Consider the following 42,794-nt stretch of genomic DNA (forward strand, 5'->3'; position numbering starts at 1 on the left):
AGGGGGAATTGTTGCAGCTTCGTTCCGGTGAACTCGTAGAAGCGTTCCCACTCCTGCGACTTGAATCCCTCATTGACGCCCTGGCTGCCCTTGTCGTGGCTCACCTGCTTCAACCAGAAGCAAGCAGCCGAGGAATTCAGCACCCCCAACAACTCCAGATGCCGTTCCTCACTCGCCCCCTCCGGCAACTTGATCACCGGCGCGGAACGGTTGAACACCTTCCCACCCCGGTCCAGCACAAAGTGGTTGTGCGTGGCCACGAAGGCGAAGGCAATCAAGGCCGATGCTCGTGTCCGTTCCCACGAGAGCATGATGTGCTCGTGCCAGGCCATGCCCCGCTGTTCCCGCGTCTTCCCGAATGTGAGGCCAGCCCGCAGCGTGGAACGGTAGGGCCAGAACAGTTCCGTTTCTTGGAGGCTCGCGTCGGGCCTCTCGTCATGGTAGGGCCACAGGACGGCAGCCTCCGTATCGACGACCCAATCGCGAAGTACGTCACCTGTGACCAAGGTCCGCGTCTCAACCGAGCGCTGCCGCCACAAGGTGGGCACCCGGTCGGCTCCGAAGACATCGTCCTCACCGAGGATGTCGTGAAAGCCAGTTGACTGAATGACGTCCTTCAGGGATTGCCGCTGACCGCCGTCCAATGCGGCCATGACGCTTCCGGCACCACCCCCCGTAAGCGACCAGGGGAAGGCAGCAAACCGCTCGCGGCTTGCATCCTCGACGCTCACCCAATCCGACTCACTCCCCGGCCTCCGCACCTGCTCAGTGATCGCCGTCCACACGAGCCCCTTCGCCGCGTCCTCGGGCTGGTTCGGCTCACCACGGACGCCCAGCACGGCGCGAATCGTGTCGGCCTGCCGTGCCTTGTGGTTCCGCCCGGCGAGGATCACCGTCGGCGTGCCGTGCCCGGGGATGTATGCACCGGACGTATCGATCACGTGGGTGAGGGTGACACCTGGGAAGTCCCTCTTGCGTCCCGACTTCGGGTCCCTGTAGAGCCGCCCTCCGTGGAAGTAGGCCTCGATGAGGACCTTGCCGAACTCCCGCTTCATGAAGGAATTGGAGGTGATCTGCCCGGTGAAGCCACCGTCCTGCCGGTCGCCGTCCGCGCGGACCGCCAGCTCGAAGATGCGCTGCGCGAAGGGCACGGACAGCGCGTACTTGCCCGAGCAGGTGAAGTACGCGCTGCGGTAGTTCTGACTCTCCTGGCTGTCCTTCACCGTGATGTACGGCGGATTCCCCACCACCACGTGATACGACCCCCGCCCGAGCAGGTCCACCTCCTTCGCGAACCCCTCGACATCCTCCGTCCGGTAATAGAACGGCTCGTTCTCCGCGAACAGCGTGTCCAGTGCCTCCGTCACCGTTTCCGCGCCCCGCCCGTGCAGCAGGGAGTCGGCGACGGCGACCCGGATCGGCAGGTCCGGCGCCGCGGCCAGGTCCCGCACACCGCACGCCTTCAGTGCCGCGACCAGCAGCCGGAACCGCGCGATGGCCACGGCGAACGGGTTCTTGTCGGCGCCGTGGACGGACTCCAGCGCCCGCCGGACCAGTACCCACTGCTCGGTGCCGGGCTCGGCCTCGCGCCACTTGGCGAGCAGCCGCTCGAAGAGGCCCAGCAGGAAGTGCCCGGAGCCGCACGCGGGGTCGATGCAGCGCAGCCCCCGGACGACCTCCTCGCCGCCGGGCCCGTCGGTCCACACCTCGCCCCGCCAGTTCACCGGCCGGTGCTTCCACACGGGCGTGAGGCCGAACTCCTCCACCGCCGGCTCCAGCGTCAGGTCGAGGATGAACTCCTCCACGAACTCCGGCGTCTGGAGCAGGGCGTACGTCTTGCGGGCGTGCTCGGAGAGGTCCTGGTAGAGGTCGCCGAGGAAACGGGTGTTCAGTTCGGGGTCGGTGAAGTCGTGGACGATCTCACCGTCGGCGCCCCGCGCCCGCCAGAACGCCAGCAGCGCGGACGCGGCCTCGTAGGAGGGCGTCACCTCGTACAGGGGGTTGTGCGCGCGGTCGAAGAGGCCCGCCGCCGTGGGGTGCGCCGCGGCGAGCGCGTCGAAGGCGTCGAGGAGCCAGTCGCGGTCGTTCTTCTCGGGGTGGGCGCGGAAGTACGCGTCGTGCCGGTCCTGCGCTTCGGCCAGGCGCTCGCCCGGACCGGACAGCCAAGCGTCGGGAATCAGCCCGTTGTCCTCGCTGAACCGGACGAACACACACGCCAGCACCCACGCGGCGGCGATCTGTACGACCCGCTCGTCCCGCCAGGTCTCGTACATCGCCGCCGTACGCTCCGCGGCGACCGCCTTGTCGTACTCGGCACGCAGTGACGTACGGAACTCCGGCTCGCTCTCGGTCCGCTCCCGCAGGTCGTCCTCCAGCAGGCGGACCTGCCGTTGGAGATCCTTCAGCAACCGCGCGCGATCCAGCGAGGCCCCCGCCCCCTGCGCACCCTCAGCCGTCACCGTCACAGCCGCACCTCTCCTCCTGCTCGCGGGCCCCCGCGAACCCCGCGGATGCACCGATTCCCCAGCGAACCCCCCAAGGTTCGCCACCCCATCCTGCCAGCCCCGCCGCACCGCCCACGCCCCGATGGCTGCCCACTGCACCGGCCACCCCGTCCGGAGAGCATCCGTACTGGTCAGGCCGCCCCCTCCGGCCCAGGAAGCCGCCTGGGCGGGGCCTAGAAGCCCCGCTCGTGCTCCCGCACGTAGGTGAACCCGCGGGGCAGCTCGTGCGGCCCGGCCAGACCGGCCCGCTGATGATCCTCTCGATACGCGGCACGCGCCTCCGCGCTGGCCTCCTTGCCGAGGTGGCCGATCCGCATCAGATGCCCGGCGACCCGGTGCGCGGCCACGCCGTACGCCACCTCTGGCTCCGCATGCCGCAGATCCTCGCGGTTCGCCTCCCGGAGGACCGGCGTGTAGCACAGCAACCGAACCGGCCTCTCCCCGCTCCGCGCCGGGTAGCGCAGCATCCCGGCGCGGTTCACGCTGCCCTCCTCCCAGGTGAGCAGGCCGCGCGAGAGGAGACGGTCGATCGCCCCGTTGATCTTCTTCCGCGGCGGTCGTTCCGCCTCCGCCCGCTCCACCGTGTTCCGGACGAGCGCCTGCCGAGGCAGCAGCGCCCGGCCCTTCTCGTCCAGGTAGCCGAGTTCCCGCAATGTGATCAGCACGAGTTCCTCGACCCGGTCCACTCGGGCGTCGAACGCGGCCAGTTCACGCGTCATGATCCTGGGGTCGTGGACGTAGCGGACCAGCGTGCCGCCGAAGACGACGGGAGCGTCCAGCGGCGTGAACGCCAGCCGCAGCTGCCTCCAGGTGTCCCAGCGCACCGACACCCGCGTTCCGGGCAGGACGAACGGCTGCCATCGGAGCCCGGTCAGCAGCGGCTCGGCGCCGCCGGTGTCGAGCTTGATGCCCTTCTGCCGGTCCAGCTCCCTGATGCGGCGGCGCCCGCGCAGGAAGGTCAGATCGAGCGGTTCATGTGGGGCGGCCCGGTCGGCCATCTCGGACGGCACGGGGCACGTGCCGTGCAGGAGGTGCTCGGCACGGACGTAGAACTTCCACTCGACCGTGAGGCCGGTGTTGACCACGGAGAAGGGCAGCCCGCTGTCGAGTTCCTCGACGACGACCTGGGTGATTTCCTCCTCCTGGGGAGCAGACGGTTGAACATCCTGCCGTGACTGCCGCTCCTCCTGCGGGGCGGACGCCTCCAGCCGCCCATAGCAGCCATTGCACAGCAGACGCTTGTCGTGCAGGGCGACCAGACGCGCCTTCTTGGCCTGTGCACACCGCGAGCAGGTGAAGGTCGTGACTGTCTCCAGCCGGACGAGCTGAGTGCCGCCGCGGGGCGGGTAGGTCTTCGTGACCTTCACGCCGAGAACACGCTCACCGACGTTCATGACAGCAGATCCCCCCCTGGATTCCTGCCCTGCGAAGGAAAGGATCAGCGTAAACGCGGGCGACTCAGATCTGCAGATGGTCGGGCACGATTCCCTGCACCAGCCGCCACTTCGCTCGGCGGCGACCTACCGGTGCTCCCGGTCAAGACCAACTCGCCGGCCGACTTACTGCAGTTCGGGTGGGGTGGGGGAGATGGCGAAGCTCGGCCTCAAAGGGTCCGCCGACCGTGGGGCAGTGGTCACTGGTGACACCCCTCTTGCCGGCCGGCTCGTTGCTGTCGCTGGCTCATCAGCCTGTGCGGATCATCCGTCTTCCCGTCGGCGATGTCCCCTATGGGCTACCGATCTGCCTTGACCAGGAACGAAATTCCCGCCATGAGGGCCCAGGTGGCATGATCGACCGGGCGAACTAAGGAGGACTGCAGCCCGCCTCTGATAGAGCGGAATGCCGACGAGTTCCAGCGCCCTCGGAATACCTTGCCCAGCTCAAGGCGGAGAGCGAGTTCGCCGACGTGCCGGCCGAGGAGATGACACCCGCCCAGTACCAAGAACTCGCCGCGCGCTACAACGGCGGTCCCTACTGGCGGACAGACGATGCCCAGGCATACGGGCGCGGCTTCATGAACAACCTGAACGACGCAAGGAACGCACTCCGGTGATGTCCAACCCTCCGTCCGTGGACAACGACACAGGCTGCCTGCGTGCGGTCCTCGCAGTCCCGATCCTGCTGCTGACGCTTATCGCTGCCCTTTTCTGTTGGGCAGCGCTGACCATCCGTCCGTCCGGCCCCTGGGACGACGAGGCCTACGCCGCAATCATCTTGTCCTGCGTGGTCACCATCGGTGCTACTGCTGCCGTGACGGCACTTTGGCTCATACCGTCGGTCCGTCGGATCATTCCGTGGTGGTGCATCAGCCCATCACTCCTGCTGGGCATCGTCGCGGGTGTGCAGTGGATGAACCAGAGTTAGGGGACAGCACAGCGGCGAGCTTCCCAGCGCCGGTCGGGCCAGGGGCTGTCCCTGTAAGAGATCCGGCGAGCCCAGTCGGGCGGTCAGGAAGGTGAGCCGGCCGTGCGCAGGCTCTTCACGAACAGTCTGTCCAGCACCTCCCACTCCGTCGACCGGTCCACCACCTCGACGGTGCGGCTGTCCAGCGACGGGGAGGCCAGCGGATCCTCGACCGGCAGCAGCAGCCACAGGCCGTGCGGAGTGTCGGCCGGCCGTCGGGCCGACTGCTGCAGCGCCGCCAGCAGCTCCCGGCCACCCGCCTCCCAGTACCGGGCGACCAGCCCGGCCTCGTGGGCCAGCACCACGGCCCGCGGGCCCGAGCGCTCCGCGAGATCCAGCACTCGCTCGCGCACCCGCTCTGCCGCCAGACGGGTATAGGAGGCGAGCGCCGCACCCAGCGTGCCGGTGGCCGTGTATTTGGCGTCAGCCCTGAGCAGGGCCTCCCAGCGCACCGACTGCTCCTCGGCCAGCTCCTTCAGCGCGTCCAGGAGCAGCCCGTTCAGCGACACCGGCGTGACCTCGTACTCCTCGGCCAGCGCCGCGGCGACGCCCGGCAGCTCCGCACCCTTCAGCGTCAGCGCCAGGAAACCGCCCCGGCGGCGGGCCTCGTTCAGACGGGCCGCCAGCACCACCCGCGGGTCCCGGCCCTCGGCGATGCTGCCCTGCGCGGCGGCGTAGAGGGAGCTGGTGCTGGTGAGAACCGACGAGGACACCGCCGGCCGGCTGCCTGCGCCCTCCCGCTGCTGCGGCACGAACCGGCGCCGGTCCGGGTCGTAGACCAGAGGGAACCCCGCCTCGGTCAAGGCCTCGCCCAGCTCGACGTACGTCGTCTCCTCCAGCCCGCTCAGCCCCGGGAAACGGGCACGGACCCGGGACAGCAGGTCACCGGTGGTGATACCGGTCTCGGGCCGGACCCCGGCAGGCGCCTGGGAAATGCGCAGGGCGCGTGCCAGCGTGAGGGTGAGCGGGAACAGCTCCAGACGCGGAGAGACGGCAACACCGCCCGCCATCGACGCGGCCAGCTCCACCAGCCGCGTGTCGGCGAGCGGGGGCATGCCCTCGGGCGGGGACACGGCGCGCAGCTCCCTCAGCACCGTGGCGCGGCCCGGCAGAGGGTCCCGCCCCGCGAGGTCGGCCGCTCGCTCACCGAGCGCGGCGGCGTAATCGGCGAGTTCCGCGGGGGTCGGATCGTCGGAGCCCGGCTGGTCCTCCAGCGCGATCACCACACGGCCGGCCCGCCGTTGCACGGCCAGTCGGGCGGGACCTTCCCCCTCCGCTTCGGTCTGCTCCTTGTCGTCGCGCCGGCGGATCTCCGTCTCGACCGCGGCCCGCACGACTGCCAGGGCCCTGGCCTGGGCCTCCGCCGGATCGCCGGAGCCCGCACCGTGCCGGGCCCGCAGCTCCGAAGCCAGTTCCTCGGCCGTCGACACGCGGTCCCGGTCTGCCAGGACCGCCACCAGTTCATCGCGAACCCGCCGCAGCCAGGGCAGGGCCGCCCACTGCTCGACCGCAACCTGCAGGTTCTGGGACACCGTGGGCTGGCTGATCCCCAGCGACTCCGCTATCGCACTCTGCGCCGGCCACGGCTCGAGCGCTTCCCCCGCCTCCAGCACCCCGGGGAGCTGCAACGTCGCCCGGATCACATCCGGGCGGGGCCGCGTACGGCGCTTGCCCTCCGGCGGGGTCAGGCGGGCGGCCAGTGTGTCGACCGACTCCAGCACCTCCTCCGGAGCGTCGGGCGCGAGGGAGAGCGGCTTCTTCGCGGCGGGGCGTCGGCGCAGGGCCTGGGTCCACTGCCGGTGCCGCCGGTTCAGTTCCTTGCGGATGGCGTTGCCCGCGCCCCTCGCCCGCGCGATGTGGTGCGGCGGGATGGCGAGCAACTGCTCCACCGTGTGCGCCTTCATGCTCTCGGCGACCGAGACAGCCCGGGGTGACAGCCCCGCCGCGGCGAGCGGAGTGTCCAGGGTGGCGGCTTCGGCGGCCTGCTCGCGTGCATCCTCCAGATCTTCGGCGCTGATGCCCACGGTCGCCGGAGTAGTGGCGGGCCGAGCCGCGTCCGCCGCGCGGAACACCTCCCGCCACGCCTCCTGCAACTGCCGCAGGCTGTCGTACCGCTGTTCGACGTCACGGTGCAGCGCCCGCTCGAAGAACTTCCGCAGTCCTTCACTGAGGGCAGGAGGGAACAGCTCGGCAGAGACACGCAGAGCGGCCTCGGGGACCATGCGCGGATCACCCTGGCCGTCGCCCCACACCGGCCTCTCGCCCGAAGCCATCTCATGGAGCGTGACGGCCGCGGCATACCACTCGGCGTGGTCGTCGTAGCGCGAGCGGCCGGCACCGCCCAGGAACGGGTCGAGATAGCCGCGGGTGCCCGCATGCAGATCCTGGTCCGGCGCGTCAGCGAGCGAGAAGTCGAACAGCATCAACTGCCAGGAACCGTCGCTGCGCTTGAACAGGCCGAGATTGTCGGGCTTGATGTCCCGGTGCCGGACCCCGCGGGCTGCCAGTGCGTCGAGCGCGTCGAACAGGTCGTTGCCGAACCGCTCCAGCTGGTCGTACCCCAGCGGTCCCTGGTCGCGGAGCCGCGAGCCCAGGCTCACCGGCTCGCGGTCGTCCGGCCCCCGGTACCCCCCCGCGTACTCCAGCTCCAGGAGCATATGTCCGGCCAGCTCACGCGGCTCGGCAAGCAGCTTCACGATGCGCCCGCCGCCCACCTCTTTGAGGGCCTTGGCCTCAGCCAGAAGCCGGGCGTCCTTCCCCTGGTCGAGGGAGACCTTGAAGACCCGCACGCTGTCCTCGCCGGCGCCGGCGTCCTCGCGCCGGACCAGCAGCGCGCGTGCCGTCGCGCCGGTGCCGAGTACGCGGACCACCGTCCAGGTGTCGTCCAGGGCCTGGCCCGGCTGGACCGTGAGCGGATCTGCGACCGTGCCGCCGGTCACTTGAGGAGCAGCAGCGTCGGCTTCCGCGGCAGCCAGCAAGTCCAGGAACTCGTCGACGGAAGCGATGCGGTCCTGCACATCCGCGGCGGTGGACCGGAAGACAAGGGTGTCCAGGGCGGCCGAGACGGAGTCGGAGACGGCATAGGGGTGCAGGCCCTTGTCGCTCTGCAGCCGCTCCAGCAGCGCACTGCGGCGGTCCGCGGGCGGCCGACCGGTCAGGAGGAGGTAGGTGAGGGCACCGAGGCCGAAGACGTCGAGGTCGACGGGATCGGCGAACTCCTGGTCCGTCTCCGGTGCGAGATACACCTGTGCCGTGTCGGCGATGAGGCCGCCGTCCAGCGGTGTGTCGCCGAGCGAGCGGTGCAGGGTCGTCTCGAAATCCCGGGCCGCCGTCTGCCAGTCGGCGATCCGCAGAACGGGTTCGCGACCGTCCTCACGCGCCGAGACGTAGACCGAGCGGGCCGAGAGCGCGCGGTGGTACAGAGACCGGTGATGGGCGTAGCGCACCGCCTCGGCGAGCTGCCGGACCAGATCCAGACGCAGCCCCGGCGAGAGGTGACCGCCGTAGGCGTCCAGGTAGGCGTCGAGCCGCAGATCCGACTCCCGGTGCCGGAACAGGATCGCCGGACCGCCCTGGTGCTCCCGGATCTGCACCGCCTGGACGATGCCGCGGTGATTGATCCCCTGCAGGACCTGGTACTCGCGGCGCGCCGCCCGTTCCACCTTCGCCCGCTGCTCGGCCGAGGCCGCCGTACCGGCCAGGTATATACGGACACGACCGCTCTCCTGAACGAGCCCGTCGTCCCGGACCGCCAGTCGGTCCTCCCACCCGGGCCCCGCGTCGAGCGCGCGGGGGGAGAGCTTCCAGTCGTCGCCGAAGCGCAGGTGAGCCGTGGAGTGACTGATGCCGATGCGCTGCATCAGCTGTTCCAGCCGCTGGCTGATCACCGGCGTGACCCGCCAGCTCTCGCGCTCCGGCGGACGGCCCAGCAGATCGTCCCAAATCCTGGGCAGGCCGCTGGCACCGTCGTTGCGGCCGTAGACGGAAGTGACCTGGAACTCGTCCAGCTCACTCACCAGGCCGGGAGCGTGAAGAAAGACGGCCGGTTTGATGAACGGCACCTGCCGCGGGTCCATGCCCAGCGTCCTCGCCGCGCGCTCCAACCGCTCCTTCAGCTCCTTGGCTTTCAGATCGGTCAAGTACAGAGGATTGCGGATCGTACGTACCCGGTCACCGTGGAACTGCCAGGTGTCGCCGTGGTTCACGACCCGACCCGGGTGACCCTTCAGCTCCAGCAGGTAGAGACCGCCGGGCACGGCGATCAACACGTCGCACTCGTTGATCCGGCCGGAAGCAGCGGTGAACTGGAACGTCGCCCAGGCCCGGAAGGGCTCCGTCCTGGGCATCAGGGCCCGAAGGTGGTCGAGCCCTTCCTGCTCCCATACAAACCCGGATCGCCGCGGCTGAAACCAGCGCTCTCGTGGGGCGGGGGCTTTCGGCTTGGGAGCAGCGGGCACCGAACACCTCCGGACGGCTCTGATCAATGCAGAGCGGAAATCCTAGTCGGAACCTCTGACAGCCGGTCCGTGTCGGCAGATACCGGCGAAAGGCCCCGCCGGCCCGGGCCAGGGCCGTCGGAACCTCCCCTTCGCGGGCGGGTTCAGTCGCCGAGTACCCCCAGCTGTTCCATCAGGCCGGCACGGTCGTAGCTCCACCAGGCCTCGCAGATACGGCCGTCGCGGAACCGCTGCCAGGTCATGCCCTCCATCGTCACGTCCTGCCCGGTCGCCGGGACGCCCAGGAACTCGCCCTTGTGCGTGCCCCGGCACGTCCACCGTGTGCACACCCGGTCGCCCTGCGCGATCTGGTCGTCGACGGTAAAGCGGACGTCGAACGCCGCCCGCCACTGCTCATAGTTCTCACGCATCGCGTCCGCGCCCTGCAGCGGCTGCCCGTTCGCCGGGTCGTGGTCGACGTAGTCGTCGGTGATCTGCTCGGTGAGGGCGTCCGTGTCCGCCGACCCCAGCGCGGCGTGGGGCGCCCGGCCACCCCTTCTACTGCGGGCCGTACTTCCGGCCCGTCCGGGACGTGAGCGTGCCCAGCATGCCCCGCGGCACCAGCTTCGCCGCGCCCATCAGTGTCTTGTAGCGCGGGTCCGGGATGGACAGGGTCTTGCCGCGGGCCAGGTCGGCCAGGGCCGTCATGGCGACCTTGTCCGCGTCCAGCCACATCCACTTCGGGATGTTGTCCGTGCCCATCCCGGCCCGGTCGTGGAACTCGGTGCGCACGAAGCCGGGGCACAGCGCCATCAGCCGTACACCGCTGTTCGCCAGGTCCTTCGCCGCCCCCTGCGTGAACTGCACGACCCACGCCTTGGACGCCCCGTAGGTCCCGCGGGGCACGAACGCCGCGACCGAGGCCACGTTCACCACACCGCCCCGGCCCCGCTCCCGCATGGTCTCCGCCGCCGCGGACGTCAGCCGCAGCACCGCCTCGCAGTGCACCTTGAGCATCCGCAGCTCGTCGGTCATGGGCACGTCCAGGTAGCGCCCCTTGTTGCCGAAGCCCGCGTTGTTGATCAGCAGGTCGACGGGGTTCTTGCGGTCACGGAGCCGTTCGGCCACCGCCTCGATACCGGCGTCCTCCGCGAGGTCGGCGGTGAGCACCTCCGCCTCGATGCCGTGCCGGTCGTGCAGCTCGGTCGCCTGCTCCCGCAGCCGGCCCGTGTCGCGGGCCACCAGCACCAGGTCATGTCCGTCCGCCGCCAGCCGCCGCGCGAACGCGGCACCGATACCCGATGTCGATCCCGTAATCAGAGCCGTTGTCATGGCCCAAGGGTAGTGAGCCGGAGCGGAGCGGTCCGCTCACACCGCTGCCGGTGCCGGGGGTGTGCGGGAGCCCGGCCGGTTCATCCCGCTTCGTGCCCGTGCGCCTGTCCCGCCGGCGCCGGCTCCTTGTCATGGTCCCCATGGGCCGGGTGGGTGCTGTGGCTCTGGTGGCCTCCGTGGCTCCCGTGATCGTCTTGGTTCGCGTGGCTGCTGTGACTTCCGGGACTGCCGGGGTCGCCGTGTCCCCCATGACCCTCATGGCCCGGCGGCGGGCCTCCGGCCGGCCGGCCCTTCTCGACCACCACGAACTGGCCCATCATCCCTTCGTCCTCGTGGTACAGCAGATGGCAGTGGTACATGTACGGGACGTCCGGATCGGCCGGCCCCGTGAAACGCAGCGCCAGCTTCATCGTGACGCCGTGCGGCACGAACACCGTGTCCTTGCGGCCGCGCAGCTCCGGCGGCGGCGTCTTGCCGTTCACCTCCATCACGCGGAACTGCACGTCGTGCACATGGAAGTTGTGGGGCATGCCGTTGGTGTTGCGTATCGTCCAGACCTCCGTCGTGCCGCGGGTGACGGTCTCGTCGATGCGCCCCATGTCCATCGCCCGGCCGTTGATCCCGGACCGCTTGAGGTCGAAGTGCCGTGCCTCGACGGCCTGTTCACCGTCGGGCAGTTCGGGGGCGGAGACCAAGGTGCCGGGAAGCTCCGGGGATGGGCGCAGCCGCTCGGCCGCGCGCAGCTCCAGGACGTCGAAGGTGTCGTCACCGCCGTTGAAGCGGCGCTGCCATTCGTCCCCGTAGTTGCGCTGCGGGAAGCTGCGCAGCATCACCCGCTCACCGGGCTTCATCCGTACGACGATCTCGGCGCGTTCACCCGGCGACAGCTGTATGCGGTTCATGCGCGCGGGTCGCTGCAGCAGACCGCCGTCCGTGCCGATCAGCGCGAAGTCGCGGCTGTCGGCGAAGCCGAAGGCGTAGGTGCGGGCGGTGGACGCGTTGAGCAGCCGCAGCCGTATCAGCTCGTCCTGGACCTTCCGGTACGGGCGCAGGGTGCCGTTGACCATGGTCCGGTCGCCGAGGAAGCCGACGTTCTGCATCAGGCCCCGGTCCCCGGCCAGCCGGGATCCGTCGAAGCGGACGTCCTGCACGACGACCGGCAGATCGTCCACACCGTAGCGCTTCGGCAGCGGCAGCCGCCCGGAGGCGTCGTCGTCCAGGAGGAACAGGCCCGCCAGACCGCGTCGTACGTGGTCCTCGGTACGGCCGTGCGGATGCGGGTGGTACCAGAGCGTCGCCGCCGGCTGGTCGACCGTCCAGTGCGGGGTCCAGGTGGCTCCGGGGGCGACCATCTGGTGCGGGCCGCCGTCCATGCGTGCCGGCAGATGCATGCCGTGCCAGTGCACGGTGGACGGCTCGTCGAGGGTGTTGCTGACCCGCACCCGGACCTTCTCGCCGCGCTTGGCCCGCAGCGTGGGGCCGAGGTAGGAGCCGTTGAAGCCCCAGGTCGGTGTCCTCACCCCGTCCCGGAACTCCGTCTCGCCGGCCTGCATCCGCAGATCGAAGACGCGGGTGCCGTCCTTCTCCACGGTCGGCTCGGCCAGCGGCGGTATCGCCAGCGCGTTGTCGAACGGCGCCTTGCCCACCGTGCTCACCTTGGCGTCGGTCCACAGCCAGTACAGCAGCGCGCCGATGGCCATGGCGGCCACGGTCACCAGCGCGACCAGCAGGAGGACAAGACGCTTCCAGCGGAAGGGGCGAGAGGCGGCAGCGGGCGGGTTTCCCCAGGCCGGCACGGCGTCGTGGGACATACGGCGAGTCATGCTTCGAGCGTCGTGGATCATGACCCGCCGGACATCGGGGAACGTCCCCGATCAGCCCCTGAACCGGCCCGGGTGGGGAGCCGGGGTTTCCCCCTAGGAGCCCTCCGGGGCCTCCGAGTTGGCGGTACCCCGTTCAACTCACGCTGCGTATCGGCCCGCCCCGCGTCAGGCGACGAACGTCTGGATGCCGAGGGTGGTGATCAGCGCCAGGCGCTCTGCGTCCTCGGTGCCGGGTTCCGCCGTGTAGACCATGATGTGCAGGTCGCTGCCCTCCAGCGTGAGGATGTCGCAGTCGAGCGTGACCGCACCCGCCCGCGGGTGGTCGATCGCGCCTGCGTGGCGTCAACTGGCCGCCGAGACACCGTAGTTCTCCGTCCACTGCCGTGCCTCCGCCAGCGCCTCCGGATGCAGGGCCTCGCCCGCCGCGAGCAGGCGCGGCAGCAGCGTCCGCTCCGTCGTCACCGCCCGGAACTGCAGCGCGACCGTCACATCGTGATCGGGCCGGTACACGATCCGCACCGGGTCGCCCGCCCGTATCTCACCGGGCCGGATCACCCGCAGATACGCGCCCGGCGCACCCCGCCGGGTGAAGCGCTTCACCCAGCCCTGCTCGCCCATGTGGCCCTGGAAGGTGCGGCAGGGGATACGGCCGCTGGTGACCTCCAGCACGACCTCCTCGCCGATGCCCCAGCGCTCACCGATCAGGGCGCCGGAGACGTCGATCCCCTCGGTGGTGAGGTTCTCGCCGAACGCGCCGTTCGCCAGCGGGCGGCCCAGCTCCCGCTCCCATGCGTCGAGGTCCTCGCGGGCCACGGCATAGACGGCCTGGTCGTCGCCGCCGTGGTACCGCGTCTCGCACACCGCGTCCCCGGCCAGACCGCTGCCGCCGACTCCCTTCGGCCCCGGCGCCGCCACCCGCACCGGCCCGTCCACCGGCCGCTTGTCGATGCCGGTCAGCCCCTCCGGCTGGTCGGTGTACGGCACGGCCTTCGGGCGCCCGAGATTCACAGACAGAAGCTTCATGGCCCGCACGGTAGGCCTCACGATGCCAAAGCGTCGACGCATTATTCGGCGCCGTATGAAAGGAGCGCTTATCCTTCAGGGTGTGATCGAAGCCCGTCATCTCCGTGTGCTGCGCGCCGTGGCCGCCACCGGTTCGTTCTCCGCCGCGGCCCGTGAGCTGGGCTGCACCCAGCCCGCCGTCAGCCAGCAGATGAAGGCGCTCGAGGCGTCCGTCGGCACCCCGCTGCTCGTCCGCACCGGCCGCGAGATGCGGCTGACCCAGGCCGGTGAGGCACTGGTCCGGCACGCCGCGGGCATCCTCGCCGGGCTCACCGCCGCCGAGGAGGAGGTGGCGGCCATCGCCGGGCTCCGGGCGGGCCGGGTCCGGCTGGTCTCCTTCCCCAGCGGCAGCTCCAGGCTCGTACCGACGGCGCTCGCCGCACTGCGCGACGCGCATCCCGGCACGCGGGTCTCCCTGGAGGAGGCCGAACCGCCGCGTTCCGTGGAGATGCTGCGTGAGGGCGACTGCGACGTGGCGCTCGCCTTCCGCTACGAGGGGTCGGCGGGGGCGGAGGAGTGGGACGACCTCGTGGTGCGCCCGCTGCTCACCGACCGGCTCGTCGGCCTGCTGCCGGAACGGCACCGGCTGGCGCGGGCGGCGTCCCTCGCCATAGGGGAGCTCGCCGAGGAGCCGTGGATCGCGGGCTGCCCGCGCTGCCGGGGGCAGCTGGTCGAGGTGTGCGAGGCGGCCGGCTTCACACCGCGCATCGACTTCGCGACCGACGACTATCCGGCGGTCGCCGGGCTGGTCGGCGCCGGCCTCGGTGTCGCCGTACTGCCGCAGCTCGCGGTGGAGTCGGTACGGCCCAGAGGTGTCCGCACGGTCTCCCTGGAGCCGGCCGTGCGGCGGGAGATCGTCGCGCTGACCCTCCCGGACCTCGCCCAGGTGCCGGCGGTCAAGGCCACGCTGGATCAGCTGGCTCGGGCGGCCGCCCGGTAGGCCCCGGTAGTCCGGCGCCGCCGGGCAGCCCCGGGTGGTTCGGCGGGGCCCGGTAGCCCTGGGTGGTTCGGCGGGGCCCGGTAGCCCTGGGTGGTTCGGCGGGGCCCGGTAGCCCCGGGTGGTTCGGCGGGGCCCGTTCCGGCGGCCGTGTCGTGGAGTGCGGCGGCCCGACCGGCGCACGGTCATCCGTCGGCCACGGTCACGGTCACCGTCATGGGTCGGCTCGCCGTGGCAGATCGGCTCGCAGGGCGCTGCGCCTGGTGGTCACCTCCACCGAAAAAACAAGAACACGTGTGGCGTGCCCGAGCTGCAGAAACGTTCCTTCAGGATTTCGAGGCGGCGTGCCCGCCGGCAGTCGACGCCGAGGCCGACACCAGCCGGTTCCGCGCCCGGCCCATCAACTCTTCGCGCTCGTCCTCGGTCAGGCCGCCCCAGACGCCGTACGGTTCGCGCACCGCCAGCGCGTGTGCGGCGCACTCGGCGCGCACCGGGCACCTCATGCAGACCTCTTTGGCCGAGTTCTCACGAGCGCTGCGTGCCGCACCCCGTTCGCCCTCCGGGTGGAAGAAGAGCGAGCTGTCCACCCCGCGGCACGCAGCCAGGAGCTGCCAGTCCCACAGGTCCGCGTTCGGTCCGGGAAGGCGGGAGAAATCTGCCATTGCGTGACCCCTTGTAGCCGTTCTGGGCGGATCCGGTGTCCACGACCGTACAACTACGATCCAAGGAGATGAAAATATGACTCATTGCGAATCTAGCTCCAGACACCTGCAAACGGGAAGAAAAGGGTCTGAATGGGGCATGGGTTGTGATGAAAGCTTGAGGGTCTCCCGCGCGTATCTCCATCGTGTCCGCCCCCTCACGTAGAGTGTCGAAGATGGCAGACGGCCCCGTAACCCTTTCGAGTGACCGTCGTTGAGAGTGCGAGGCGGTTGAAAGAACAAGCGCTCGGGCGGGCGTCCGAGACGGTCGACCGCACAGGTGACGATTTCGTACCAGCCTGGAGGCTCAAGGTGACGCGCATCAGCTGCGGAGGGCGGCCATGACTTCCGTCCTCGTCTGCGACGACTCCCCGCTTGCCCGAGAGGCGCTCCGCCGCGCGGTCGCGACCGTGCCCGGCGTCGAGCGCGTGACGACGGCGGCCAACGGCGAGGAAGTCCTCCGCCGCTGGGGCGCCGACCGCTCGGACCTGATTCTGATGGACGTACGCATGCCCGGCCTGGGCGGCGTCGAGACCGTCCGGCGACTGCTGTCCGCCGACCCCGGCGCGCGCATCATCATGCTCACCGTCGCCGAGGATCTCGACGGTGTCGCTCTCGCCGTGGCCGCCGGTGCCCGTGGCTATCTGCACAAGGACGCCTCCCGCGCCGAGCTGCGGGCCACGGTCACGCAGGCCCTCGCCGACCCGACCTGGCGGCTCGCCCCGCGCCGGCTGCGCTCCGCCGAGATGGGCGCCGCGCCGACGCTCACCGCGCGCGAGATCCAGGTCCTCGAGGGGATGAGTCACGGCCGCTCCAACGCGGAGATCGGCCGCGAGCTGTTCCTCTCCGAGGACACGGTCAAGACGCACGCCCGGCGGCTGTTCAAGAAGCTGGGCGCGTCCGACCGGGCGCACGCCGTGGCGCTCGGATTCCGGTGGGGCCTGGTGCGCTAGGACCTGTCCTCCGGATCGGACCGGCTGCGGCGCGGCCCGTGGAGCGGCTGCGAAAGAGACGGCTCCTGGCGAGCGGGGGCATGTGGATGCCCCCGCCCGGGTTCTTCGCATGCGTGGTGCCGGGGGCGGCCGCCGGTGCGGACGGGTGCGGTCGCCCTCTCCCGTGGGTCGTGCGGCTGCGGGCCGGGCGCGGGTTATACGTGCCGTACACGAGGTATGTGCCGTACGCGGGTCTCTATGTGCCGTACGCGGGTCTCGTCCCGTACGGGGCTTGCGCGCCGCGCAATTCGTACTCGCGGCGCGCACCGCTCACGTCGGGCCCGCCGCACGCGCCGTGCGGATCGTCCCGGCTGTCCGAGCCGAACCCGCTGTCCACGTTGCGTGAGACGTCGGACTCGTACGCGCCGTGCGACTCGTACGCATCGTGCACCTCGTGCGCGGCTCGCGAACGGCGGCGGCGCTCCCACCCCCGAAGGGCACCCGGTGGGGCACCCGGAAGGGCGCACGGGGCGCCGGCGCGGACCCGCTGCAGCGCCCCCAGGCCCCGGCCGATCCGGACGACAGGTCCCCAGGCGGACCGTTCACACCGTGCTGAAGGCGCCGCACATCGCGCCCACCAGGGCATCGGCGGCGATCGCCGGATGCCCGCTGCTCGTTTCGCCGCGGATGACGCATCCTTGAGGTGTGGAGTTCCTCGGGGACGAGTCGGACGAGCGGAAGGGGAGGGCGCAGGGGATGAGTTCCGGCGCACCTGCTCATAACGCTTCGGTGCACAACGAGGGACGTGGTGTCACGGACTCTGAGTCCGCAAGGCACCATGGACCGATGCGCGAGGACGAGGCGGGCACTGCCCAGGGGGCGATCGGTGCACTCGTCCATCGCGCCGTCGAGGGCGATGAGCAGGCCACGCACGATCTGCTCGCCCACGTTCACCCGCTTGCCCTGCGCTACTGCCGCACCCGGCTGTCCCGGCTGCCCGGGGACGCCCGTCACTTCGTCGAGGACCTCGCCCAGGAAGTCTGTGTCGCGGTGCTGCTCGCGCTGCCCCGCTACCGGGACACCGGGCGCCCCTTCGAGGCGTTCGTCTTCGCCATCGCCGCCCACAAGGTCGCCGACCTGCAGCGCGCCGCGATGCGCCACCCCGGCTCCACCGCCGTGCCCTCGGACGAGATGCCCGAACGTCCCGACGACTCCCTGGGCCCGGAGGAGCGCGCGCTGCTCAGCAGCGACGCCGAGTGGGCCAAGAAACTCCTCGCCAACCTGCCCGAGAACCAGCGCGAGCTGCTGCTGCTGCGCATCGCGGTCGGCCTCACGGCGGAGGAGACTGGACAGATGTTGGGAATGTCACCCGGCGCGGTCCGGGTGGCGCAGCACAGGGCGCTGAGCCGGCTGCGCGCGCTGGCGGAGCAGTAATCACCGCCGCTGGGCCACGGCTTGGCGAGTGAACCGGCGGGCGGGCGTTTCCGTAACGGTTCCCGTAGGAACGTACGAAGGCCGGAGCCGTGCGAAACCGTGGAATGAGACACCTCCGCTTCCCGTTAGCATGGACATCCGCACCGATCAAGGCCATTTGGGGAAGGTGTCATGACTGCCAACGTCGACGGCGTGCCCGAAAAGTTCGCGACTCTCGGGCTGACCTACGACGACGTGCTGCTGCTGCCGGGCGCATCCGAGGTGCTCCCCAACGCGGTCGACACCTCGTCCCGAATCTCCCGCAATGTCCGGGTCAACATCCCGCTTCTGTCCGCCGCCATGGACAAGGTCACCGAGGCGCGTATGGCGATCGCGATGGCCCGTCTGGGCGGCGTCGGCGTACTGCACCGCAATCTGTCCATCGAGGACCAGGTCAACCAGGTCGACCTGGTGAAGCGGTCCGAGTCCGGCATGGTCACCGACCCCATCACGGTGCACCCCGAGGCCACGCTCGCCGAGGCCGACGCGCTGTGCGCCAAGTTCCGCATCAGCGGTGTCCCGGTCACCGACCCGGCGGGCAAGCTGCTGGGCATCGTGACCAACCGCGACATGGCCTTCGAGACCGACCGCAGCCGCCAGGTGCGCGAGGTAATGACCCCGATGCCGCTGGTCACCGGCAAGGTCGGCATCTCCGGTGTGGACGCCATGGAGCTGCTGCGCCGCCACAAGATCGAGAAGCTTCCGCTCGTCGACGACGAGGGCATCCTCAAGGGCCTGATCACGGTCAAGGACTTCGTCAAGGCGGAGAAGTACCCGAACGCCGCCAAGGACGCCGAGGGCCGGCTGCTCGTCGGCGCCGCCGTGGGCGCCAGCCCCGAGGCGCTGGAGCGCGCCCAGGCGCTCACCGAGGCCGGTGTGGACTTCCTGGTGGTCGACACCTCCCACGGCCACAACAGCAACGCGCTCAGCTGGATGTCGAAGATCAAGTCGGCCGTGGCGGTCGATGTGATCGGCGGCAACGTCGCCACCCGGGAGGGCGCGCAGGCGCTGATCGACGCCGGTGTCGACGGCATCAAGGTGGGCGTGGGCCCCGGCTCCATCTGCACCACGCGTGTGGTGGCCGGCATCGGCGTCCCGCAGGTCACCGCGATCTACGAGGCCTCCCTCGCCGCCGGCCCGGCGGGCATCCCGCTGATCGGCGACGGCGGTCTGCAGTACTCCGGCGACATCGGCAAGGCGCTCGCCGCCGGCGCCGACACGGTGATGCTGGGCAGCCTGCTCGCGGGCTGCGAGGAGTCCCCCGGCGAGCTGCTGTTCATCAACGGCAAGCAGTACAAGTCGTACCGCGGCATGGGCTCGCTCGGCGCCATGCAGTCGCGCGGCCAGGGCAAGTCGTACTCCAAGGACCGCTACTTCCAGGCGGAGGTCTCCTCCGACGACAAGCTGGTGCCCGAGGGCGTCGAGGGCCAGGTGCCCTACCGCGGCCCGCTGGCCAATGTGCTGCACCAGCTGGTCGGCGGTCTCCGCCAGACCATGGGCTACGTGGGCGCCGCCACCATCGGCGAGATGCAGACCAAGGGCCGCTTCGTCCGGATCACCTCGGCGGGGCTCAAGGAGAGCCACCCGCACGACATCCAGATGACGGTCGAGGCGCCGAACTACAGCAGCAACTGAGCCCCGCCCGCGCGGCCGGCCGTGCGGCCGCCGTACGCGGGTGAGGTGCGGCTGGGAGAAGTCGTGCGGCGCCGGACGGCGAGATGCCGTGAGGCGCCGGTCGGCGACATCGTGAAGCGCGGTCCGGCCAGGCCGTGCGGCGCGGAGCAGGGGCGGGCCCCCGGGAGCACCGGGGCCGCCCCTGTCGCATGCGTCGGCGATACTGGAAGACGCTGCAACGCATCAGGGAAAGGCCACAGACGTGACTGAGATCGAGATCGGGCGCGGCAAGCGCGGCCGCAGGGCGTACGCCTTCGACGACATCGCCGTCGTCCCCAGCCGCCGTACGCGGGACCCGAAGGAGGTCTCGATCGCCTGGCAGATCGACGCCTACCGCTTCGAGCTGCCCTTCCTGGCCGCCCCCATGGACTCCGTGGTCTCGCCGGACACGGCCATCCGCATCGGCGAGCTCGGCGGCCTCGGCGTGCTGAACCTCGAGGGCCTGTGGACCCGCTACGAGGACCCGCAGCCGCTGCTCGACGAGATCGCCGAGCTGCCGGCCGACTCCGCCACCCGCCGCCTCCAGGAGATCTACGCCGCGCCGATCAAGGAGGAGCTGATCGGGCAGCGCATCAAGGAGGTGCGCGACTCGGGTGTGGTCACCGCCGCCGCGCTCTCCCCGCAGCGCACCGCCCAGTTCTCCAAGGCCGTCGTGGACGCGGGCGTGGACATCTTTGTCATCCGCGGCACCACGGTCTCCGCGGAGCACGTCTCCGGCTCGCACGAGCCGCTGAACCTGAAGCAGTTCATCTACGAGCTCGACGTGCCGGTGATCGTCGGCGGCTGCGCCACCTACACGGCGGCCCTGCACCTGATGCGCACCGGTGCCGCCGGTGTCCTGGTCGGCTTCGGCGGCGGTGCCGCGCACACCACGCGCAATGTGCTGGGCATCCAGGTCCCGATGGCCACCGCGGTCGCCGATGTGGCCGCGGCCCGGCGCGACTACATGGACGAGTCCGGCGGCCGCTATGTGCATGTGATCGCGGACGGCGGTGTCGGCTGGTCCGGCGACCTGCCCAAGGCGATCGCCTGCGGCGCCGACGCGGTGATGATGGGCTCCCCGCTCGCCCGCGCGACCGACTCTCCGGGCAGGGGCCACCACTGGGGCATGGAGGCGGTGAACGAGGAGCTGCCGCGCGGCAAGAAGGTCGACCTCGGCACGGTCGGCACGCTGCAGGAGATCCTCACCGGCCCGTCCCACACCCCCGACGGCTCCATGAACCTCTTCGGCGCCCTGCGCCGCGCCATGGCCACCACCGGCTACAGCGAGCTGAAGGAGTTCCAGCGCGTCGAGGTCACCGTCGCCGACTCCCAGCACCGGCGCTGACCGGCGGGCACACGCAAGCCTCCGAGGGCCGGTCACCCGAGTGGGTGACCGGCCCTCTGTCTGTCTCGGCTGCGGTTGTCGGGGGCGCCAGTAGCACCAGGGGAGCGCGGTTGTCTTCGGGACGGATTCGCGCTGGTCCGCCTGCGTGAAGCGGCTGACGTGGGCAGCGGCGCCCAGGCTCGTCTGGGAGCCCCCTTCCAAGGACCAGGTCCGGCCCCGTCCCCTCGGGGCCCGGCCCCGATTCCGACGGACCGTCCACCGGGCTACTGGGCGGTGACGTGGAAGGGGGCTCCCATGGGACGCCACCGCAAGCCCACTCGCTGGGATCGGACCCGTCTTCGGATGGTGAAGTACCGGAGGAGGTTGATCTTGCGGATCTTCGGATGGTGAGCGGCCGCCCCCACGACAGCCAGGGGCGGACACTCCGTGCACCATCGGGAGCCTGCCGCAGCCAGCCCCTGCGTGGGCTCCACCCACGCCTACGGTACCCATGCGCCGTCCCGCACACCACAAACCGCAGTCGCACGGCCCTGCCCCGCGCCCCGCGCTCACAACCGATGCGCCGCCCCCGTGGGTGTGGCCCCCCGTGTGTCGAGCAGGAGCTGGGCCTTCACGGACAGGCCCTGGAGGTCGTAGGTGCGGTGCTGCTGGAGGAGGATGGTGAGGTCGGCGTCGGCGGCGGCCTCGTAGAGGGAGTCGGCGCGGGGGAGGGGGCGGTCAAGGACGTTCCAGGACGGGACGTGCGGGTCGTGGTAGCTGACCGAGGCGCCGAGGTCCATCAGGCGGATCGCGATCTCCCGCGCGGGTGTGCCCTGCTGGTCGGCGAGGTCGGGCTTGTAGGTGACGCCGAGGAGCAGGACGCGTGCGCCGCGCGCGGACTTGCCGTGCTCGTTGAGCAGCGCGGCGGCCCGCTGCACGACGTAGCGCGGCATGCGGCTGTTGACCTCCTGGGCCAGCTCCGCCATCCGCAGGGGGCGGCCGGCGTGCGCGGTGAGGTCCTGGGGAACCGCGTGGCCGCCGACGCCGGGGCCGGGGCGGAACGCCTGGAACCCGAACGGCTTGGTCTCCGCGCAGCGGATGACGTCCCACAGGTCGACGCCCAGCTCATGGCAGAGCACGGCCATCTCGTTGACCAGCGCGATGTTGACGTGCCGGAAGTTCGTCTCCAGGACCTGCACCGTCTCCGCCTCCCGCAGTCCGCGCGCCCGGACCACCTTGTCGGTGATCCGCCCGTAGAAGGCCGCTGCGGACTCGGTGCAGGCGGAGGTGAGCCCGCCGATGACCTTCGGCGTGTTGGCGGGCGTGACGTCGCGGTTGCCGGGGTCGAGGCGGTGGGGGGAGTAGGCGAGGTGGAAGTCGCGCCCCGCGCGCAGCCCGGACTCCGACTCGAGCAGCTCCCGCAGGAAGCCCTCGGTGGTGCCGGGCGGCACGGGGGACTCCAGGATCACGGTGGTGTGCGGGCGCAGCCGCGCGGCGAGGGTGCGGGCGGCGGTCTCCACCTGGCTCAGGTCGAGCGCGCCGTCCGCGCCGCGCGGGGCCGGCGCGCAGATGACCGCGGTGCGCACCCGGCCCAGCTCCGCCGGGGCGGCGGTGACGCGGAATCCCTGCGCGAGCATCCGGCGCACCTCGGCCGGGCTGAGGGAGCCCGCCTCGGGGCCGGTCCGGTAACCGACGGTCGGAATCCCGGCGGCGACGGCGGCCTGGGCCAGGGGCAGGCCGTACGGGCCGAGTCCGATGACGGCGAGATCTGCGGGCATGGCGTGGGCCGTCCTTCCCAGTAGCCGAAGTGGGACAGGTGCGCAAGCCGTGTGGACAGAACGAGCGAGCGCAATGTCAGACTAGGAGTAAATATGACCGATTTGCGGGATTGGTCGGCCGAAATTCGGTGAGTCGTCCCGAGTGGTTGTCCACAGGCTGGGGGCCCCTGGTGGCTGAAGTCGGGCAAGCCGGTCACAATTTGGGCATGAGACAGGGGGACCGGGCTTCGCCCGACGGGTGCGGCCGACGCGACCGATGAGCGGGAGGCAGCGGTGAGGACAGCGATACTGGGGCCGGCGCAGCGCGCCGAGTCACTGGCATCCATGGCCGAGCGCGAGCTGGACGTGCTGGTGGTGGGCGGCGGTGTGGTCGGCGCGGGCACCGCGCTGGACGCCGTGACGCGCGGCCTGTCCACGGGACTGGTCGAGGCGCGTGACTGGGCGTCAGGCACCTCCAGCCGGTCCAGCAAGCTGATCCACGGCGGCCTGCGCTATCTGGAGATGCTCGACTTCGGGCTGGTGCGGGAGGCGCTGAAGGAGCGCGGCCTGCTGCTGGAGCGGCTCGCGCCGCACCTGGTCAAGCCGGTGCCCTTCCTCTACCCGCTCCGGCACAAGGGCTGGGAGCGGCTCTACGCCGGATCGGGCGTCGCCCTCTACGACGTGATGTCCATGGCCCGCGGACACGGCCGGGGACTGCCCCTGCACCGGCACCTCAGCCGCCGTCACGCCCTCAGAGTGGCGCCCTGCCTGAAGAAGGACGCGCTGGTCGGCGCCCTGCAGTACTACGACGCCCAGATGGACGACGCCCGCTATGTGGCGACCCTGGTGCGCACCGCCGCCGCCTACGGTGCCAAGGTCGCCAACCGGGCCCGCGTCACCGGCTTCCTGCGCGAGGGCGAGCGGGTCGTCGGCGCCCGGGTGCAGGACGTGGAGGGCGGCGGCGAGTACGAGGTCCGCGCCAAGCAGATCGTCAACGCCACCGGCGTGTGGACCGACGACACCCAGGCGATGGTCGGCGAGCGCGGCCAGTTCCACGTCCGGGCCTCCAAGGGCATCCACCTCGTCGTCCCCAAGGACCGCATCCACTCCAGGACCGGGCTCATCCTGCGCACCGAGAAGTCCGTGCTGTTCGTCATCCCCTGGGACCGGCACTGGATCATCGGGACCACCGACACCGACTGGGACCTCGACAAGGCCCACCCGGCCGCCTCCAGCGCCGACATCGACTATCTCCTCGAACACGTCAACTCGGTGCTCGCCGTGCCGCTCACCAGGGACGACGTCGAGGGCGTGTACGCCGGTCTGCGGCCACTGCTGGCCGGCGAGTCCGACGCCACCAGCAAGCTGTCGCGCGAGCACAGCGTGGCCCACCCGGTGCCCGGTCTGGTCGTGGTCGCCGGCGGCAAGTACACGACCTACCGCGTGATGGCCAAGGACGCGGTGGACGCCGCCGTGCACGGCCTGGACATGCGCGTCGCCGACTGTGTCACCGAGGACACCCCGCTGCTCGGCGCCGAGGGATACCGGGCGCTGTGGAACGCACGGGCCCGCATCGCCGCCCGCACCGGACTGCACACGGTGCGCGTGGAGCACCTGCTCAACCGCTACGGCTCACTCACCGAGGAGATCCTGGACCTCATCGCCTCGGACCACTCCCTGGGCGAGCCCCTGCAGTCGGCCGACGACTATCTGCGCGCCGAGATCACCTACGCCGCCTCCCACGAGGGAGCACGGCACCTGGACGACGTGCTGACCCGGCGCACCCGCATCTCCATCGAGACGTTCGACCGGGGCACCCGCTGCGCCCGGGAGGCCGCCGAGCTGATGGCACCGGTGCTGGGCTGGGACAAGGACCGGATCGAGCGCGAGGTGCAGCACTACGAGAAGCGGGTGGAGGCGGAGCGCGAGTCGCAGCGCCAGCCGGACGACCTGACGGCGGACGCGGCACGGCTGGGGGCGCCGGACATCGTGCCGCTGTGACGGTTCCGTGGTGGTGCCGGGCGGCGGTGCCGGGCGGTTGTTCTCGTCGGCCGGCGGAGCCGCCCCTCCACGTTCACTCGAACGAGTGTCGCGAACCGGGACCTTCGTTCGGAACCCGCTCGTTCTACGGGGTGCGAGGGCAGAACTCGGCCGCGAGCACCGCGGGTTCGAGGCCGGGATCGTCCATCGTGTCCGTGTTCAGCCGGAAGGTGAGGACCCGCCGGCCGTCCGCGGTGGCTGCGGTGCGCACGTAGCTGCCCAGGATGCGTCCGTTGTGTCCCCACACGGTCGTGCCGCACGGAAGTTTCTCGGGATACAGGCCCAGGCCGTACGAGCCGCGTGCGGCACGGGTGTCGAGCATCTCACGCAGCATCCGCGGGGAGAGCAGCTCACCGCCCAGCAGCGCCCCGTAGAAGCGGTTCAGGTCGGCGAGTGTGGTCACCAGCTCGCCCGCCGCGCCGGCCACCCGCGGGTCGAGCTCGGTGACGTCGGCTCCGCCGGAGCTGTAGGCGCGGCCGTGCGGTGAGGGAAGGGAGCTTTCGGAGCCGGGGAAGGAGGTGCCCGTCAGACCCAGCGGAGCGAGGATGCGCCGCTCGGCCTCGGCGGCGTAGGAACGGCCGGTGACCCGTTCTATGACCAGGCCGAGCAGGACGTAGTTGGTGTTCGAGTAGGAGAAGCGGCCCTTGGCGGCCGGAGGGTGGGTGAGAGCGATGCGCAGAGCCTGAAGGGGCGTCACGGGGACCGTGCCCCGGGTCTGGACGGTGAAGTCGTACAGGCCGCTGGTGTGCGCGAGCAGGGAACGCAGGGTCAGCGCGCGGCCGTCGTTCCCGGCTCCCCGCACCAGCCCCGGCAGATGCTCCTCCACGGTGTCCGACAGCGACAGACGGCCTTCCTCGGCCAGTTGCAGCACCACCGTCGCGATGAACGTCTTGGTGATGCTGCCCGCGCGGAAGTGGTCGGTGCGCGTGATGCCCTGGCCGGCCTGGGCGTAGCGCGAGCCGTCCTCCGTCTGGGCGAGCAGGGCCGCTCCCGGCGCACCGCCCCGTGCGACCGGCTGCGGGACCAGCTCGTCCGCGGGCGAGACGGAGGGGGCCGAGGAGGCCCCCGGGGCGAGGGCGAGCAGGGCCAGGGACACAGGAACGGCCAGTAGTGTCCGCAGCGGCTGCATCCCGGTCCCTCCGTCGTCGGGGGCCCCATCATGCAGGGTGGCGGAACGCCTTGCTCACCCGGGTCACCGGGGCGGGCGGACCGGGACGGCGCGTGGGGCACCCTGAGCGCCGGCCGCTTGTCGCGTGAGAGACAATGAAGGCTCTGTCAGGGCGGGTTGCATGAGGGGACGCATGTCGGAGGCGGAGCGGGCGGGAACATCCCGTACGGACGAGAGCGCACGTCTCCTCGCCGGGCGGTACCGGCTGGGAGAAGTGCTCGGCCGCGGCGGCATGGGGACGGTGTGGCGGGCCGAGGACGAGACCCTGGGGCGGACGGTCGCCGTCAAGGAGCTCCGGTTCCCGTCCAACATCGACGAGGACGAGAAACGGCGGCTGATCACGCGAACGCTGCGTGAGGCCAAGGCGATCGCGCGGATCCGCAACAACAGCGCGGTGACCGTCTTCGACGTGGTCCAGGAGGACGACCGGCCCTGGATCGTGATGGAGCTGGTCGAGGGCAAGTCGCTCGCCGAGGTCATCCGGGAGGACGGCCTGCTCGAGCCCAGACGGGCGGCGGAGGTCGGGCTCGCCGTGCTCGACGTGCTGCGGTCCGCGCACCGGCAGGGCATCCTGCACCGCGACGTGAAGCCGTCGAACGTGCTCATCGCCGACGACGGCCGGGTCGTGCTCACCGACTTCGGCATCGCCCAGGTCGAGGGCGACCCGTCCATCACCTCGACCGGCATGCTGGTCGGCGCGCCCTCCTACATCTCCCCGGAGCGCGCCCGCGGCCACAAGCCGGGCCCGGCGGCCGACCTGTGGTCGCTCGGCGGACTGCTCTACGCGGCGGTGGAGGGAGTCCCGCCCTACGACAAGGGCTCCGCGATCGCCACGCTCACGGCGGTGATGACCGAGCCGCTCGAGGAGCCGAAGAACGCGGGACCGCTCAGGGACGTCATCCACGGGCTGCTCACCAAGGACCCGGAGAAGCGGCTCGACGACGCCGGGGCGCGGGCCATGCTGAACGCGGTCATCCACACGCCCGAGAAGGAGGAGGCCGAGCCCGCGGACGCCACCAAGGTGGTGCCGCTGCCGGAGCAGCCCGGTGAGCGGGCGGCGCGGCCCGGCGGCAAGCGGGGCGAGGAGGCCGGGGAGCGGCTGCGGGGCGCGTTGCGCTCCGTGCGCAAGGCGGCCGCCGTGGCCACGGGTGCCGCCGTCGGCGCCAAGTCGGCGGGTGCTGCTGGGGCTTCCGGCACGGACGGCTCCGCCGCGGCCGCCGACTCGGCAAAGGCGGGCACGGGGAGCGGGGCGCCCTCGGCGGGCACCGCGTCCACCGGCACGGGCGCGGCCGGGGCGGCCGGCAAGGACTCCGGCACGAGTGGCGGCTCCGGGGCCGGGACGGCGGACGAGCCGTCGGCGGCGCAGCCCGCGGCCAAGGGCGCGAGTTCGGGCTGGCCGACGATGACCCCGCCGGACCTCCCGGCCCGTCCCGCGCCCCGGGCGTCGATCACCGATGTGGTGCCGCGGCAGACGTTGGTCGCCATCGCCGTGATCGTGCTGCTGGCCGTGATCGGAGTGGTGATCGGCATCGCTCTCGCCGACGGTGATGAGGACGACGGCAAGGCCGCCGGGAAGGGTGCCGCGGCGACCGCGGACGCGTCGGCCGGCCCCCGGACCAAGGGCGACGACAAGGACGGCACCGGTACCGACGGCTCCGCGACCGAGCCGGCCGGGACGGGTGCGCCCGCGGGCGGTGGCGCCGGTGACGGAGCGTCGGACGGCTCCTCGGACGGTTCGTCGGACGGCTCCTCGGACGACGAGGGCGATGACGACACCTCGGCGGAGGAGACGTACAAGGGCGACCAGGGCTACTCGATCGGGCTGCCCGAGGGGTGGAAGTACCAGTCGACCGGGGCGGCGGGGGATCGCTTCACCGGCCCCGACGGGCAGAAGCTGCTGATCGCCTGGACGTCCACGCCGAAGTCCGACCCGGTGGCGGACTGGCGGAACCAGGAACGCTTCATGGTGCGGTCGCAGTACAAGAAGATCCGCATAGAGAAGGTGGGCTACCGCGGCTGGAACGCCGCCGACTGGGAGTTCACGTATGTGGAGAACGGGACGAAGTGGCGGACCATCGACCGGGGCTTCGTGGTCAACGACCGGCAGGGGTACGCCCTGATGTACACGGCGAAGGCCAAGACGTGGGGTGAGGAGGAGCGCAGGGAGACCTGGCGGACCCTGACGCGCTCCTTCGAGCCCAAGTCCTGAGCCCCTCCGGGGCATGGGCGCACCCCCGTTTGGAAAGTGAGATGTGGCATCCCCTCTTTGCGGGTTGCCTCGGGCACGTATCGTGAGTGCTTGCGGACCGTACGCAGCCGGAACGGGTCGCGAGGCGAACGGATTTGACCGACCGCACTGCCGGGGGAGGCAACGTGGACGACTATGCGGGACGGGTTCTCGCCGACCGCTACCGCCTGCCGCTGCCGCCGTCCGACGAGTACGAACTCACCGAGACCCGCGCCTTCGACACCTACAGCGGGCAGGAAGTCCTGGTCAGGCAGGTGCCGTTGCCGGAGGTCGTCGAGGCCGAGGTGCTCGACGCCGAGGGGCTGCCGGAGGGCTTCACCGCACGGGACGGCGGCGCGCGGCGCGACCCGGGCCGCCCGCCCGCCCGGTCGAGCACCCGCCGGCCCACGGACCCGGTCGTGCGGCGGGCCGTGGAGGCCGCGCAGGCGGCGGCCGCCATCCCGGACCATCCCCGGCTCGACCAGGTCTTCGACGTCTTCGCCGAGGGCGGCTCGCTGTGGGTGGTCAGTGAGCTGGTGGCCGCGCGCCCGCTGGCCGCACTGCTCGCCGAGAAGCCGCTGACGCCGTACCGGGCGGCGGAGGTCGCCTCCGACGTGCTGATGGCACTGCGGGCGCTGCACGCGCACGGCTGGGTGCACCGCAACATCACCGCGCGCACGGTGCTGGTCTGCGACGACGGCCGGGTGATGCTCACCGGTCTCGCGGTCGGCGCGGCCGAGGAGGCGCTGTGCGGCTACGACCCGGTGCCGCCGCCCCCGGGCTCCGAGGGATCGCACGGCTCCGAAGGGCCGCAGGGCTCCGGAGTCCGGGCTTCCGCCCCGGATACGCCCCCCGGAGCGCCGGGCGCGCAACGCAACGGAGCCTGGCCGCCCGGATCCTCCGGCGGACCGTCCGGAACCGCCGCACCGGCTCCCCGGAGCGACCCCGAGGCCCTGCGCCGGGCCGCCATCGAGGCGCGGGCCGGGCACCTGCGCGCGAGCGGGGACGGCACATCAGGCGGCGGCGTTCCCGCCGTGACGGCTCCCCGGGCGCTCGGCAGCGCCGGGGACATCAGGGCGGCCCGGGCCGGGGCGATCGCCGCGTACCGGGCGGGGGCGCGCGCCGCCGCCCGGGTGCAGGAGGCACAGCAGAGCGGCCGGGCCTCCACCGCCCTGCCGGGTGCCCGCACGGCGCCGGAGGGCGGCCGGACCGCGTCGCCCGGCCAACTCCCCGCGGCCCCCGGCAGCACCGGGCCCCACACCAACGGGTCCACCCAGTCCCCGTACTCCACGCAGGTGCCGTATCCCGCGGGCCCGGGACAGCAGGGGAGCGGCCCCGGCGCTCCCGGCGTGTCCGGCGTTACGGGCGGCGGCAGCGGAGCGGGCCCGGCGTCCACGGGCACCCAGCCGCCGGGCCAGATCGCCGACCCCTACGGCGTGGCCGGCGCCGGCCGGCCCGGCGCCGCATCCCGCACCGGCACGGGCATCGGCAGCACCGCGCCCGCGCTCGGCGCCGGCGCTCAGGCACGCACCGCGCTTCCGTCCGCCGGTTCCGACGAGGCCGCCCCGGCTCCTGGTGCCGACCGCAGCCCCGCCCCGCTGGCGCCCGCGCGCTGGGACGAGCTGGCGGCGCAGAACCCGGTACCGCGCGGGCCCACCAGCGCGTTGGCCGCCGAGCGGGCGCGGCAGGCACGGATGGCCGTCGTCGGCCCGGTGACCGAGCGGTGGGCGCCGGAGCAGGCCGGGCCGGTGCACGAGAACTGGCAGCTGGCCCCGCCGATCGGCCCCGCCACCGACCTGTGGGCGCTCGGTGCGCTGCTGTTCCGGGCCGTGCAGGGACACGCCCCGTACCCGGAGGAGTCCACGGCCGAGCTGGTGCAGATGGTGTGCGCCGAGCCGCCCGCCTTCGCCGAGGAGTGCGGGCCGCTCCGGCCGATCGTGGAGTCGCTGCTGCGGCAGGACCCCACCGAGCGGCCGGACGTCGAGGAACTGCGTGGCTGGCTGCGTTCGCTGGTGCGCTCGGCGCCCGAGCCGGATGCCGGGCTGAATGTGATCACCGCGCCGCCCCTGGAGACCAGCCGGCTGCCGGTGGTGCGCCGCCGGGGCGAGCTGGTGCGCAAGCGGCGGGCCGGGCTCCCCGCCCACCACGGCCGGCACAAGCGGGCCAAGCAGCGCACCCGTTCCCCGCACCGGCTCGGCCGTACCCTGCTCCTGCTGGTGCTGCTCCTGCTGGCCGGTGCCGTCGCCTACGCCACGCTGTTCATGCCGAAGGCGGGCGAGGACACCTCGGGCGCCCAGCCCGCCGGAGGAGTCAGCCAGGCGCCGCCGTCGCGGGCGGCGGGAGGCGCGCCCGGCAGCGATGACGAGGCCGGGCGGAAGCAGGAGACGCCGAAGAGCCGTACCGCGAGCAGCCCGGAGGAGTCGGCCGGCTCCACCGAGACCCAGACCACCGTCCCCGAGGTCGCCGAGGGCTTCACGCTGCGCAAGGACCCCGAGGGGTTCCAGATCGCCGTTGCCGAGAAGTGGCAGCGCACCGGGAAGAACGGCAGCGGCCAGATCGTCTACTCCCGCGGCGACTTCGAGCTGATCGTGGTGCCGGGCCGGGACAGCGCGGAGCGCTACGGGAGCGATCCCATGGCCTATCAGCGGGACGACGAGCGTGAACTCCAGCCGTACCGCGACTCCAGCTGGGCCACCTCCACCGGGCTGAAGACCATCGAGGTGGGCGGACGCACCATGGCCGAGGGGCAGTTCACCTGGACCGCCGGCGACGGCGACGACCTGTACGTCCGCAACCTCGCCGCGCTGATCGACGGCCGCTACCACGTGATCCAGGTCCGCGGACCGGAGGGCGAGCGGGACGAGGTGACCCGGCTGTACGAACAGGCGGCGGCCACCTACCGGTTCACCGGCTGAGGCGGGGTCCGGCGGCTCAGCCGTGGGAGGCCGCCCCCGCTGGCAGGCTGCTCAGCCGTGGGAGGCGGCCCCCGCCGGGCAGGCGGATCAGCTATCGGAGACTGCCCGGCCGCCTCCGCCGGGCACCGCGCAGCCGGCCGGAAATGATCGGTGGGCCGCGCGAAACCGGACGCGCGAGTTCCTCGATGACGACGGAGAACGCACGCATCCGTACCCCCTGTGGTTGTCCGGCGCCTTGAACAGCGAGAACCATCACAGTGCGGTCTCCTTGCCACCCCGCCGGTTCCCAGGACAGGGCTTGGTCCCTACCCTGACCCCTGTCAAGACCATTGCGGGGCAACGTGAATCAGATGCAGGGCTCGCTCGTCGCGGGCCGCTACCGGCTCGCCGCGTCCATCGGCAGCGGTGGCATGGGCCGGGTGTGGCGGGCGCACGACGAGGTGCTGCACCGTTCCGTCGCCATCAAGGAACTCACCGCCGCTCTCTACGTATCCGACAGCGAGCAGGCGATGCTGCTCGCCCGGACCCGGGCCGAGGCGCGCGCGGCGGCGCGGATCAACCACTCCGCCGTCGTCACCGTGCACGACGTGCTGGAGCACGACAACCGGCCGTGGATCGTCATGGAGCTGGTCGAGGGCCGCTCGCTGGCGGACAAGGTCATGGAGGAGGGCCGCGTCGAGCCGCGCGAGGCGGCACGGATCGGCATGTGGGTGCTACGCGCGTTGCGCGCCGCTCACTCGGCGGGCGTACTGCACCGGGACGTCAAGCCCGGCAACGTTCTCCTCGGCGACGACGGGCGGGTGCTGCTCACCGACTTCGGTATCGCGCAGATCGACGGCGACACCGCCATCACCCGGACCGGAGAGGTCGTCGGCTCGGTCGACTACCTGGCGCCCGAGCGGGTCCGCGGCCACGACCCCGGCCCGGCCTCCGACCTGTGGGCACTCGGCGCCACCCTGTACACGGCGGTGGAGGGCAATTCGCCGTTCCGCCGCACCTCGCCGCTGAGCACCATGCAGGCGGTCGTCGAGGAGGAGGCCGACGAGCCGCGGCACGCGGGACCGCTGGCCCCCGTCATCAACGCGCTGCTGCTGAAGGACCCGGCCGACCGCCCCGACGCCGCCACCGCCGAGCGGATGCTGGCCGAGGTCGCGCAGGGACGCGAACCCGACGCGGCGCCGCTGTACGCACCGGCCGGGGCGGCGCGCCAGCCCCTGCCGCACGAGACCGGCACGAACGGGACCGTCGGCCGCCACACCCAGCCGACCGGCGCGACGACCGTCCAGCCGCCGCACGCCACGGGGCGCACGGCGGCGCAGTCGCCGCACCCGACCGGCCGGACCGCCGCACCACACCCGTACCCGACGGCACCGGCGGCCGCACCGTCACCCCATGCCACGACACCGGGGCAGCCGCCCTACGCGACCGCGACCGCGTCCGGCGCCACCGTCCCCGTCGCTCCCGGCTCACCGCACACCGGCCACCCCGGCGCGGGCGCGTCTGCCACGGGGGCCACCGGAGCCACTGGAGCCGCTCAATCCACCGGCCCCGCCCGGCGCAGCCGCCGGCGTCTGATCGCGCTGGTCGTCGCCGTCGCCGCGGTCATCGGCGGCGGCACCGCGGTGGTGCTGCAGGAGTGGGGCCAGGGCCGCAGCGGCGGAGGCAGGCCGGCCGCCTCCTCGTCGCCGCGGCCCAGCGCTTCCGCGAGCAAGGGCACCGAGTCCTCCGCCGGCCTCCCCAAGGGCTGGGTGCGGCGCACCGACCCGCTCGGCTTCAGCGTCGCCCTGCCCGGCGAGGACTGGCAGCGCAGTTACGACGAGGAGACCGGCCAGGTCGACTACTCGCCCGACGGCGGCAAGCACTTCCTGCGCATCGCCATCGACGAGGCCCCGGACTTCGACGACCCCTTCGAGCATCTGAAGTCCCTCGACTGGCAGCTGGGGCAGCGGCTCGTCGACTACCGGCGGATCAGTCTCGAGCGCGACGTCTACCGCGACCGGCCGAGCGCCCGTCTGGACCACAGCTGGACGGCGCTCGCCAAGGACACGCCCTTCCCCGGCCGGTACCGGGCGATCGACCACATGTATCTCTCGCACGAGGGCGTCGAGTACGCGCTCTACATGGCCTCCCCGGCCGGGGACTGGGCGACGACCGCCGAGCAGTTCAAGATGGTGCTCAAGGGCTGGCGCGAGCCCTGACACCGGCGTGTACCGGCCGCCGGTTGGCCGAATCGCCGTACCGGAGGGAACACATCCGGTGGGGCATGATGGGCCCATGGGGACCGAGGGGCAGTCCGGCAACGGCATGGGAACCGAGGGGCAGTCCGGCAACGGGTCGGTGCCGGTCAACGCCCGTGTCATCGCGGGGCGTTACCGCCTCGAGGCGCGGCTCGGCCGCGGCGGCATGGGTGTGGTGTGGCGGGCGACGGACCAGCTGCTCGGCCGGCGCGTCGCCGTCAAGGAACTCCCCGTCGACGAGACCCTCCCCGCGGAGGACGCCCGCCGCCGGCGCGAGCGCACCCTGCGCGAGGCGCGGGCGCTCGCCCAGCTGCAGCATCCGCACATCATCGTGGTCCACGACGTCGTGGAGGACGACGAACGCCCGTACATCGTGCTGGAGTTGATCGACGGCTGCTCGCTCGCGGACCGCATCGCCACCCGCGGCGCGGTGGACGCGCCGGAGGCCGCCCGCATCGGCATCCAGCTGCTCGGGGCGTTACGGGCCGCCCACGCCGCCGGCGTGCTGCACCGGGACCTCAAGCCCGCCAACGTGCTGCTGGAGAACGGCACCGACCGGGTCGTCCTCACCGACTTCGGCATCGCCCAGGTGCCGGGGGCCAGCACGCTCACCGAGACCGGCTCCTTCGTCGGCTCGCCCGAATACACCGCTCCCGAGCGGATGTCCGGCACCCGCGCCGGGCCCGAGTCCGATCTGTGGTCGCTGGGCGCGCTGCTGTGCGCCGCCCTCAGCGGCGAGTCGCCGTTCCGGCGCGACTCGATCAGCGGGGTGCTGCACGCCGTGGTCGTCGAGGAGATACGGCCTCCCGCGCAGGCCGAACCGATTCTGCCCGTGGTGCTCGGGCTGCTGGAGCGCGACCCGGACCGGCGGCTGGACGCGGACAGCGCCGAGCGGATGCTGCGGGCGTTCCGCGAGACGGGCCGCACCCCGCAGGTGCCGCCGCTGGGCTATCCGCCGGACGACCGCGGCCGGCCCCGCCTGCGCCGCCCGGCGCGGCGCGAACCCGACGCCGGGCGCCCGCCCGAGACGTACGGCCCGCCCGGCCCGGCGCACCCCGGCACCCGGCCGCCCACCCGGAGCGTGCTGGTGGCCGCGCTGGCCGTCGCCGCGATGGCGGCGGCGGGCGTGTCCGCGGCCGCACTGCTGATGGACCGTGACGACGACGGAGGCGGCACGCCCAGCAGCACCGCGCCCGAAACCCCCGCGAGCCCCTCGCACTCCCCGCCGCCCACGGCTCCCCGCTCGCCCGCCGTTCCCCGGTCGACGGCCGGCTCCGGCATCTCCGTCGCCCCTGGCGTGTCCTCCGCACCCGGCTCACCCTCCGCCTCCCGGACATCCGACGCGCCTCGAGCTCCAGGCACCTCCCCGCCGTCCAACACCCCCTCGCCGTCCGCCTCGACTCCCTAGGGGATGTCCGCATAAGTCGGAGATAAGACCCACGCGGAGTCACGGGTCTGTGACCGGTTGGGGATCGAAGTGGCTCCATGGCGGTTCGGCGCGATATTGATGGAGCCATGAGCAACAACGGGGGTGCCCGCTACGGGGCCGACGAGCCGACGAGTTTTGGCCTGCAACCGCCGAATCCCAACCCGCATTCGGCGGCCGTGCCGCATCCCGGCAACCCGTACTCCGCGCCCACCCAGGTGGCCCAGCACGCGTCCGGCGGTGCGCAGCAGCCTCCCGTCAACCAGCCTCAGCCGGCCCCGCCGCAGCAGCCGACTCCGCCGCAGCCCCAGCCGCAGGCCCCGCTGCCCCAGCCGCAGGCCCCGCTGCCCCAGCCGCACGCGCCGGCCGACCCCGGAGCCGGGCGTCTCATCGCCGGCCGCTACCGGCTGATCTCCAAGCTCGGGCACGGCGGCATGGGCACGGTGTGGCGGGCCAAGGACGAGACGGTGGACCGCGAGGTCGCCGTCAAGGAGCCCCGCGTCCCCGACCACCTTCCCGAGCGTGAACGGTCCAACGTCTTCGAGCGGATGCGCCGCGAGGCGCGGGCCGCGGCCCGGCTGGACCATCCCGCGGTGGTCGACGTCCATGACGTGGCCGTGGTGGACGGTCAGCCGTGGATCGTGATGGAGCTGGTCAACGGCCGTTCCCTCGGGGCCGTTCTGCAGGAGGAGGGCACCCTCTCCGCGCGCGAGGCGGCCCGGGTCGGCCTGGAGGTGCTCGGCGCGCTGGAGGCGGCGCACGCCGCGGGCGTCCTGCACCGGGACGTCAAGCCGGACAACGTCCTGCTCGGCCGGTACGACCGGGTCGTCCTCACCGACTTCGGCATCGCCCAGATCGAGGGCGAGACCGCTCTGACCGACACCGGCGGCTTCGTCGGCTCGCCCGAGTACATCGCCCCGGAGCGCGTGCTGGGCCAGCGTCCCGGTCCCGCCTCCGACCTGTGGTCGCTCGGTGTGGTGCTGTACGCGGCGACGGAGGGCGTCTCGCCGTTCCGCCGCAGCAACACCCCCGCCACGCTGCAGTCCGTCCTCAACGCCACGCCCGCGCCGCCCGCCTCGGCGCAGGGGCCGCTGGCCGAGGCCATCAACGGCCTGCTGCAGAAGGACCCGGCGCGCCGTCCGAACGCCGCTCAGGTGCGGGCCCTGCTGGAGGCCGCGGCGAACCCGCCCGAGCCGCAGCCCACTCAGATCGTCCATGTGCCGGTGCCCGGCTCCGGCGGCAAGGGCATCCGGATCGGCCGCAAGACGCTGGCCGGGCTGGGTGCCGCCGGCGTCGCGGCGGCCCTGGTCGGATACCTGGTCATCGCCGACCCGTTCGCCGGGCCGCTGCCGGACGACTGGAAGAAGCACGAGGAGAAGCACCTCGGCGCCACCGTCGCGGCGCCCAAGGGCTACCAGCGGTCCGGGCCGGAGGACAACGACCAGAGCCTCTGGGCGACGTACACCGACCCGAGCGGCGTCATCTCGATCCAGCTGACCCTCACCAAGCACGACGACCCGTCCGCCGACATCGCGGGCTCCGCCGATGCCGAGATGTACGAGGACGACGCCGACTTCAAGGACGGCTACTACGACCTCCGCATCCCCGACGATCCGAGCACCAAGACGTACCCGAAGCCCGACCTGACCTACAAGGGCAAGAAGTCCGCCGAGAACACCGTCGTCTACACCGCGGACGACAGCACCAACCCGGTGCCGCGCGAGGTGAGATTCTTCTACTACAGGACCTCCAAGGGCGACCTGTACGAGATGCGCATCGGCTACCCGGGCAAGGGCGACTTCACCGAACGGGGCCGCGAGGTGGCCGACAAGGCGATCCAGAACCTGGACATCAAGAACCTCTGAGCGACGGCAACGCCCTGATCAGGGGCTTTGTTGCCAGCGTTCACTGGCGCCGTGTGAGCGATCGGTGAATGTGTTACCGACGGGTACACAAAGCGGTCGCCCGGGCATACCCTGCCGCTCATGACGGACGCGCAGACCCGGGCCACGACCGGCACCAACCCCATAGCCCCCGCCCCGGCGGGCGCCCGCACCGCAGCCGATGTGGTCACGCCCGAACTGATCGCCCAGCTCACCAAGGGCATCGTGGGATCGGGCAGGACGGCCAACCACACCCCGTTCACCGGGGAGAAGCTCGCCGATCTGCCCGAATCGACGCCCGAGGACGTGGAGAAGGCGTTCGAGGCGGCCCGCGCCGCCCAGTCCGTCTGGCAGCAGACCCCGATACGGAAGCGGGCCGCCGTACTGCTGCGCTTCCACGACATTCTGCTGGAGCGTCAGGCCGAGGTCCTGGACCTGATCCAGCTGGAGACCGGCAAGGCCCGGCTGCACGCCCACGAGGAGGTGCAGGCCGTCGCCGTGGCGGCCCGCCACTACGGCCGCCGCGCCGCCGCCTACCTCAGGCCGAAGCGGCACACCGGCGCCATGCCGACCCTGACGAAGGTGACCGAACTGCGCCATCCGCGCGGCGTCGTCGGCCAGATAGCCCCCTGGAACTACCCGCTCGAACTCTCCGTCGGTGACGCCATCCCCGCGTTCGTCGCGGGCAACGCGGTGGTGATGAAGCCCGACACCGAGACCTGCCTCACCGCGCTGTGGGCCCGCGACCTGCTGATCGAGGCCGGACTGCCCGCCGACGTCTTCCAGGTGGTGCTCGGCGAGGGCCCCGTGGTGGGCCCCGAGGTCGTCAGGCACGCCGACTACGTCTCCTTCACCGGCTCCACCGCCACCGGCCGCCAGGTCGCCCGGAGCGCCGCGGCCCGCCTGGTCGGCGTCTCCCTCGAACTCGGCGGCAAGAACGCCATGCTGGTGCTCGACGACGCCGACCTGGACAAGGCCGCCGCGGGCGCCGTCCGCGCCTGCTTCTCCTCCGCCGGCCAGCTGTGCATCTCCATCGAGCGGCTCTTCGTCCACGAGTCGGTCGCCGACGCCTTCCTGGAGCGCTTCGTCGCCCGCACCAAGGCGATGCGCCTCGGCAACGCCCTCGCCTACGGCGCCGACATGGGCTCCCTGGTCGGCGAACGCCAGCTGACCGCCGTCACCCGGCACGTGGAGGACGCGGTCGCCAAGGGCGCCACCGTGCTCACGGGCGGGCAGGCCCGCCCCGACATCGGCCCGTACTTCTACGAGCCGACCGTCCTCGACGGCGTCCAGGACTCCATGGCCGTCTGCGCCGAGGAGACCTTCGGCCCGGTCGTGTCCATATACCGCTTCGGCAGCGACGACGAGGCGATCGAGCGCGCCAACTCCACCCCGTACGGGCTGAACGCCTCGGTGTGGACCAGGAGCGCCCGGCGCGGCCGCGAGATCGCCGCCCGGCTGCGCACCGGCACCGTCAACATCAACGAGGGCTACGCACCCGCCTACGGCAGCGTGCAGTCCCCGATGGGCGGTATGAAGGACTCCGGCCTCAGCCGCCGCCACGGCTCCGAGGGCATCCTCAAGTACACCGAGGCCCAGACCGTCGCCCACCAGCGCCTGCTGCCGATGGCCCCGTCCCTCGGCATGGACGACGAGAAGTACGCGGCCTTCATGAGCCGCAGCCTGAGGGTGATGAAGGCACTTCGCTTCAGGTGAGGTGCCTTCGGGAGAGCGGAGCCGCACGAGGTGTGCGGCTCCGCCGCGCCGGCGCGCGCACCAAGGGACGATCTGCACGCGAGACTCAATGAGGAGTACAGGGTGGCCCAGGACACGTACGACTACGACGTCATCGTGGTCGGATCCGGCTTCGGCGGATCGGTCAGCGCGCTGCGCCTGACCGAGAAGGGCTACAGCGTCGGCGTGCTGGAGGCCGGCCGCCGCTGGACCCGTGAGTCCCTGCCCAGGAACTCCTGGGACATCAAGAACTACCTCTGGGCCCCCAGGCTCGGCATGTACGGCATCCAGCGCATCCATCTGCTGGGCAACGTCATGGTGCTGGCCGGCGCGGGTGTCGGCGGCGGCTCCCTCAACTACGCCAACACCCTCTATGTGCCGCCCAAGCCGTTCTTCGAGGACCCCCAGTGGGGGCACATCACCGACTGGCAGGAGGAGCTGAAGCCGTACTACGACCAGGCGCGGCGCATGCTGGGCGTGCGGCTCAACCCGACGATGACCCCCTCGGACGTGCACCTCAAGGCGGCCGCCGAGCGGATGGGCTGCGGCGACACCTTCCACATGGCGCCCGTCGGTGTCTTCTTCGGCGACGGCGAGGACGCCGACGGCACGGTGAAGGCGAAGCCCGGCCAGGAGGTGCCGGACCCGTACTTCGGCGGCGTCGGCCCCTCGCGGCGGGCCTGCGTCGAGTGCGGCGAGTGCATGACCGGCTGCCGGCGCGGCGCCAAGAACACCCTCAACGAGAACTACCTCCACCTCGCCGAGAAGGCGGGCGCGGTCGTGCACCCCATGACGACGGTGGTGTCGGTGACGGAGGACTCGCAGGGCGGGTTCGCCGTCGCCACGCTGCCCACCGACAACCGCCGCAAGGGCGAGGGCCGGACCTTCCGGGCCCGCCGGGTGGTGCTGGCCGCCGGCACCTACGGCACCCAGACCCTGCTGCACCGCATGAAGGCCAATGGGCAGCTGCCGCACCTGTCGGACAAGCTGGGCGAGCTGACCCGCACCAACTCCGAGGCGCTGGTGGGCGCCCAGACCGACAACCGCCGCTACCGCAAGGTCACCGGCGCGCCCAAGGTCGACTTCACCCGCGGTGTGGCCATCACGTCCTCCATCCACCCGGACGCCGACACCCACATCGAGCCGGTCCGCTACGGCCGCGGCTCCAACGCGATGGGCGGCCTGTCCGTCCTCCAGGTGCCGTACGCGGCCAGCGGCAAGGGCTCGGCCCGGGTGCTGGGCTGGCTGGCCAATGTGGCCCGGCACCCCTGGCTGATGCTGCGGTCGCTGTCCAACCGGCGCTGGTCGGAACGGACCATCATCGGCCTGGTGATGCAGTCCGTGGACAACTCCCTGACGACCTATCTGAAGCCGTCCGGCCTCGGCCGCGGGCTGCTCACCGCCCGGCAGGGGCACGGCAACCCCAACCCCAAGCAGATCAAGGCGGCCACCGAGAGCGCCTCCGCCCTCGCCGAGGAGATCAACGGCTTCCCCGGCTCCAACGTCGGCGAGCTGACCGGCATGCCGCTCACCGCCCACTTCCTCGGCGGCTGCCCCATCGGCGCCAGCAGCGACACCGGGGTGATCGACCCGTACCACCGGCTGTACGGCCACCCCGGCATCTCCGTCGTGGACGGCGCCGCCGTCTCGGCGAACCTCGGGGTGAACCCGTCGCTGACCATCACCGCGCAGGCCGAGCGGGCGATGTCGTTCTGGCCCAACAAGGGCGAGGAGGACCCGCGTCCGAAGCAGGGCGAGCCCTACCGCAGGATCCAGCCGGTCGAGCCCAAGTCCCCGGTGGTCCCGGCGGACGCGTTCGGCGCGCTGAAGCTGCCGTTCCTTCAGGTGCCTGCGGTGCCGCAGAAGAAGAAGCAGCCGGAGAAGCAGCAGACGGAGAAGAAGCGGCCCGAGAAGCAGTAGCTGAAGAAGCAGTGGTCGGCGAGCCCCGGGGCGAAGCAGCCTCCGAGCCCCGGGGCAGGAAACACAAAGTGAGGACCTGCGCTCCCCTCCGAGCACAGGTCCTCACCGTTGTTCCGGGGTGTTCCGGAGTGGTCCGGGCGTGATTACGCCTCGGCACCCGCCTTGCGGCGGCGCACCACGAACACGGCACCGGCACCGGCGACGACGGCGAGACCGCCGGCCAGGCCGATCATCGGAAGCGCGGAGCTGGAGCCGGTCTCGGCGAGGCTGCCGGTGACCTCCGGCGTGCCGCTGCTCGGCTTCTCGTCCGTGACGGGAGCCTTGCCGCCTTCCTGCGGCTTGGTGCCCTCGGTGTTCGTGCCCGCGGCCACGATCTGGAAGCGGTACGACGCGGCACCGAAGCCGGTGCACTCGGCGTCGGCGTCACCGTAGATCGTCACGCCGAAGGAGAACGCGGCGCCGGCCGGGGCGGACGGCTTCACGTTCAGGCGCAGCGGGATGTCGACCTCGTAGCCCGGCTCGAGCTCGTCGGTCCAGCCGACGTAGCCCACCGCGTAGCCCTCCGAGTCGAGGTCGAACCAGACCTTCTCGGCCGGGTCGTAGGCCTGGACCTGGACCTGCTTGCTCTTGAACAGCTGCTCCCACTCCTCGTCGGCGGAGGCGCCGGCGAAGAAGCCCAGGTCCTGGAGCGTGGAGTCGGAGTTGTTGGCCACGTTCAGCGTGAACTTGTGCCAGCCGCTGCCTGCGGCGATCTTGCCCGGCAGGCCGGAGATGCTGATGTCGACCTTGGTGTCCTCGCACTCGGCCGGGACCGGCTCCTCCTCGTCGTCCTCCGGCGCGGAAGTGCTGGGCGCGGGGCTGGACGGCGCGGTGCTCGGGGTGTCCTCCGGAGCCGGGTCGCCGGTGGACTCCTCGTCCGACGGCTCGGCGGTGTCCTTCGAGCCGTCGTCGCTCGGCTTGTCGGTGTCGTCCGTCTCGCCCTCGGGCGCGGTCGACTCGGTCGTCTCGTCCGAGGACGGCTCGGTCGACGTGTCGCCGTCGTTCGTCCCACCTTCGACGGGCGACTCGCTGGCGGAGACGGCGGGAGCCGGCTCGGTCGCGTAAGCGGCCGGGGCCGCGAGCAGGGCGACCGGGGCGATCACGGCCGTAGCGGCCGCTGCTGCCATGGCGCGGCGAAGCTTCATGTAGACCTCGGAAAGTCCGGCGCGCCACGAGGTGCGGCGCGCATTGGGGGAGGCCTGCCCGCGTGTGGGGCGCGGATGGGGCCTTGGTTTTGGTGTTTGATCAGTGAGCCGGGTGAAAGGTTGTTCGGAATCTCACGGAATTTTTATGTGAGGTGGATCACTAGTTCGATGTGATCGCCGACGGCGTACGCTCCCAGACCAAAACCCCGACAGAAAGCCGTTGTTGTGGCCGCCGAGCAGTCGTCCGAGGAACCCGCACCGGAGTCGTCCGCGATACCCGACGACGTATGGGAGAAGTTCGCCCAGGACAGCGAGCGCGACATCCGCGCCTCCGCGCCCAGGGAACCGTCCGCCAGGGCGCGGATGGTGACCGAGCGGCTGCGGGCGATGGACGAGCAGCGCGCGAGGGAGGGCGCGAACGGCCGGCGACGCTGGGGCCGGCGCAGGCCCGCCCGCCCCGCCGAGCCGGAGGGCTGGCGCACCGGACCACCCACCTGGCACGACCTGGACGGCGGCCGGAGCAGCCGCCGCCGCACGGTCTGGAGCATCGTCGGCGTGCTGCTCGCCGCCGCCGTGGCGCTGGTCGCGGTGAAGCCGGGCCTGCTGTCCCACCTGCCCGGCGGGCTCGGCGATCACTTCGGGGAATCCTCGGACGAGGGCGCGGCGCCGTCCCCGCTCGCCCCGGAGACCGCCCGGCCCACCGGCCCGCCGTCCGACGGCCCCGGCGGGGTCCCCACGCGTGAGCGGCCGTTCGCCGGATCGCCCGCCGCCCGCTGGGAGTCGGGAGCGGACGCCATCCGGCTGCCCGAGGCCAAGGCCATGGGCGGGGTCTCCGCCGAGCGGATCGAGGACGCCCTGCGCAAGACCAAGGAGTTCCTCGTCGCCGCGAACCTCGATCCGCAGGTGCTGCAGGGAGGCGAGCCCACGAAGGCGCTCGCCCTGGTGGACCCGCTGGAGAAGGACTACCTCCAGAAGCTGCGCGCCGGGCTGCGCAAGCCCACCGAGAAGAACGACCCGGTGGTGACCTTCTCCCGCTTCGACCCCGAGCAGGTCGAGATCCTCGACGACGTGCGGGTGCGCGGCCGCATCACCGTGGAGCCCGCACGGGGAGCCAAAGGCAAGGCCGTGATCAAGGCGGACTACACCTTCGTGTACGCGGCACTGCACGCCGGTGGCGGCGACGAGGTGGCCCGCGCCATCGTGCGCCGCGGCCTGGAGGTGGCCGTGCTGGACCTCGCCAAGTACCAGGGCACCGAGGGACGCCTGTGGATCTCCGACGTCCGCAGCGAGATCAACAACGACGACTGCAAGGACGGCGACGGGGTGATCCGCCCCCGGTTCCTCGCCGGCCGGCAGACGGGGCCCGGCACGACCGGCGCGCCGGTCGACCCCTACGACCGCAGCAGGGAGCTGCCCGGCGGGGGCACCGGCGGCTGCGGCGTCATCAGCCGCAGCTGAGGCGTACGGCGGTGCCTCGCGGCGTCCGAGGTTTCATGGATCGCGCCTGGTCGCCGCGGGTGAGCGAAGGTCCGAGTGTGCCCGAGCATGCGAAGGGCCCCGCGGGGCGGAGCCGCGGGGCCCTTCCTTCGTCAGCACCGGCGTCAGGGCAGCACCGGTGCCTGGGGGAAGCGGCGCCGGGGGGGGGTGCCTCTATGTCTTTCGTCAAGCGAGGCGTGGGGTTCTGGGTTCGTAGAAGGTGCCGTCGCGGAGCATGGCGAAC

At 71.8% G+C, this 42,794-nt stretch carries 26 protein-coding genes and 1 pseudogene (1 of these 27 running past the window's edge); 15 read left to right on the forward strand and 12 right to left on the reverse strand.

Translation table 11 applies throughout. The annotated features are described in order from the left end of the window. Together pglX and ABD198_RS02315 are read right to left on the reverse strand one after the other, a co-directional pair. Nucleotides 1-2,465 carry the 5' portion of a BREX-2 system adenine-specific DNA-methyltransferase PglX gene (gene pglX, locus ABD198_RS02310; RefSeq protein WP_343997575.1) on the reverse strand. Its footprint begins 1,297 nt before the window's first position, so only the first 2,465 of its 3,762 coding nucleotides appear in the window; it begins with the start codon at nucleotides 2,463-2,465; its stop codon lies off the left edge, out of view. Nucleotides 2,466-2,677: 212 nt separating this feature from the next. Next, entirely contained in the window at nucleotides 2,678-3,898 is a 1,221-nt protein-coding gene (locus tag ABD198_RS02315) for a hypothetical protein (RefSeq protein WP_343997576.1), read from the reverse strand. A 676-nt stretch (nucleotides 3,899-4,574) separates the two neighbouring features. On the opposite strand from ABD198_RS02315, the gene ABD198_RS02320 reads away from it, so the two are divergent. Continuing rightward, entirely contained in the window at nucleotides 4,575-4,868 is a 294-nt protein-coding gene (locus ABD198_RS02320) for a hypothetical protein (protein ID WP_343997577.1), read from the forward strand. Nucleotides 4,869-4,951: 83 nt separating this feature from the next. Here ABD198_RS02320 and pglW read toward each other — a convergent pair whose 3' ends face one another. From pglW to ABD198_RS02350, 6 genes and pseudogenes are all read right to left on the reverse strand, one after another. Beyond that, nucleotides 4,952-9,364, reverse strand: coding sequence for a BREX system serine/threonine kinase PglW (gene pglW / locus ABD198_RS02325; RefSeq protein WP_343997578.1), 4,413 nt, complete (start codon nucleotides 9,362-9,364; stop codon nucleotides 4,952-4,954). Nucleotides 9,365-9,507: 143 nt separating this feature from the next. Then, nucleotides 9,508-9,873, reverse strand: coding sequence for an ester cyclase (locus tag ABD198_RS02330; protein ID WP_343997604.1), 366 nt, complete (start codon nucleotides 9,871-9,873; stop codon nucleotides 9,508-9,510). Nucleotides 9,874-9,901: 28 nt separating this feature from the next. Next, on the reverse strand, nucleotides 9,902-10,675 hold the full coding sequence (locus ABD198_RS02335) for an SDR family NAD(P)-dependent oxidoreductase (protein ID WP_343997579.1): 774 nt from the start codon (nucleotides 10,673-10,675) through the stop codon (nucleotides 9,902-9,904). 80 nt (nucleotides 10,676-10,755) lie between these two features. After that, nucleotides 10,756-12,375, reverse strand: a complete 1,620-nt coding sequence (locus tag ABD198_RS02340) for a multicopper oxidase domain-containing protein (protein ID WP_425580399.1) — start codon at nucleotides 12,373-12,375, stop codon at nucleotides 10,756-10,758. A gap of 288 nt (nucleotides 12,376-12,663) precedes the next feature. Then, nucleotides 12,664-12,825, reverse strand: a pseudogene (locus ABD198_RS02345) (MmyB family transcriptional regulator); the annotation flags it as partial. Nucleotides 12,826-12,840: 15 nt separating this feature from the next. Then, nucleotides 12,841-13,521, reverse strand: a complete 681-nt coding sequence (locus tag ABD198_RS02350) for an MOSC domain-containing protein (RefSeq protein WP_343997581.1) — start codon at nucleotides 13,519-13,521, stop codon at nucleotides 12,841-12,843. Nucleotides 13,522-13,603: 82 nt separating this feature from the next. On the opposite strand from ABD198_RS02350, the gene ABD198_RS02355 reads away from it, so the two are divergent. Then, nucleotides 13,604-14,500: a LysR family transcriptional regulator gene (locus ABD198_RS02355; RefSeq protein ID WP_343997582.1), complete on the forward strand. Its 897-nt coding sequence runs from the start codon at nucleotides 13,604-13,606 to the stop codon at nucleotides 14,498-14,500. 323 nt (nucleotides 14,501-14,823) lie between these two features. Here the strand turns inward: ABD198_RS02355 and ABD198_RS02360 are convergent, their stop codons facing one another. Further along, a complete protein-coding gene (locus ABD198_RS02360; protein ID WP_343997583.1) occupies nucleotides 14,824-15,159 on the reverse strand; it encodes a WhiB family transcriptional regulator in 336 nt (111 codons plus the stop codon). A 380-nt stretch (nucleotides 15,160-15,539) separates the two neighbouring features. Here ABD198_RS02360 and ABD198_RS02365 point away from each other — a divergent pair, with 380 nt between their 5' ends. The 4 genes from ABD198_RS02365 to ABD198_RS02380 all read left to right on the forward strand — a co-directional run bounded on the left by ABD198_RS02365 (nucleotide 15,540) and on the right by ABD198_RS02380 (nucleotide 20,604). After that, the gene (locus ABD198_RS02365; protein ID WP_003948568.1) at nucleotides 15,540-16,151 is read left to right on the forward strand and encodes a response regulator transcription factor; all 612 of its coding nucleotides are present in this window, start codon (nucleotides 15,540-15,542) and stop codon (nucleotides 16,149-16,151) included. 825 nt (nucleotides 16,152-16,976) lie between these two features. Continuing rightward, entirely contained in the window at nucleotides 16,977-17,564 is a 588-nt protein-coding gene (locus ABD198_RS02370) for a sigma-70 family RNA polymerase sigma factor (RefSeq protein WP_167993801.1), read from the forward strand. Between the two features lie 171 nt (nucleotides 17,565-17,735). Next, nucleotides 17,736-19,238, forward strand: coding sequence for an IMP dehydrogenase (gene guaB, locus ABD198_RS02375; RefSeq protein WP_343997584.1), 1,503 nt, complete (start codon nucleotides 17,736-17,738; stop codon nucleotides 19,236-19,238). Between the two features lie 241 nt (nucleotides 19,239-19,479). Beyond that, nucleotides 19,480-20,604: a GuaB3 family IMP dehydrogenase-related protein gene (locus tag ABD198_RS02380; RefSeq protein ID WP_343997585.1), complete on the forward strand. Its 1,125-nt coding sequence runs from the start codon at nucleotides 19,480-19,482 to the stop codon at nucleotides 20,602-20,604. 548 nt (nucleotides 20,605-21,152) lie between these two features. On the opposite strand, the gene ABD198_RS02385 is transcribed toward ABD198_RS02380, so the two are convergent. Then, on the reverse strand, nucleotides 21,153-22,361 hold the full coding sequence (locus ABD198_RS02385) for a nucleotide sugar dehydrogenase (protein ID WP_343997586.1): 1,209 nt from the start codon (nucleotides 22,359-22,361) through the stop codon (nucleotides 21,153-21,155). Nucleotides 22,362-22,634: 273 nt separating this feature from the next. On the opposite strand from ABD198_RS02385, the gene ABD198_RS02390 reads away from it, so the two are divergent. Continuing rightward, nucleotides 22,635-24,341, forward strand: a complete 1,707-nt coding sequence (locus ABD198_RS02390; RefSeq protein ID WP_343997587.1) for a glycerol-3-phosphate dehydrogenase/oxidase — start codon at nucleotides 22,635-22,637, stop codon at nucleotides 24,339-24,341. Between the two features lie 124 nt (nucleotides 24,342-24,465). On the opposite strand, the gene ABD198_RS02395 is transcribed toward ABD198_RS02390, so the two are convergent. After that, on the reverse strand, nucleotides 24,466-25,509 hold the full coding sequence (locus ABD198_RS02395) for a serine hydrolase domain-containing protein (RefSeq protein ID WP_343997588.1): 1,044 nt from the start codon (nucleotides 25,507-25,509) through the stop codon (nucleotides 24,466-24,468). A 172-nt stretch (nucleotides 25,510-25,681) separates the two neighbouring features. On the opposite strand from ABD198_RS02395, the gene ABD198_RS02400 reads away from it, so the two are divergent. The 7 genes from ABD198_RS02400 to ABD198_RS02430 all read left to right on the forward strand — a co-directional run bounded on the left by ABD198_RS02400 (nucleotide 25,682) and on the right by ABD198_RS02430 (nucleotide 39,890). Then, on the forward strand, nucleotides 25,682-27,757 hold the full coding sequence (locus tag ABD198_RS02400) for a serine/threonine-protein kinase (protein WP_343997605.1): 2,076 nt from the start codon (nucleotides 25,682-25,684) through the stop codon (nucleotides 27,755-27,757). A 164-nt stretch (nucleotides 27,758-27,921) separates the two neighbouring features. Further along, nucleotides 27,922-30,690, forward strand: a complete 2,769-nt coding sequence (locus tag ABD198_RS02405) for a protein kinase (protein WP_343997589.1) — start codon at nucleotides 27,922-27,924, stop codon at nucleotides 30,688-30,690. A 350-nt stretch (nucleotides 30,691-31,040) separates the two neighbouring features. Continuing rightward, nucleotides 31,041-32,888, forward strand: coding sequence for a serine/threonine-protein kinase (locus tag ABD198_RS02410; protein WP_343997590.1), 1,848 nt, complete (start codon nucleotides 31,041-31,043; stop codon nucleotides 32,886-32,888). Nucleotides 32,889-32,964: 76 nt separating this feature from the next. Next, nucleotides 32,965-34,335 (forward strand): serine/threonine-protein kinase, encoded by a 1,371-nt coding sequence (locus ABD198_RS02415; protein WP_343997591.1) that lies wholly within the window; start codon nucleotides 32,965-32,967, stop codon nucleotides 34,333-34,335. Between the two features lie 107 nt (nucleotides 34,336-34,442). Next, nucleotides 34,443-36,218, forward strand: a complete 1,776-nt coding sequence (locus ABD198_RS02420; protein ID WP_343997592.1) for a serine/threonine-protein kinase — start codon at nucleotides 34,443-34,445, stop codon at nucleotides 36,216-36,218. A 120-nt stretch (nucleotides 36,219-36,338) separates the two neighbouring features. Continuing rightward, nucleotides 36,339-37,952, forward strand: coding sequence for a succinic semialdehyde dehydrogenase (locus ABD198_RS02425; RefSeq protein WP_343997593.1), 1,614 nt, complete (start codon nucleotides 36,339-36,341; stop codon nucleotides 37,950-37,952). A gap of 102 nt (nucleotides 37,953-38,054) precedes the next feature. Continuing rightward, nucleotides 38,055-39,890 (forward strand): GMC oxidoreductase, encoded by a 1,836-nt coding sequence (locus ABD198_RS02430; RefSeq protein WP_343997595.1) that lies wholly within the window; start codon nucleotides 38,055-38,057, stop codon nucleotides 39,888-39,890. Between the two features lie 143 nt (nucleotides 39,891-40,033). Here ABD198_RS02430 and ABD198_RS02435 read toward each other — a convergent pair whose 3' ends face one another. Continuing rightward, nucleotides 40,034-41,074, reverse strand: a complete 1,041-nt coding sequence (locus ABD198_RS02435; protein ID WP_343997596.1) for an LAETG motif-containing sortase-dependent surface protein — start codon at nucleotides 41,072-41,074, stop codon at nucleotides 40,034-40,036. A 225-nt stretch (nucleotides 41,075-41,299) separates the two neighbouring features. Here ABD198_RS02435 and ABD198_RS02440 point away from each other — a divergent pair, with 225 nt between their 5' ends. After that, on the forward strand, nucleotides 41,300-42,532 hold the full coding sequence (locus ABD198_RS02440; protein ID WP_343997597.1) for a hypothetical protein: 1,233 nt from the start codon (nucleotides 41,300-41,302) through the stop codon (nucleotides 42,530-42,532). Nucleotides 42,533-42,794: the final 262 nt, after the last annotated feature.

It is taken from the genome of Streptomyces thermocarboxydovorans (genome assembly GCF_039524635.1).
GTDB classification, from domain to species: domain Bacteria; phylum Actinomycetota; class Actinomycetes; order Streptomycetales; family Streptomycetaceae; genus Streptomyces; species Streptomyces thermocarboxydovorans.

What these genes read in the sequence shown, in the direction of transcription:
- ABD198_RS02315 (WP_343997576.1), bottom strand. Translation starts at nt 3,898, where the DNA reads ATGAACGTCGGTGAGCGTGTTCTCGGCGTGAAGGTCACGAAGACCTAC.
- ABD198_RS02335 (WP_343997579.1), bottom strand. Translation starts at nt 10,675, where the DNA reads ATGACAACGGCTCTGATTACGGGATCGACATCGGGTATCGGTGCCGCG.
- ABD198_RS02340 (WP_425580399.1), bottom strand. Translation starts at nt 12,375, where the DNA reads ATGGCCATCGGCGCGCTGCTGTACTGGCTGTGGACCGACGCCAAGGTG.
- ABD198_RS02350 (WP_343997581.1), bottom strand. Translation starts at nt 13,521, where the DNA reads ATGAAGCTTCTGTCTGTGAATCTCGGGCGCCCGAAGGCCGTGCCGTAC.
- ABD198_RS02360 (WP_343997583.1), bottom strand. Translation starts at nt 15,159, where the DNA reads ATGGCAGATTTCTCCCGCCTTCCCGGACCGAACGCGGACCTGTGGGAC.
- ABD198_RS02365 (WP_003948568.1), top strand. Translation starts at nt 15,540, where the DNA reads ATGACTTCCGTCCTCGTCTGCGACGACTCCCCGCTTGCCCGAGAGGCG.
- ABD198_RS02370 (WP_167993801.1), top strand. Translation starts at nt 16,977, where the DNA reads ATGCGCGAGGACGAGGCGGGCACTGCCCAGGGGGCGATCGGTGCACTC.
- guaB (WP_343997584.1), top strand. Translation starts at nt 17,736, where the DNA reads ATGACTGCCAACGTCGACGGCGTGCCCGAAAAGTTCGCGACTCTCGGG.
- ABD198_RS02385 (WP_343997586.1), bottom strand. Translation starts at nt 22,361, where the DNA reads ATGCCCGCAGATCTCGCCGTCATCGGACTCGGCCCGTACGGCCTGCCC.
- ABD198_RS02395 (WP_343997588.1), bottom strand. Translation starts at nt 25,509, where the DNA reads ATGCAGCCGCTGCGGACACTACTGGCCGTTCCTGTGTCCCTGGCCCTG.
- ABD198_RS02400 (WP_343997605.1), top strand. Translation starts at nt 25,682, where the DNA reads ATGTCGGAGGCGGAGCGGGCGGGAACATCCCGTACGGACGAGAGCGCA.
- ABD198_RS02410 (WP_343997590.1), top strand. Translation starts at nt 31,041, where the DNA reads ATGCAGGGCTCGCTCGTCGCGGGCCGCTACCGGCTCGCCGCGTCCATC.
- ABD198_RS02415 (WP_343997591.1), top strand. Translation starts at nt 32,965, where the DNA reads ATGGGGACCGAGGGGCAGTCCGGCAACGGCATGGGAACCGAGGGGCAG.
- ABD198_RS02420 (WP_343997592.1), top strand. Translation starts at nt 34,443, where the DNA reads ATGAGCAACAACGGGGGTGCCCGCTACGGGGCCGACGAGCCGACGAGT.
- ABD198_RS02425 (WP_343997593.1), top strand. Translation starts at nt 36,339, where the DNA reads ATGACGGACGCGCAGACCCGGGCCACGACCGGCACCAACCCCATAGCC.
- ABD198_RS02435 (WP_343997596.1), bottom strand. Translation starts at nt 41,074, where the DNA reads ATGAAGCTTCGCCGCGCCATGGCAGCAGCGGCCGCTACGGCCGTGATC.